The organism is Endozoicomonas sp. ALD040, from assembly GCF_049275945.1.
Taxonomy (GTDB): domain Bacteria; phylum Pseudomonadota; class Gammaproteobacteria; order Pseudomonadales; family Endozoicomonadaceae; genus Endozoicomonas_A.
Genome location: NZ_CP184829.1, coordinates 2,299,729 through 2,356,871 on the forward strand (window position 1 = coordinate 2,299,729; position 57,143 = coordinate 2,356,871).

Below are 57,143 nucleotides of genomic sequence, written 5' to 3' on the forward strand. Positions count from 1 at the left end.
TTAATACCGGCTACCAGCATAAAGAAAGTAGCCGTGGCATTAATTAGTGGTGATTCAAAATAGCCAATACTGGCATCGTGGGTTGAGAATCCACCAATGGCTATGGTCGAAAAGCTATGGCTCACAGCATCAAAAAGGTTCATACCTGCCAGCCAGTAACCCAGGGCACACACTGCCGTTAATGTCACGTAGAGCAGCCAGAGTGCTTTCGCGGTTTCTTTAATTCGGGGCGTCAGCTTGTTGTCCTTTATAGGTCCCGGCGTTTCTGTCCGATAAAGCTGCATCCCTCCGACGCCCAGCATAGGCATGATAGCGACAGCCAGAACAATGATCCCCATGCCTCCCAGCCACTGCAGTTGCTGGCGATAAAAGAGGATCGATTTGGGCAGGTGATCGATGCCCGTCAGTATCGTAGCGCCAGTGGTGGTCAGGCCCGACATGGACTCGAATAGGGCATCAGTGACGCTGAGTCCCGGGTCTGTCATTAATAAAAGTGGCAGGGAACCCATGCCTCCCAGGACCACCCAGAAAAGAACAGTGATAATAAAGCCGTCACGGGGGCGAAGGTCCGATTTAATTTTTCTGAAGGGAAACCAAAATAAGAAACCGATAAGAAAAGTCAGAAAAAAAGTATATAAAAACAGTGAAATTTCAGATTCCCCATAGATCATCGCCACTGCCAGAGGTGGAAGACTGGAGAAGCTGAATAGCATCAAGAGAATACCCAGGACGGGCAAAACGACAGAAAACTGCATAAGACCCTGTTTTTCTAGTTATACAGACAACGGCCATGCCGTCTGATTCAATTATCAATAAGTACACAAGACTGGTACCACCCCATCGGACCCCCCAGATGCGGTAATACCTCCTAGGAGCCTGACCGAGAATAGACTGCCCTACTGCGGCGGCAGCAAATTGGTCTGAAAATCCGCTTTTGTTCGTCAAATAGCTCGCTATTCTCCTCACAAAACCGAATTTTCATACTCAATTTTCTGCCGTCCTCGCTACGGGCGCTATTCTCGGTCAGGCTCCTAGGAGCCTGACCGAGAATAGCGCAACCAGACCAACAGAAGTTTTCCCAAATCTTAAAATGAGCAAAAAATATCCAATTATTAGTGGGATTTTGCTCATTTTTGCATATTTATGCCTTCTCACAGCCTCTATGCTGCCTTTTTAGCCTCTTTCAAATCTTCGAGACGGATTGACCTCGTGGAAGCCGCTTTTACAAATTTTTTGATATTATGCGCAGTGCATACCAGTGAAAATTCCGCTGAAACTTTTTCTTTGCCGCGGAGACTGAACCCTCGGAAACCAGATTCTTTTATCTGTCCAAATGGTGGCTCCGCAATAACTTTACGACGCTCATATATGGCTTTCGCACCGGCTGTCTCCATTTTCTTATTCATAGCCTGACGTGCTTTTTCAAACTTATCGGTACGGATAACCCTGCCAGCCTCTTTCTTTGAATCACTGCAATTCCGACGATAAGGGCATTCCCTGCATACCGTCTTGTTTGCCCGGTAGCTTTTTCTTTTGCTTTTGCTGGCCGGGTTCGTTACCAGCTTTTCCCCTGCCGGACAGATAAATACATCAGCTTCGGAATCATACGCAAAATCCGCTTTGACAAACTTCCTGTCAGAGCTTTCAAGGTCGTCAGCGGCAGGCTTCTCCGCCTTGTCGGTTGCGATATAGGCATCAATCTCATGTCGCTCGACTGTATGTAAGTTTGACCCTGAAAAGTAACCATTATCCATACTCCACTTATCTACAGCCGCGCCATCAGTGGCTCCTGATAATGCCCTCAGCGCCGGCTCCACTTCCTGTACATCGTTGGCGTGTTGGCTGACATGCTGGCCAACAATGATCTGGTTATCGGAATCAACTGTAATTTGAGCATTGTAGCTGTACTCACAATACCCCTTCTTGCTCATCACGCGGGCATCGTGATCTGCAAAACTGATCTGCTTTTTGTCGTCTATTGGTTTGTCTGGATTTAAAGCTTTTTCACGTTCTTCAAGTGCTTTCTTGGCCTCTTTGATTTTTTTCAGGCGCTCTTCTTTAAACTGGAGGTCTTCAGGAATGCTGTAACCATTGGTTGCTTTGTAGGCGTCATCTTCTTCCTGATCACACTGACTGGCTTTTTTGATCAGCTCATCCACTTCGGCACTGAGTTCTGCCTCTTTCGCTTTGAGCCTCCCGTAGCTCATGGCCTTGTGTTTTGAGCTGTTGGCTTTGAACTTGGAGCCGTCCAGGCTGATATGACCCAGTGATGCCATTTTGAGTTCAATGGCCAGTTTGACTGACTGTTTGAAGCAGTCATGGAAAAACGACAGATTATCCTTACGAAAGTCACCAAGAACCCTGAAATTCGGGCAGTTCATTTGTGAGATATACATGAACGCCAAGTCTTGTCGACACCGTCGCTCAATCTCACGGGAACTGAAAACACCATGGCTGTACGCGTAGATCAGAATAGCGACAATGAGCTTTGGAGGGTATGCGTGCTGACCAAGGTGGTGATATTTTTTTTCGACTTCAGACGTATTAATGTTCTGAAAAATGCTTTCATAAATAAAACAATCATGATCTTTGGGAAGCAAATCGAAAACGTTGGTTGGGAACAGCAGATGCTGATCAAACTCAACAGGACTGTCCTTAAACTTTGGTGGTGGTGACATTTGGCATAATCAGAGTTGGTTTAAGGCTTATCATAACAGATAAGCCTATTCTCGGTCAGGCTCCTAGTCATGGGTGTCATTTTTCAAGTCTGGTAAAAAATAAACCGCTGACTCTAATGTCGAAATGTATCGTTTAAAAGAACCCCAGTCCAACCTGAAAGAGTTGTTCTACTTCGTGAATACGTTTCTTGTTGGTCAGGAACAGAATGATATGATCCCCGGACTCTATACGAGTAGTGTCGTGTGCAATCAACACTTCATCGTTTCTGACTATGGCTCCGATGGTTGTTCCGGGGGGCAGCACGACCTGTTGAACCGTTTTACCGACGACTCTGGATGAATTTTCATCGCCATGGGCAATGGCTTCAATGGCTTCTGCTGCACCACGACGAAGTGAGTGAACATTGACAACGTCCCCTCTTCGTACGTGTTTAAGAAGACTGCCGATGGTGGCCTGCTGTGGAGAAATCGCAATATCTATCTCGCCGCCCTGGACCAGATCAACGTAGGCAGGGTTATTGATCAGGGCCATGACTTTTCGGGCGCCCAGTCGTTTAGCCAGCATAGCGGCCATGACGTTGGCTTCATCATCGTTGGTCAGGGCACAAAAGACATCCGTCTCTTCGATGTTTTCAGAAATCAGCAGCTCTTTATCGGATGCATTGCCATTGAAAACCATGGCTTTGATCAGCGTCTCAGACAGGAACTGACAGCGCTCCATATTCTGCTCAATGATTTTTACCTTGAAATCATTTTCAGCCGACTGAGCAAGGCGCAAACCAATGTTACCGCCACCGGCAATGATGATGCGTTTGTAATCATCATCCAGCCTCTGCAGTTCACTCATGACAGCCCGGATATGACAGCGGTCGGCGATGAAGAATACTTCATCGTCGGCCTCGATCACTGTGGTCCCCTTGGGCATGATGGCCTTGCCACGGCGGAAAATTGCAGCCACACGGGTGTCAACGTTGGGCATATGTTCACGCAGGTAGCGCAACTCCTGCCCGACCAATGGACCGCCATAATAGGCTCTCATGGCCACCAGCTGGGCACGGCCATCGGCAAAGTCGAGAACCTGAAGAGCACCGGGACGTTCAAGAAGGCGTCGAATGTAGTTGGTCACCACCTGCTCGGGGCTGATCAATACGTCGATGGGCATAGCATCATCGCCAAACAGTTTATCCCTGTTCAGATAAGCCGCCTGACGAATACGGGCAATCTTGGAAGGTGTGTGAAACAGGGTATAGGCAATCTGGCAGGCCACCATGTTCACTTCATCGCTGTTGGTTACCGCCACCAGCATGTCAGCATCATCAGCACCGGCCTGTTTGAGTACAGAGGGGAAGGAGGCCATACCCTGAATAGTCCGGATATCAATACGATCCTGCAACTCTCTGAGAAGCTCTCCGTTGGCATCCACTACCGTGATGTCGTTCTCTTCACTGGCCAGGTTTTCAGCCAGGGTTCCGCCTACTTGTCCGGCACCGAGAATGATGATTTTCATAGACTTTCCTGATGGCTTTTTATTGGCTGAAGGCTGTTTGTCTGCTCAGAGTGCTCAATGGTTTCGTCAGAATCATGGTCCACTTTTTTCAGCAGGCTGTAGAAAAAACCGTCACCTGAACCGGGCAGAATCTGTCGGCCAAAGCCGGTATCCAGTCCCCATTCTCCTGGAAAGGGTTGCAGTTCGGCGTCTTCCTGATGTTCGAGGAAGGCGGCAATCTGTTTGCTGTTTTCAGCAGGCATGATGGAACAGGTTGCGTAGAGCAGTGTGCCACCGGGCTTGAGCAACGACCACATGGTATTAAGAATCTTGCCTTGAAGCTCAGCCAATGCATCAATGTCTTCGGGTTTGCGAAGCAGTTTAATATCCGGATGGCGGCGGATGACACCGGTTGCCGAGCAGGGGGCGTCCAGCAGAATATGATCGTAACTCTGTCCATCCCACCACTGCTCTGGCTGAGCACCATCACCGGTCATGAGTCGGGCCTTCAGGCCAATACGATCCAGATTTTCCTGCACACGAGCCAGTCGCTTCTCATCTATATCCAGAGCATCGAGTTCAATGCCCGGGAACATTTCCAGCAGCTGGCAGGTTTTGCCTCCCGGAGCACAGCAGGCATCGAGAACCTTGTCACCTTTTTTGACAGGCAACAGGTTTCCGGAAAGCTGAGCAGATTCATCCTGAACACTGACCACACCGTCCGAAAAGCCGGGCAGCTGATCCACCGGGAGAGCCCGCGTCAGGGTTATTGCCTGGGGAGACACCCGAGAAGACGAAGCCTGAATGCAGTCATCCAGTAATTTTTTCAGGTATCGATCACGCTTTAAATGCCGCTCATTGACCCGCAAGGTCATAGGTGGAGACTGATTATTGGCCCGGGTGATATCCTGCCAGTGCCCGGGCCAGGCATTGCGGATTTTGCCGACCAGCCATTGGGGGTGAGCTGTAAGACAAATGTCGTTGGATTCAGCCAGTGCATTGAGCGCTTCTTCCTGACGCTGTGCAGAACGCAGAACACCATTCACAAGACCTCGGGCCCAGGCTTTACCCATCATGCGGGTGACCTGAACGGTCTCCCCAATAGCGGCGTGTGCCGGAATGCGGGTGTAGAACAACTGGTAGAGCCCCACCAGAATCAGACTGTGAATCGTCTGCTCTTTTGCTTTCAGCGGTTTGTCCATCAGGGTGCTGAGCCAGCTATCCAGTCGAAAATAGTAACGCAGTGTGCCGTAAGAGAGCTCTGCCAGAAGCGGTTGGTCTTTCTTGCGCAGGGCTTGCTGATATTCAGGTAATACCTGGCTCAGGGATTCACCGGAAACAACGCGGCTGATTACTTTGGCTGCCGCCAGTCGAACGGAAGATTGCTTGGCCATCAGTTGAATTTTTTCCCGGGTACAAACATATCCCTGCGGCTGTTGAGCAGGTCCTGCACTGGCATGGCACGGCTGCCAGATAACTGCACGTTAGTGAGACGCAGTATGCCTTCTTCAGTAGCAATATCCAGGCCTGATTTGTCAGCCTTGATCAGGGTGCCGGGTGCCAAATCATGGTTTCCTGTAACAGGCTTTGCCTCCCAGACCCGAATGGCATTACCTTCCAGCTCTGTTGTCGCCACTGGCCAAGGGTTGAATGCCCGTATCATACAATCAAGATCAGTTGCTGATCTGTTCCATTGAATACGGGCTTCCTCCTTGCTCATTTTATGGGCGTAACAAGCATTACCATCATCCTGCTTTTCTGCACGGATAGTGCCTTGAGCAATAGCATTGACGGCTTCAATCAGAGCCGGCTGCCCTACTTCGATCAGACGGTCATGCAAATCGGAAGATGTGTCTGTTGTGTGAATCGGACAGCGGGCTTTAACCAGCATATCGCCAGTATCCAGACCTTCATCCATCTGCATGATGGTGACACCGGACTCTTCATCACCCGCAGCAATAGCCCGTTGAATAGGAGCTGCTCCACGCCAGCGTGGCAGAATTGATCCATGCACATTGATGCAACCAAAGGTTGGAATCTCCAGAACACTTTTCGGAAGTATCAAACCATAGGCCACTACAATCATCAGATCGGGTTTGAGCGCAGCGAGTTGTTCCCGGGCTGCGTCATCTTTTTTCAGAGATTGTGGCTGAAACACCGGGATGTCATGTTGCAACGCCAGCGCTTTCACCGGGCTGGGCTTGAGTTTTCTGCCTCGTCCCGCCGGTCTGTCGGGCTGGGTGTATACGGCAATGACTTCATGCTGACTGTCCAGAACCGCCTGAAGGTGGGCGCTGGCAAAATCCGGAGTACCGGCAAAGACAATACGAAGACTTTTCATTAGGTTTTCTAAAGGCTCGACAGAACGATTGGGATGGCGGCGATGATAGATAAAGTAAGGGCCTGAGTAAAATCTGAGTCCCCCGGAGCGGCTTTTCCTGTATTATCCGGGAGATCATCAGAGTCATTAAGCTGTGGCAAGGCGCTTGTTCTTCACCAGCTTTTTGCGAATACGTTCTTGCTTCAGTCGGGACAGATAGTCCACAAACAGTTTGCCATTCAGGTGATCCAGCTCATGCTGTACGCAGACAGCAGCCAGACCATCCAGGTCTTTTGAGTACTCGTTTCCGTCTCTGTCCAGTGCGGTCAGACGAATCTCAGCCGGGCGATCCAGCAGCTCGAAGAATCCCGGGATGGACAGGCAGCCTTCAGACAGATCCGTCAACTCTTCGGTCAGAGGTTCGAATGTTGGATTGATCAGAACCATTGGTTCGTTGCCATCATCGGAAAAGTCCATCACCACTATGCGCAGATGAATATCGACCTGAGTGGCTGCCAGACCAACGCCTTTGGATTGGTACATAGTTTCCAGCATGTCATCGACGATTTTACGAATATCGTCGTTTACCTCGGCCACGGGCTCAGCAATAGTGCGAAGTCTTTCGTCAGGGTATTGAAGGATTTCCAGAAGCGCCATGGGGATTCTCAAGCTGTTTCATTAAATTAAAAAGTAATTTTAAATTTCTTTTAGGTATATAGGTAGTTTTAAGTGCGAATGTTCCATTTTTTAAGTGCTTATTGACGGATAGGCGATGAACTTAAGGAGGAGCTATCTGTGTTTTGAGCGCCGTTATCAGGAGAAATGATTAGATGACTGCGGGCTTAGCAGGAGTGTGGCATCGGAGTGTGATTTCCATGACCGTGCCAGGAGGCTGGTAATCAGTCAGATATCGGCAAGCAATGTTAAATTCCGGTGCTCAGGGCTTTTGCCACCAGGTGCTGAAGCTGGTGGTGTATTCCGGCAGTTGCTCAGGCCAGCCAAATTTGTCCCAGTGAGCCACCCTCATGTAAGTGGAGTGCCACTTCGGGATGCCATAGTAGTTCCACAGTAGCACCCGGTCCAGTGAGCGTGTCAGGGTTTGGAGTTCTTGTTGTGAATTCACTTCAGTCAGTTTCTGAAGGAGTTGATCTACGACCGGATGGTCAATGCCGGCAAAATTTCTGGAGCTGTTGTCATGGGCCCGGCTTGAATGGAAATAATCGAACAGTTCCAGGCCTGGCGAGAGTGTCTGCGGCAGTAATTGTGCAATCATATCAAAGTCCCGGGATCGCATTCTGGCGTAATACTGGCTGGAGTCCATGACCGTGTATTTCATGGTGATTCCTATGGACTCGAGGTTTTTCTTGAAAGGCAAGAGATAGCGGTCAGTAGCGTGAGTGGTTTCAATAAACTCAAAAACAAAAGGTTGTTGAGTGATGTTGTTGATCAGCTGATTGTTTTTCAAGGTCCAGCCTGCCTCTTTCAATAAGGAAAGGGCTTTCCTCTTTTGTGTTCTTAGCTGTCCATCTCCTGACGTTATGGGAAGGAGAAATGCCTGACTGACAATCGGGTTCGGTAATGAGGGAGTTAATGACGCTAGTAGCTTCTGCTCTGCGGAGGTTGGCTTATCAATAGCTCCCAGAGAACTGTTGGGAAAGTAGCTGTGAGAACGACGGTAGGTATTATGAAAGATCACCCGGTTCGTCCATTCATAATCAAACATCAGGGTAATGGCCTGGCGAACCCGTATATCCCTGAATAATGGACGACGGGTATTGAAAAAGAAAAAGCTGCTGCCATAAGCCATCTGATGGGGAATGGTTCGTTTTTTTATTCGCCCGTCGATGACAGCGGGGAAGTCGTAGGCGAACTGCCAGTTCTTGGCGACGACTTCAAGATGCAGATCGTGTCCATCGGATTTAAAGGCTTCCAGGGCTACCTGAAAATCGCGATAGAAATGTATGTTCACTGTGTCGAAATTATATTTTCCCTTGTTAACGGGTAAGTCCCCCAGTAATCCTCGACCCTTGAGAACACAATCAGCTTGCCGGGTTCCACATGACTGACTCTGTAGGGGCCGCTGTTTAAAGGTGGAGTGAGGGTTGATTTATCGATGGCCCTGTTCTTCCAGAAGTGGGCTGGCAGAACGGGAAGCTCCGCTGCGTGGAATAGCTGTTGGCGGGAACCCGACTGTTTAAAGTTAAAGCGGACTTTTCTCCGGCCCAGTGCCTCCACCGAAGCAATGGAGTCCAGCTGCATTTTGTATCGGGGGCTTCCTTTTTCACTGAGGGCTTTGAATGAAAAGATGACATCTTCCGAGGTGATCTCATGCCCGTCATGGAAACGGGCTTCGGAGCGAAATAAGATGCAATCATGTGATTTTCAAATATATATCACATTCGAATTAATGGTTGGCACGACTTATTAACTTTTTGAAATCGGAATGTTATCGATGGAGTGGTGAAAATTGGGGCAAAAAAGGAACTTTTTCAATTTAAAGCTATCTAAATAAATATTAATTCAAGGGAATGTAATTATGAATCCATCAAGCCGTATTTCACAATATTTGTCGTGTTTGCCAATATCGTGTCTAAGCTCCAACTCTCAGACCAGTCAAGCAACCACAGCTGGACATGGCAATGCATTCTGGGAAGGAAGGAAAGTCGATCAAATGGTCCCATTGCAGGTGTGTAGTTATACATCACTATCTTTAAAAGCCCTGGAATGTCAGGATGATACTAATCTCTTCATTCCCACCATTTGGGATCGAGCCAAAAGTGGTGACAATCTTGATATCTTAAGTGATGAGCCAACAAAACTAGTACGCTTTGACTCTGGATCGAGTACAGATATTGCCATGTCGGATACCGGCTTTTCAAAAGGCATTCATATTCTGGACATTGAATGGCCGACATTGAGGCGAGGCTCTCATCCGGTGATTGGGGTTGCACTGGAAGGAACTCCTAAGCATGGAAAAGCTTACACAAACCTTCTTGGTAGCACGGAGTCCTCATGGGGCTGGAACATAGAAAACAACAAACTGATTCATAATGGCCAAACGATAGGCAATTACCCCAAAGACGAATCAAACAGTACATTTAATGCGCCTGAAAAGATAAGTTGCATAATAGATATGAATGCTGGAACGATAGGCTTCAAAACCAACGGGAAATATTTGGGAGATGCGTTTTCGGGGCTAAAGCATAAAACCGTTTTTCTGGCTGTGAACGTTGTCAGGTCATACGCAACAATCTCTGTCAAATATATCAAAGGCTCAAATACCCCCCTTTCGCTACAAGAGCTGTCAAAGCTGGCAGTAAGAAGTCGGGTTCAATTTGAAGAGCAGATTGCCCACCTTCCTACCGCTCCACCATTAAAGAGATTCATTGCTGATAAAGAAATGACAGACGACGTTGAGGGTAACGATAGCAATAGTAGCCAGTAAAGCATATAACCTTTGCTGGCTGCTTTAACAGGTATTTTCATTACTTTATTCTCGACTAATTGAAGTCCCCTGCCGACAGTTTCAAGCCCTGCTATTCCTCAGGCAACCAGCCATCTTTCATCACTTGCTCATAGGTCCATGAGCATTCTTTTGGAAAAGTCCTGGTGGGGAGGCCGGTTTGCTTAACCGCCAGTACAACCGCCCTTTTATAGGCCTTGCTGAAAAGTTCAGGTACTTTCAGCCCCAGACTTGGATTCTCCTCAAGCAGTTCTTCAACATCCTCCCTGTGGAGAATAATGGAGTCCTGCCAGCTTCTTGATCGACGCTCTGGTTGAAACTGCCATTTGAGGAGATGCATAAGTAGTTGCTTCAGGTGGCTGGTGAGTGACCGGGGCTCATGCCTACCCATATCGTCAACTTCCTCAATGAGATGTTCCAGATCAAGCTGGTCAAACTGACGGTTTATCAAAAGTTCTTTTTGTTGTTTGACCCATTGGTAATAATCAGTTTTATAAAGGTTTTCCATATATCACCTCCCTAGCTGCCTTCCAGCCTACCTAATGTAGGCAAAAATCACTGCTTTGGATAGTTTCCTGATTTGCTCTGAAGTACAGAAAGGCCGTTGCCGGTCGAGAACAATAGTGACTCAGATTTGTCCCTGAGCTTTTGTTTTATCGGCTATGGGTGCAGTGGAATAAAAAAGATAAGTCACAATTTTGTGGGCAGATTTTCTTCATATTGAAGGGTTTGATTGCCCGATGACAGGACCCGTTGATAAACTGCTGGAATAAAACCAACAACAAGTGCAAGGGATCGGTAACCAATGAGAAGCATAGTACTGGGCGTTCTTCTGCTCTGCCTGTCGTCATCAGGGATAGCTTACGAGAGTCCGATCAAGTCAGATTCTCCCCGGGATTACATGGTAAAAAAAGGGGATACGCTGTGGGAAATTTCCAACCGCTTTCTGAAAAGTCCCTGGCTATGGCCTGAAATCTGGCACGCAAACCCCCAGATTCATAACCCTCATCTTATCTTCCCCGGTGATCTGGTGAGCCTGGTTTACATCGATGGTCGTCCAAGGCTGACGATTGTCCGTCGTGGCGAGAGTGGCAGAACCATCAAGCTCAGCCCGAAAGTAAGAACACTGCCTGCTGAATCCGCAATTCCTGCTATCCCGCTCAGCGCAATCGATGCCTTTCTCAAGAGCAGCCGGGTATTTACCTCTAAACGGGCTTTAGAAAGTGCTCCTTATATATTTGCTTCCAGACAGGAACGAATTATAACCGGCGCGGGAGACAAGGTTTATGTCCGGGGACAAATAGGCTCTCTGGACAAGAGTCTCGACATTCTGCGAGCCGGAGACGTTCTGAAAGATCCTGACAGCGGTGAAGTACTGGGTATTATTGGCCATCAAGTGGCCGATGCTTCCCTGCAAAAAGTCGACAATGGCATTGCCAGTCTGAAAATCCAGACAAGCCAGCAGGAGGTTAGGCCTGGTGATAAAGTGGTGCCAGCAGACACCTTCAGCCTTCAAACTACCTTCTTCCCCAGAGCACCTGATGCACCGGTGGAAGGTAAAATTGTTTCTGTGGTTGATGGGGTGAAAAAAGTCGGTCAGTTCAACAGCGTTATTATCAATCGGGGTATCCGGGAAGGTTTGCGTCAGGGCGATATACTCAATGCCTACAAGAACCTGAAGGTTAAGGATCAGATCAGTGGTGAAATGGTCAATCTGCCTCCTGAAAGAGCCGGTATGATCATGATTTATCGTACTTTTGAAAAAGTGAGCTATGGTATTGTGCTGACTGCCTATGAAGAAATAGGTGTAGGAGACACTCTGAAAAGCCCCTGAGGTGCAATGACTCAGCAAATCCATGATTCCATCTGGCAGCCTTTACGCAAATGGCTGCTGCTTTCCTTTCAGCCCGGATTAGGTGCGGTTCGCTTCAATGGCCTGATCCGGGAGTTTGGTTCTGCAGACGCTATTCTGTCAGCCTCTTATCAGACATTGAGAATGGGGCTGCCGGAAAAACTGGCGGCGCAATTATCAGGGAATCCTGAGACCCCCGATATTCTTGAGCGTCTGAACCATTGTCGACTCTGGCTGGAATCCAGCCAGGCTCATCACATAATTACCCTGCAATCGCCTCAATACCCTGTTGCTCTCAAAGAGTTAAGTGACCCCCCTCCCCTGCTTTACGTGATCGGTAATATCGATCTCTTGAATGAGCCTCAGCTCGCCATTGTCGGCAGCCGCAGACCGACTCCCCAGGGGCGTCGACTCGCTCAGGAGCTGGCTAAGGAACTGTCTCGAAAAGGACTGGTTATTACCAGTGGTATGGCATTGGGGATAGATGCAGCTGCGCATCAGGGAGTGCTGGGCAGTTATGGCAGTACCATAGCGGTTCTGGGAACCGGGGTGGATGTGGTTTATCCAAGAAGCCATGGCGACCTGTATCAGGCCATAGCAATCCAGGGCGCTCTCGTGAGCGAATTTCCCCTGGGGACGACACCAAACCCCGGACATTTTCCAAGAAGAAACCGCATCATCAGTGGCTTGTCATCGGGTGTATTGGTGGTTGAGGCAGCACTGAACAGCGGATCCCTGATTTCAGCCAGACTGGCTGCCGAGCAGGGGCGCGAAGTCTTTGCTGTACCGGGTTCTGTGTTAAATCCTCTCAGCCGTGGCTGTCATAAGCTCATAAAGGAAGGGGCTGTTCTGGTTGAATCGGCAGAGGATATCCTGATTGAGTTGCAGAGCTATCTCCGGGCTTTTGTTGAACCCTCTCATAAACCTGAATCCGCCAGCTCTGACTTGTCAGGGTTACAAAGAGTCATTCTGGAAAGCATGAACGGTGAAGCCGTCAGTGTGGATCTGATCTGCCAGATATCAGGGCTCTCGTTTGACCAGGTCTCTGTCATTCTGACTGAAATGGAGCTGGAAGGTTTTATTGAGTCGGTGCCTGGTGGTTATATCCGGACGGGCTAGGAGGCCGACCGAGAATAGACTGCCCTACTGCGGCGGCAGCAAATTGGTCTGAAAATCCGCTTTTGTTCGTCAAATAGCTCGCTATTCTCCTCACAAAACCGAATTTTCATCCTCAATTTTCTGCCGTCCTCGCTACGGGCGCTATTCTCGGTCGGCCTCCTAGTTCTCAATCTGAACAAAAAACAATCATTTTCCCGACCATTGAGATTTTATTGCAAGATTTTCTAATGCTTATTCGCTCAAACGTACAAGTCTTCTTATAATCTACCCCGAATCATCCACCGACCATTACACGGCTTACAGGAGTTTGAGATGGAAGTCGGCATTATCATGGGGTCCAGGTCAGACTGGCCAACGATGAAACTGGCAGCAGAAATGCTGGATCGGTTTGGAGTCCGCTATGAAACCAGAGTGGTTTCAGCACACAGGACTCCCCAGCTGTTGGCTGATTACGCCTCAGGCGCAAAAGAGCGCGGCCTCAAAGTTATCATCGCAGGCGCAGGCGGTGCGGCTCACCTGCCCGGTATGGCTGCAGCTTTCACCAGCCTGCCTGTTCTGGGTGTGCCGGTTCAGTCCAAAGCACTGAAGGGTATGGACTCATTACTGTCCATCGCCCAGATGCCCAAAGGGATTGCCGTGGGGACTCTGGCCATTGGCGAGGCAGGTGCAGCCAATGCCGGTATTCTGGCCGCTCAAATCATTGGTACCCACAACGAAGCGGTCATGGCTAGAGTAGAAGCTTTCCGTAAAGAACAAACGGACACGGTTCTGGCTAATTCCAATCCGGCAGAGGATTAATCTGATGCAGGTTTTAGTGCTGGGGGCCGGTCAGCTGGCGCGAATGATGTCATTGGCGGGCGCACCGCTGAACATTCAAATCAGTGCTTATGATGTAAGCAGCGAAACAGTGGTTCACCCACTGACTCAAATGACCACCGGTGATGACCTGGAATCGGCAATCAGGCAGGCTGATGTCGTTACCGCAGAATTTGAGCACATTCCCCTCGATATTCTGGCTATCTGCGAGAAAAGCGGTAAATTCCTGCCATCTACAGAAGCTATTGAGGCCGGTGGCGACCGCCGAATCGAGAAAAAACGGCTGGACGATGCAGGCGTTCAAAATGCCCGATACTTTGTCATTCAGTCATACGAAGACTTCCGGAAAGCCATTGAGCACGTGGGGCTGCCCATGGTGCTCAAGAGTGCTCTGGGCGGCTATGACGGTAAAGGGCAGTGGCGGTTAAAAGAGGCGGATCAGGCTGATGCCATCTGGACAGAAATGGCCGAATGCATTGCAGCTACAGAGCATCAGGCCATTGTTGCCGAAGAGTTTGTCCCTTTTGATCGTGAAGTCTCACTGGTCGGTGCCCGAGGCGCAGATGGAGCGGTTGCGGTCTACCCTCTGGCCGAGAATGTACATACCAACGGGGTGCTGAGTCTTTCTACTGCGATCACTGATCAGGCTTTGCAGGGACAGGCAAAGCAGATGTTCATTGCAGTAGCAGAGAGTCTGGACTACGTCGGAGTGCTGGCTTTGGAGTTCTTTGATGTCAATGGCTCCCTGCTGGTCAATGAAATAGCGCCAAGGGTTCACAACTCCGGGCACTGGACTCAGCAGGGAGCTGAAACCTGTCAGTTTGAAAATCATCTGCGCGCTATTTGTGCAATGCCCTTGGGCAGTACCCGTCTTATCCGTGAAACCACTATGATCAACATTTTGGGTGAAGACACGCTTCCCGATGCTGTGATAGCAATGGAGGGGGCTCATATTCACTGGTACGGCAAAGGAAAACGGCCTGGTCGCAAAATGGGCCACATCAATGTTTGTGGTGGGAGTACCGTCAGTGTGCAAAACAAGCTCTGTGAGCTGACGCAATGGCTCGATCAGGCAGCCTACCCTGCGCTGCATGAACGTGTCGGAAAGTCATCAACAGAAGCCTGAGTCAGTCCTGATCAGCTAGCGGCGTTTTTACAGCCTTGCTAAACTCCGCTACTCGCTGATCAAGTTGATGAAACGCTATGTCTAAAGTTCAGGCTGTTATCGAACAGGGGGGGGTCATAGCCTACCCTACGGAAGCGGTCTGGGGGCTCGGATGCGACCCCTGGAATCGGGAAGCTGTTTACAAAGTGCTGGCTATTAAGCATCGCCCTGTTGAAAAAGGGTTGATACTGGTTGCCTCATCTCAACAACAGATTGCTCCCCTGCTTTCCAACCTGACCGAAGCACAGCTTGAAACCTTATCAGCCAGTTGGCCGGGGCCTTATACCTGGCTACTGCCTGATACTGAGCGATGGACACCGGACTGGGTTCGTGGAAAGTTCGATACGGTCGCTGTCAGGGTCAGTGCTCACCCGGTGATTAAAAAGCTCTGTGAACAGGCCGGGCAGCCACTGGTATCCACTTCTGCCAACCGGGCAGGAGAATCTCCTCTAATGACTGAGCAGCAGGTTCAGGAACAGATGGGAAACCTGGTATCTCTGATTGTTTCCGGTGAAACGGGCCCACAGACCGAACCTTCTGAAATTCGTGATCTTCAGACAGGACAACTGATTCGGGCCGGTTGATTCCGGCTCTGTTAAACTGCATCTCTTTTTTATCCAGCCAGCCCAGGGAGTATTATGGTGACCGATGCCCAAACCGGAAAAGCCACAAGTCCGGAAAACAGCAGCGAGCCTCTAGATGTCGAGCCTCTAGACAGCCATGAACAGGTAGAGAGGGTCAGGCGATACCTGCTGTCATTGCAGGACGCTATCTGTAACGCCCTGGAAAAAGAAGACACTGGTACTGTTTTTCGTGAAGAAACCTGGGATTACCACGGTGGTGGTGGTGGCCGTGCCCGGGTTATTGAAGATGGTTCTCTGTTTGAAAAAGGGGGAGTGAACTTCTCCCACGTAAAAGGCGATAAACTGCCCCCTTCCGCCACCGCAAAAAGACCCGAGCTGGAAGGCCGGAGTTTTCAGGCCATGGGGGTCTCTCTGGTGATTCATCCCAGGAATCCGTTTGTGCCAACGTCTCATGCCAATGTTCGTCTGTTGATTGCCGAAAAAGAGGGGGCTGATCCGGTCTGGTGGTTCGGCGGTGGCTATGACCTGACACCCTATTACGGTTTCGAAGAAGACTGCATACACTGGCATCAGGTGGCCAGATCCGCATGCGAACCTTTTGGCGGAGAGGTCTATCCCCGCTTCAAAAAATGGTGTGACGAATACTTCTTCCTGAAGCATCGGGACGAGCCCCGTGGTGTCGGCGGTCTGTTCTACGATGATCTTAACGAGTGGCCATTTGAACGCTGCTTCGAGTTTATGCAGGCGGTAGGCAACAGTTATATCGACGCTTATCTGCCCATCGTTCAGAGGCGTAAGGACACTGAATACACAGAACAGAACCGTTATTTTCAAGAGTACCGGCGCGGGCGTTATGTTGAGTTTAATCTTGTATACGACCGTGGCACACTGTTTGGTCTGCAATCCGGTGGCCGCACCGAGTCTATCCTGATGTCTCTACCGCCTGTTGTGCGCTGGGATTACAACTGGCACCCTGAAGACGGGACAGAAGAGGCCCGTTTGTATAATGAATTTCTGAAACCCAGAGACTGGGTCTGATATTTAAAGTGACACTCCCCGAGAAAAAACAATGGCCATACCTGTTGATCATTACGCTGTGATGGGAAACCCCATTGAGCACAGTAAGTCGCCCAGAATTCATGCCATGTTTGCCGAGTCTGTGGGGCACAGGCTGACTTACAACGCCCAACTGGTTCCGGTTGATGATTTTGAACAGGCCGTTAAACGCTTTTTTGAAAATGGCGGTTACCTGGGTCTGAGTGTAACGGTTCCTTTCAAGGAGCAGGCCTGGCAGCTATCAACTGTGCGAACGGCGAGGGCTCAGAAAGCCGGGGCAGTTAATACCCTCTGGCTGGATGAACAAGGTGCTCTCAACGGAGACAATACCGATGGACTCGGTCTGGTTCAGGACCTGACGGTCAACAATGGTGTTTCAATCAAAGGAGCGCGGGTGCTGGTTCTTGGGGCTGGTGGTGCGGTAAGAGGTATCCTTGAGCCGATCCTTGCACAGGAGCTGTCCGAACTGGTGATTGCCAACCGCACTGTCAGCAAGGCCGAGGCTCTGGCAGACCTGTTTCCGGAGCAACCCGTAAAAGCTTCCGGTTTTTCAGAACTGGAAGGTCATTTTGATATTATCATCAATGGAACCTCTGCCAGTTTGCATGGCGATCTGCCTCCAGTTCCACCATCAGTCATTGCTGCTTCGACCTGTTGTTATGACATGATGTATTCAGCTTCTTATACAGTATTCAACCGCTGGGCATTGGATCAGGGGGCGGGAACCGTGATTGATGGTCTGGGTATGTTGGTAGAACAGGCCGCAGAGCAGTTTGCTATCTGGAGAGGTGTCCGTCCGGAGACCATTCCTGTTCTGGAAATGCTCAGAAATGAGCTCTCTGGGGGTTAAACGACTGAGCAGCCAAACTCCGAGGCTGGCGAGATCATGAAGGTTACAGGCGATCCGTAAGCTCGAAAGAAATGACCCCCCGACGATTTTGCTAACCGTTCTATGGAGCAAGAAGTAAGGGAATTACTGGAAACCCATTACCCGAAAAAGCTGGATACCCTTGAACGCATCAAAAAACCGATGGAACCAGTTACCGGAAACTCATCACGAAGAAACGAGCGAGTGGCGAAACGAAGGGCGCCTCTGATGGTAAAAACTAATCCACGATAAAAAGCTGCTAAAAAAATACCCTGCTATCGCCATAAAGCCAGAGATGAACATTCGTAGTGCCTGATTATAAGAACCTGCAAAGCATTGCAATTTTTAAGGCAGAATCCTGTGTAGGTTCTTCCACAAGGGACTTTCAGCCCATAAGTTCATGCCCATGCCGGGCGTACCAAAAAAATAAGCACTGGGAACTAAATGGATAGACAATGATCTAACGCTACAGGTTATTTGAAAAACAGAGATAGGAGTAAGAGATATGAACGGAACCACACCACCCAACAGCCCAAATGATCAGTCAGCACGTTATCAAGAGCTGAGCGAAGAATGCCCTATTTGTTATGCACCTTTTGCCGAAAGTGAAGTCAAGGTTTTCGAACCATGCACCCATATGTTTCATGAAAGATGCCTGGCGACCTGGCTAGTGAATAATAGAACCTGTCCCATGTGCAGAAGTCTCGGGGAAAGGGAAGTACAACCAATGCCCGCCACGCCATTCTCTCAATTTAGGGGCAATAACAATTTGTATGGGGATGGTGTACATGTGGTTACGCATTCAGTTGATGAACGGCAAAATTTTTAGTTTTATAGGAGTCCTGTGGATGATTATTTCTCTCCAGATGGGGGAGTTCTCTCCAGATAGGTCTGGCAGTATATGGCTGGAAGTGCAATCTGGTGAAACATTGTGGATTAACAATGACCAAAAGAAGTCAGTTAGGTATTTCTATGGGGGCACCTGGCCAGGGTTGCTACTTTCTGGTGGATTGAGGTTTCACTGACATAACATCACCACCCGACCAGTGCTGCTTATATTCAAGTTGCCACCTGAACTCATACCGTCAGAGCTTCTGCGCAGGCTGAATTTGAAGGATGGTGACAGTATCGTTATTGAGGAAGTGAAAAACAGTCTGGTGATTACCAAGGCCACCAAGCGGCCACGCTATTCAATGGATGAGTTGCTGGCCCAGTGCGATCTGTCAGCGGCCATGCCGGAAGAGTTAACCGAATGGGATTCTATCCCGCCTGTTGGGGATGAAGCACTTTGAGTATTTACGACCGTGGCGATATCGTCCGGGTGAATCTAAACCCAGTGTCGGGATCTGAAGTGCAGGGAGAGAGCCGACCTTGTCTTGTACTCTCGGTAAACGCATTTAATCGCTTGGGCTCTATGCTGGTTGCCCCAATTACCCAGGAAGGTAATTATTCCCGTGTGCAGGGTTTTACTGTTCCATTGATGGGAACGGGAACAGAGACTCCGGGAGTGGTGCTCATTAATGGTGTGAGGATGATTGATCTTAGGGCAAGGCCATCAAGGAAGGTTGAGAGCGCCCCTGAAACACTGGTTAATGAAGTCCTGGCAAACCTTCAAACTGTTATTGAGTAGCGTCCTGTGACAAAACGAATCAGAAATAGAAGGATGGATCATCCAGGGAAATTGTAAGGTTCTGTGTTCTGGAGCCTATGAATCTTTCGGCGGCTGAGGCTGCAGAAAACCTGAATATTTCCAGAAATCTCTCATCAGGTTTCATGAGGATTTTGATAAATGACTGAGCAGCCAAACGCAATTTCCATTCCAGAACTGCAAAAAGGCGACCTTCTGTTTCAACTGCGCAAGGGAGGAGAGCTGGAGTGGGTTATCAGCAGACTGTTTGCCGGTTACAACGGCATGGCTCTGAATCATGTCGCCATTGCTATGGAAGGCGGGGAGCTGGTTGAAGCGGTCATGCCAAAGGTTCAGACATTAAGCCTGAATCAGTTTATCGACAAATCCGTATGTGATGGACTGGGGCGGCCTTGCATTCTGATGGCTCGTCTCAAGTCTCCATGGCTTGCTTTAGTTGATGAAGCGTTGGCCTTTGCTGATGAGCAATTGCACTCGCCCTATAACAGAAACTTCTCTCCGGAGGGTCATGCTCAATCCGATATCAGTGACCGAGCCTGGTACTGCAGTGCTCTTGTTTTGGAAGCGTTCAGGTCTGCCAACAAGGGAGAGCCGGTATTTCCGGAAACCCCCATGGGGTTTCGTGATCTGGAAACCGGAGAAATATTCCCCTACTGGGTCGACTTCTATCAGAAGATGGGACAGCCGATACCGGAAGGCGAGCCGGGTTCACACCCTGCCCTGCTGTCATGTTCCGATAAGCTTGAAGTGGTCAGAGTGGTAGGACAACTCCCTGCCAGGCAAAGCACCAACGGGCAGCTTGCCTGAGCCGGATGGTTGTCAGGTGGCTTTTGATTGGGCTGCCTGAAGATAAAGCATCTCGAGAGCAATCGTAGCACCAGCCAGAGCGGTAATATCGGCGTGATCGTAAGCCGGCGCGACTTCAACCACATCCATGCCCACAATATCCAGACCTTCAAGACCTCTGAGCAGCTGTAAAGCCCGGTCCGAGGTCAGGCCGCCACAAACCGGGGTTCCGGTTCCCGGAGCAAAAGCCGGGTCCAGACAGTCGATATCAAAGGTCAGGTAAACACGGCGATTACCTGTTCTTTTACTTATATTGTCAATTATCTCTGCCACTGGGGTACTGTTGACGTAACTGGCATCCAGAATATTGAAGGGGGTGTTCTTGTGATCGTAATTGGTTCGAATACCGACCTGGGTCGAAGCCGAGGTATCAATCAACCCTTCAACCTGGGCATGATAAAACATGGTTCCGTGGTCGAATTTACCACCCTGGTCATAGTCGTCGGTATGAGCATCAAAGTGAATCAGTGCCAGAGGTCCATAATGTTTGGCGTGGGCTCTGAGCAAAGGCAGGGTAATAAAGTGATCGCCGCCAAACGTCAGCATACGTTTGCCAACAGACAATAACCGGTCGGCATGTTGGAACAGGGTATCGCTCATATCCTGTGCATTGCCGCATTCAAAGACCAGATCACCGCAGTCAGCCACAGAAAGATGATCTTTCAGGCTGAAGAACCAGGGCCAGCGCTTGCCCTCCCAGGTCAGGTTGACTGAAGCCTTGCGAATAGCCTCAGGACCAAAGCGAGCGCCGCTGCGCCCTGTAGTCGCCAGATCAAACGGAACACCGGTAATGATCAGGTCAGTACCAGACTGAACAGGGTTGAAATTCATTGGCAGCCGCAGAAAGCCAAAGGCATTAGCGTAAAGGGAGTGGTCTTCCTTCTTTGTCAGCGTAGTCATGATCTTATCCCGTCAGCTCCACGGCCTGCAGTGAGCGCTGCTCTGTGTGCTGGTAATGATTAAAACTCATTTCATAGCCACAGGCCAAAGGCAGAAGGCATTCTGTCAGACAGCTGAACTCGCCATTTTCCCGCAGGGGAGCTGGTGCATTAAAGCCAATCAGGTCCCAACTGCCCGGGCGCAGGGCTTCCAGCAGACTTTCCAGAATAGCAGCGTCTTCCATATTCAGGTTGGTCTCAAAACTGACATAGGAGCTGTCTTCCTGAGGTGTGATATGGAAAGTGGCGTAACGATCACCTCTGATGGCGTTGAGAGAATAACCAAAAGGTTCAAAAAGCCAGTCACTCAGATCAAAACCGGGCAATATTTCTTCCAGTCTGAGTAGTTTTCGGATACCTTCAATCGTTTGCCCTTCACCGCGCAGATATTGAGCGCTCTCACCTTTGATGTGATACATCAGTAACTCACTGGTCTGGTCATCGGCCCTGGGCTGGTAGGGACGATTCAGATGGAAGATATAGTTGTGATGACTGTCCAGACTGCCAATACGAAAAGCACTACCTTTCAAATCAGATTGAATCCGGTGAATATCCTCTTCAAAAGAGGTTTTCTGCAGATGTGAAAGGTACTCATTTTTGCGCTGAAAGCTGGCAAACAGAATGTGTTCGTCAGCCACATGTTCCAGAAAAAACAGGAAGGCATCGACCAGAGTTGTGGTTCCACAAGTCAGCATCAGGAAGCGGTCTTCCCAGACAAAGAGGCTGGATTCAGACAGCAGGTAAGCGTCGCAGTAGTCATTGCTCAGGGTCGTCAGAATGTCCGCCTGAGCCTTGGCTACCATATCGGACCAGAAGTTTTTGCCCAGCCCACGCAGCGAACCGGCTTCAGTCGCTATAATGACTTCTACTTTTTTTTCAGAGCCTTCGAAGAACATCACAGCTCAATTCCTCCCAGGTGTTCAAGGTAGGTGTAACCCTTCAAGCCCGCTTCCAGCTCTGCCAGCACAGAGGCCCGGCTGGATTCCGGCAGATACTCTTCCACCAGTTTCTTGTAGGTATGCAGGAAGCTTTCCGGCTTCAGATTGACGTACTTAAGAACATCTTCCACTGTGTCTCCGGTCTGGAAATCAAACATCTCGACTAATCCCAGTTCCGTGACACGAACAGATACCGTGTCGGTGTCGCCAAATAAGTTGTGCATATCACCCAGAATTTCCTGATAGGCGCCGATCAGGAAAATACCAATCATATAAGGCTTATCCGGGTGCCACTCAGGTACCGGCAGAGTGGTTTCAATGCCCTGACCATCAACGTACTGGTCGATGGTGCCATCGGAGTCACAGGTAATATCCAGCATAACGGCCCGCTTTTCCGGCGGACGGTTCAAGCCGGAAAGTGGCAGCACCGGGAAAACCTGATCAATCCCCCAGGCATCGGGTAGAGATTGAAACAGTGAAAAGTTGACATAGAATTTGTCAGCCAGTTTTTCACTCAGCTCATCAATCAGAGGTCTGTGAGAGCGGTTTTTATGAGACAGACGTCTGGACAGCTCATAACAAATTCTCAAATTAATACTTTCTGCCCAGGCTCTTTGCTCAAGATCCAGCAGACCGATTCCGAACTGTGTATGAACCTCTGAAAGGTCACTCTGAGTGTCGTGGAACAGCTCAACCAGTGCCCGTTGCTCAACACCTTTCACCAGATCTTGCCAGGAGCGCCACATGTTATGGAGAAGTTGTGGGGCCTCTTTGCCCGGTGCATCAGGTTCTTCCGGCTCGTAGCTTTCAACACCCACTACGTCGGTGATCAGGACGGCATGGTGAGCCGTCAGGTTTCTACCCGACTCGGATATAATCCTGGGTACAGGAATGGCCTGTTCGGCGCAAAGGTCTCCCAGGGTATAAACGATATTGTTCGCATATTCCTGGAGGCTGTAGTTCATGGAGCAGTTACTCTGGCTTCGGGTTCCTTCGTAGTCCACAGCCAGACCGCCACCCACGTCCAGACAATGGATCGGTGCACCCAGGCGATACAGTTCTGCATAAACTCTCGCGCATTCGCTGATGCCCTTGCGTATATCACGAATATTCGACATCTGGGAGCCCAGATGGAAATGCAGCAGCTGCAAAGAGTCCATGTTGCCATTGTCTTTTAGTCGCTTGATGACATTCAGTACCTGGCTGGCAGACAGACCAAACTTGGATTTCTCGCCACCACTGGCCTGCCATTTTCCCTTACCCTGGGAAGCAAGGCGAACACGAAGCCCCAGTCTTGGGGTGACACCGAGTTCTTTGGCTTCTTTCAGAACCATTTCCAGTTCGGTGATTTTTTCCAGAACGATATAGACCTGATGCCCCAGTTTTTCACCAATCAGTGCCAGACGAATGTATTCCCTGTCTTTGTAGCCATTGCAGACAATGACAGAGCTGGCACGCTTGGCCATGGCCAATACCGCCAGCAACTCAGGTTTACTGCCAGACTCAAGACCCAGTTGGCGATCCTGCCTGGCGGCCTGGCTTTCCAGAATCTCTTCAACCACGGCTCGCTGCTGATTCACCTTGATGGGGTAAACCGCAAGGTAATCATTGCGATAGCCATATTCTCCAATGGCCTGGTTAAAGGCGTCACACAGTGTGTTAACCCGATCGTGGAGAATCTCCGGGAAACGTACCAGGATCGGTAATGATGCACCTTTGCGGACCAGTTGGGCGGCAATATTATTGAGACTGACTGCCGGTCTGCCCCTGGGCAGATAAACGACTTCACCATCGTCGTTAATATCGAAGTATCCCTGGCTCCAATAGCGGGCGTTGTAGGTGGAGCGTGAGGCTTCAACGCTCCATCCGCTTTCTCTGATCACCGCGTCAGGGTTGTTTATCGGGCCTTCCGGAAAGCCGGGCATCACTGGGTTAGTCATTGACCTTCTGTATCGCCTTTTCTACGTATCCGGGCAGAGCAAAAGCTGCCTTGTGGATAGCGGGAGTGTAATAATGTGTTTCGACACCGCAGGCTTCAAAACGTTCAGTCACCGTTGCCAGAGAAACGTGACGGGCTTCGGGATTGTCGGAGCCCCAGGCAAAGGTCATGATACCACCTACATAAGTGGGTACAGCGGCACTGTAGAAGTAGCAGTCCTTCATATAATGGCCCAGACGACGGCTGGTGGTCTCTACTTCATCCAGTTGCATAAAGCAGACGCCGTTCTGAGCGACAAAGATGCCACCTTCTTTTAGCAGACGTTTGCAGCCAGCATAAAACTCTGTAGAGAACAGCACTTCACCGGGACCGATGGGGTCTGTACAGTCAGAAATGATGACGTCAAAGCTGCCGTCAGGTGTTTTTTCACAGTCACTGACAAAGTTGATGCCATCGTCAATCACCAGTTGGGCCCGTGGGTCTTCGTAAGCGCCAGCGGAGTGATCAGGCAGCCATTTTTTACACATATCGACCACTGCGCCATCAATCTCAACCATAGTGACGTGTTCAATGCTTTTGTGCTTGAGCACTTCACGCAGGATACCACCGTCACCACCACCGATGATCAGAACACGACGGACGTTACCGTGAGTCAGGATCGGCACATGGGTCATCATTTCGTGATAGATAAACTCATCTTTTTCTGTAGTCTGGATAACACCGTCCAGTGCCATCATGCGACCAAACATCTTATTGTTGAATATGACCAGATGCTGGTGTTCGGTTTTTTGTTCGAACAACATCTCATCGACGGAAAAGCTCTGGCCGTAGCCACTATAGAGGGTCTCAAGGTATGTGTTGTCTTTTAGCATGATGCCTTTCCTTTTAAAACCAACCTTCAATAACGGGAAGGTCCAACCAGCCAGTCAGGACAGGGATAGAGAAACTGGAAATTAAGAACCAACAGTGAATGGGAAGCACTTATTAAGCGTTTCACTCTGCCGGAAGGCTCGATCGTTGATCAAGCTCAGGGCTGTTTAGAATGCGCGAATTAAACCCTTGAAATGCCCAGATGACAACCCCTGAAACATAATTAATCAGTACGCTTCAGGGGTGATGTCGGGTTTTCAGTCATTCAGTCTGACCGGCTTGCGGAGCCATGGGCTTCGTCCCAAACCAGCTGACAGGCAATATGACTGAGTGATTTAAATTCATTATATCTTTATTGGAAATCCATTTTAGTCTTAACTAAAATCCATAATAGTCTTAAATGAAATCCATTTTAGTTTTAACTAAAATCCATAATAGTCGGGTTTAAAATCCATTTTGGTCGAAAATATGCCCTACATTACCAGAGCTCTTGAACGGTACCTTCAGGAATGTCTGACTGATACACCCGTAGTGGTGATAACCGGCCCAAGACAGTCTGGAAAGACTACTCTGAGCAAGCATCTTCTGGAGCTGCCCGAGCTAATAGAAAAGGGTAGTTATCTAACTTTGGATGACGAAAATATTCTATCCATTGCCCGTGATGATCCTATTGGCTTGCTGCGTCATCAATTACGCCCTGTCATTATTGATGAAGTTCAGAGGGCTCCTGAACTGGTGCGTACTATCAAATTGTTAGTAGATGAAGATCGTCAGCCTGGTTCTTTTATTCTGACCGGCTCTGCTGATCTTATGACGCTGCCCACACTGGCAGATTCTCTGGCTGGTCGAGTTGAGTTCGTGACCCTGTATCCGTTCAGTCAACCTGAGCTGCAACAGCCTTTATTCAGTAGTGATGAAAACGATATTATTAAACAACTCTTGTCTCCAGATTTTGTTCCAAAGCCCTTGATTTCTTTTGGATACGATGACGTTATCTCGGCGATTGTCTGCGGCGGTTATCCTGAAGTTCAGCAACGTTCACCAAGACGGAGGGCTCGTTGGCATCTTTCCTATAGCGATGCCATTGTTCGGCGAGATATCAAAGAAGTGTTCCAGCTGCAAAAGCTGGATGAAATGGCTCAACTACTGAAACGGTTAGCCTCTATTTCATCAAATGCTTTGAACTATGCCAGTCTTGGAAAGGCTGTGCAGATGGATATTAAATCGGTACAGAAGTATGTTTCGGCATTGGAAAATCTTTATCTGGTGAAGCGAATTCCCGGTTGGCATCGCAATGAGCTGAAACGAAGTGTCAAGCAGGCCAAAATACATTTTGTGGACACTGGACTGCTTTGTGCGCTGAGAGGTATCAATGAAGATTCGCTTCAGGCTGATAAAAATCTGATGGGTCCAATGATGGAAACCTGGGTTTGCTCAGAATTGCTGAAAGCTATCGTTGTCAGTGATGAGGACTGTCAATTGTTCCATTACCGTGACAAAAACAAGCGAGAGGTGGATTTTATTTTGTCCGGACGTAGCGGACGAGCGACAGGTATTGAAGTGAAAGCAGGCTTAACGATTAAGAAGGAAATGTTTGCGGCTCAGGAAATGCTGATAAAAACAGGATGTATTCAACGAGGTGTTATCGTCTATAACGGAGACAGGGTACTACCCTTCTCGGATCAGCTAGTGGCTGTGCCAGTCAGTTACCTGTTTTGTTCTGCAGGTTTATGAGAAAGGGAGCCATATCTGCGTCAGCAGATATGGCAAGAAGTAAAGATACAGGCCTTGGGACAGGCACCGCAGTCAGCAGCGCTTTAGTGTAAGGATGACGGGGGCGACATATATCGGCTCGGCTTTGGCGGTCTCTACTTCATTACCCAGGTACATCACCAGTACCCGGTCACTGATGTGCTTGACTACGCCCAGGTCATGGGCAATAAAGATCAGTGACAGCCCCATCTGTAGGAATCTTTCTTCAGTTCGCCTTTGCTCCCCTTTTTGTTTTTGCCTAAAGTGGAAGAGCAATGGAGGTAGCTTATGGAAAACCTGTACGAAACTGACTTTTATCGCTGGAAAGAGCAACAGAAAGATCACTTGATCAACCGGCGCTTTGATCAACTTGATCTGGAGAGAGTCATTGAGGAGTTTGATGATATGGGCAATGATCGAAACACCCTTCGATCCAGGCTAACGACTCTCTTGCTGCACTTGCTCAAATACCAGTACCAGACTCAAGTCATTAATCCGGTGCTTCCAGAGCCATATAACTGCCGTAGCTGGAAAGGCACTATCCGGGAACAGAGGGAACAGCTGGTCATTCTGCTTCAGGACCGTTCCCACCTGAATCATAAAGTCTGTGAGGTATTTGACGACGCTTACGCCAGTGGTAAGAAACTGGCTATTCAGGCCATGAATGATTACGTCCAGCCCCATCAGAGACTGGATGAGAGCAGTTTTCCAGAGAGCTGTCCCTGGGATTTTGAGCAAATCATGACAGAGAATTGGTTGCCGGAAGGCTAGCTGAACGGCAAGACGACTCACCTGCCATTAGACAGGTGAGAAGTTAATCAGGCCTTGGGACAGGCCGCAAAATGCTGGTTGCCTACATTCATCAGTCTTGGACGATGCTCGGCGCAGCTGGTTTCTGCTATCGGGCAGCGGGTCCTGAAGACACAGCCGCTGGGTGGGTTGATAGGCGATGGCAGTTCACCTTCCAACAGTTCAATCTCTTTCTCTTTTTCCATTTTCGGGTCAGGGACAGGCACCGCCGACAACAAAGCTTTGGTGTAGGGATGACGGGGGGCATCATACATTGGCTCGGCTTTGGCGGTCTCTACCTCATTACCCAGGTACATCACCAGTACCCGATCACTGATGTGCTTGACTACGCTCAGGTCGTGGGCAATGAAGATCAGTGACAGTCCCATCTGTTGCTGAAGCTCTTTCAGCAGGTTAACCACCTGAGCTTGTATGGACACGTCCAAAGCACTCACCGGCTCATCACAAATCACCAGTTTCGGCTTGAGAATCAGTGCCCGGGCAATACCAATACGCTGACACTGACCACCAGAGAACTCGTGGGGATAACGGTTAATAACATTAGGCAGCAGGCCCACCCTGGTCATCATTTCACGAACCCGGGAAAGAATCTCATCTTTCGAGAGATCCGGGTAATAGTTGTGAAGAGGCTCGGCAATGATATCGCCTACGGTCATTCTCGGGTTCAGTGACGCCAGAGGGTCTTGAAAAATCATCTGGATATCCTTGCGGATACTTTTCATGGCTTTTTCCGGTAGCCCGGCAATATTGCCGTCCTGCCAGAGAATTTCACCCTCCGTAGCCTTCACCAGACCAATGATCGAGCGGGCCAGTGTTGATTTGCCGCAACCGGACTCACCTACGACACCGAGGGTTTCTCCTTCGAAGAGATCAAAACTGACACCATCAACGGCTTTGAGGACCGGGGATTTCTCCCAGGGCCAGTTTTTGGCTTTATGAATCGGGAAATGAACCTTAACATCCCGAACTTTCAAAATAGGCTGAGGGCTTTCTATAGCTCGCTGAGGGCTTTTTATAGATCGCTGAAGGCTTTTTATAGGCCGCTGAAGGCTCATGCTGCCACCTCCCTGCCGGAAGTATTAACGGGGTTGTCGGGTGTCCAGAAACAGGCTTTCTGACGACCTTCGCCAAAGCTCTCCAGTGGCGGCGCTTCCTGCTGGCAAGGTGGTATGACATGAGGGCAACGTTCCTGGAAAGGACAGCCCTGCGGAAGGCTCAACAGGTTCGGAGGATTGCCCGGAATAGTGGGCAGAGTTTCACCCTGTGTATCCAGTCGTGGAATCGCAGCCAGCAGGCCTCGGGAATATGGATGACGAGGATCATAGAAGACCTCGTTGGTCGTGCCATATTCCATGGTACGACCGGCGTACATTACCAGTACCTTGTCACAGATGCCGGCCACCACCCCCAGGTCGTGAGTGATCATAATGATGGCGGTGTTGAACTCGGTCTTCAGTTCATTCAACAGCTCCATGATCTGGGCCTGAACGGTGACGTCCAGAGCGGTGGTCGGTTCGTCAGCAATCAACAGTTTGGGACGACACAGCAATGCCATGGCAATCATAACCCGCTGACGCATACCGCCTGAAAACTCATGGGGATACATACTCATACGCTTGCGAGCTTCAGGAATTTTTACCGCATCCAGCATTTTTACGGATTCTTCAAAGGCTTCTTTTTTACTCATGCCTTTATGCAGCTTTAGAACTTCCATCAGCTGAGGCCCTACTTTCATGTAAGGGTTCAGCGAGGTCATGGGGTCCTGGAAGATCATGGCGATCTTCTGGGCACGAATACGATTCAGCTCAGCCTCACTCAGCGCCAGAATATTCTGTCCTTCAAACCTGGCGGAACCTTCAATAATGCCGTTTTTGGCCAGCAGCCCCATGAGAGCAAAAGCGGTCTGACTTTTACCTGACCCGGACTCTCCTACCAGGCCCAGTGTTTCACCAGCCTTCAGAGAAAAGGTCATATTGTTTACGGCTGTGACATCCCCGTCGGGTGTCGTAAATCGAACCCGCAGGTTATCGACATCTAATAGTTGCATATCAACGATCCTTCGGGTCCAGGGCATCACGGAGCCCGTCGCCAATAAAGTTGAAACAGAACAGGGTAATCACCAGAAAAGTGGTCGGGAAGGCCAGCTGCCAGACCGCCACTTCCATAGAGATGGCGCCTTCGTTGACCAGTGCACCCCAGCTGGTCATGGGTTCCTGTACACCCAGTCCCAGGAAGCTCAGGAAGGATTCAAACAGAATCATTCCGGGCACCAGCAGGGAGGCGTAAACCACCACAATACCGAGCAGGTTAGGAATCAGGTGACGGAAAATAATCTGGCTGGAATTGGCGCCACTGATGATGGCCGCTTCGACAAACTCCTTGCTCTTCAGGCTCAAGGTCTGACCCCTGACGATACGCGCCATATCCAGCCAGGAGACGGCCCCTATGGCGATAAAGATCAGCAATATGGAGCGTCCGAAGAAAGTGATCATCAGAATAACCAGAAACATAAACGGGAAAGACTGAAGAATTTCCAGGGCCCGCATCATCAGGTTATCAACACGGCCACCCAGGAAGCCCGCCATGGCACCGTAAATGGTTCCGATAATAACGGCCACCAGAGCCCCCAGTGCACCTACCATGAAGGAGATTCGTCCGCCTTCAAGGGTCCGTACGAAAAGGTCCCGACCGAGGTGGTCGGTACCAAAGAAATGTCCGGTTTCCATAGAGGGTGGTGCAGCCATATTGGCCCAGTCAATTTCTTCATAAGTGAACTGACTGGCCGCAGGGCCAAAGATAATCAGCAAGGTGACCGCTGCCAGAACGATCATACTGGCGACAGCGGCCTTGTTACTCAGAAAGCGTCGGCGGGCATCGGCCCAGAGGCTGCGCCCTTCAATCTCCAACCGCTCGTTGGCAAGCTGTTCGGAGAAGTTTTCCACAGCCTTTTGGCTCTCTTTTTTCACCATGTTATTCACAGTGCCGGTTTTCATGGAAATAGACGCCATGGTTTAACCCCCCACCCTGATTTTTGGATCGATCAGCCCATAGAGAATATCGACGATAGCGGTGAACAGGATGGTCAGTGAACCAATGATGATCGTCAGTCCCAATACCAGCGAGTAATCCCGGTTCAGTGCTCCATTGACAAAATGCTGGCCCATGCCCGGCAGGCCAAACACGGTTTCAATCACCACAGAGCCGGTGATAATGCCGACGAAAGCCGGGCCCAGATAAGAAACAACAGGCAGCAATGAGGGTTTCAGGGCATGTTTGAGAATCATGTGATGCTTTGGCAAACCCTTGGCCCTGGCAGTACGAATAAAGTTGCTGTTCAGGGTTTCAATCATGCTGGAACGCATGATTCGGGCTATTGCCGCTACATAAAGAATACCCATGGCGGCGACAGGAAGAATCATGTTCTGCCAGCTGCCATCGTTCCAGCCACCCGCAGGCAACCACTTCAGGCTGATGGAAAAGATCAGTACCATCAGTGGCGCAATCACAAAAGAAGGAAGTACAACGCCCACCATGGAGAACGTCATTATGGTGTAGTCGATCCAGGAATTTTGCTTCAGGGCTGCCAGAGTTCCCAGTCCAACTCCCACAATAACGGTGAATAAAAACGCCAGTGAGCCAATGGTCAGGGAAACCGGGAAGCTCTGGGCCACCAGTTCGTTAACGGTGTAATCCTTGTACTTGAAAGACGGTCCCAGGTCGCCCTGCAGAAGGTCTTTCAGGTAATAGGCAAACTGTTGCCAGAGCGGCTTGTCGAGGTGGTACTTGGCTTCAAGGTTGGCCAGGATCTCCGGTGGCATATTGAAATCGCCCGTGAAAGGGCTGCCCGGAGCCATCTGCATCAGAAAAAACGACAAAAGTACGAGAATGAACAGTGTCGGAATGGCAACGCCGATGCGTTTCATAATAAATATAAACATAGGTACACTCTTTGTTAGTCTTAGACGACTATGTGTCCCTGACTGTATGTAAAACTTGTTTCCATGCAGGAGAGGCTGTTACCAACCCTCCGGTTGCCGGGCTTCAGTCCGGAAACCGGAGGTTTTGTGACATCCCTCAAGAGCGTGGGAACCAGGGGTTTTCCACGCCAGAGAGATTAATGTTTCCTGATATACAAATCTCTGGTGTAAACGTTGTCCTCAACATTGCTCATTGGGTAACCACCGACGTATGGCTTAACCAGTCGGCTGGTGACGTATTGGTAGATAGGAGCGACAGGCATCTCATCAGCCAGAACTTTCTCGGCTTCAGTGTAGAGGTGGGAGCGCTCTTCGTCGCTGGTCACAACTCTGGATTCCGCCATCAACTTGTCATACATCTCGTTAACAAACCTGGAGTCATTCTGACCGTGGGTGGAGGTATTCAGGTCCAGCATGGTAGAGGCTTCATTGTAGTCGCCAATCCAACCGCCACGGGCTACTTCGAACTTGCCGTCGTTACGGGAGTCGAGGAACGTTTTCCACTCCTGATTAACTAAAGTTGTTTTTACACCCAGTGGCTTCCACATCTGGGCAATGGCGATAGCTATTTTCTTGTGAGCTTCGTCAGTGTTGTACAGGATTTCCAGTTCCAGCGGCTTGTTTGGGCCGTATCCAGCTTCAGTCATCAGGCGTTTGGCTTCTGCATTACGCTCTGCCTGGGCCATTTTGCTGTATTCAGTGGTTGGTGGTACAAAGCCGCTGATGGTATCAGGGGTGAAGGTGTAAGCAGACTTCTCACCCTGACCTTTCACGTATTGGGTGATCGCATCACGATCGATGGCGTAGGACAGAGCCTTACGAACACGGGCATCGTCAAAAGGTTTACGTTCCGTGTTAAAGCTGTAGTAGTAGGTACCCAGGTATGGAGTTACCTTCACTTCACTGGGTGCCTGCTTTTTCAGGGACTTGAAGTGTTCAATAGGAATCACGTAAGTCATGTCCATTTCGCCGGCCTTGTAGCGGTTCAGCTCTGGAGTGTTCTGGAGAGGCAGGTATGTCACCTTGTTGATAACGGTTTCATTATTGTTCCAGTAGTTATTGTTACGCTCCAGAACGATTTTTTCGTTTACACGCCAGTCAGCCAGTTTGTATGCACCGTTGGATACCATGCTGCCGGGGCGGGTCCAGCTGTCTCCTAACATTTCAACAACTTTCTGGGGAACAGGGAAAGTGGTCTGGTGAGCCAACATTTTGACGAAGTAAGGAACAGGTTGTTCCAGAGTGACCTGAAAGGTTTTGTCGTCAATAGCCTTAACACCCAGACTGTCTGCTGGCTTCTCGCCTTTGACAATGGCAGATGCGTTAACGATGGTTGGGATTTCCATGAACCAGGCATAACGGGACGCTGTTTCAGGATCAACCGCGCGCTGGAAAGCGAAGACAAAATCGCCCGCAGTTACCGGGTCACCATTGGACCATTTCGCAGTGTCACGAATTTTAAATGTAAATACTTTATTGTCTTTGGAAACGGTCCAGCTTTCAGCCTGTCCCGGGATAGTGTTGCCTTCTGCATCCTGAGTTACCAGACCTTCAAACAGATCTTTGGTGATGTTAGAACCCGGAACACCTTCTACTTTCTGAGGATCGATAGAAGCAGGTTCAAAGCCGTTACCGCGGACCAGCTCCTGGACCTGTGCCAGTTGTGTGCCTGCCGGAACGATTGCGGCGTTGGCGCTGGAGGCGGCCATGATGCTGGCGGCCAGAGTCAAAGCCGGAATGCCGGCAAGCGTCAGAGCCTTGAATGGCTTCTTCATATTGTTATCCCCTTCATTCGATGACCGGTCTGATAACGGTCAACGCATAATTCTGATTGGAGTTATGGTAATGGGCGGGTGCTGTTGCTGCTGACGGATGTGTCAGAGCAAGACGAGTAACACACGATCCTGTGTATTGCCGTTTTATAACACCTTGTTCAATGTTCTCAACTTGAGTAAAGAGTCATCTACTGGGTGGTTGTTTTTATTTGATGGACTACTGTCGTCAATTCCGCCGGGTGTAGCATTGATCCCGAAAAACAGATCACGGAAATCTTCCCCGACCCTGATCATCGACTATTCGGATTATGTGTTTTTAATACAGAAAAACCGAATCACAGTGGTCGGGTAACCGAATATAACTAAAAGTTGTAAAAAGGATCAAGAAGGTTTTTGAACGTATGTGCGTAAAAATTGAATCGTTCAAAAAAGTTAGACTTGTTGAAATTTATAAAAATACAGGTGAATAAACTGACTTTTCCTTAATCTATGGTTATAAGTTTTTTTCATAAGGGTTATGCAGTTTTTTTATGCTGACAAAGTTACACCTTTTTTGCAGCGCATCAGGCGATAAGTATTTTGTATGGAAGATATAAATTAAGGATACTTTTACGGCTTTTGAGATTGGAGGCTGACTTTTTGCAGCCTCCAAACGATTAGGAATTATCCCAGATACTTGGCAATACCATCCATAAACATTTGCACAGAAAGCATCACCAGAATCATCCCCATCAGTCGCTCAATAGCGAATACACCACGGTTGCCCAATACTCTCATAAATTGATTTGAGCACATCAGGATGGCGGCGGATGCAGCCCAGGCGATCAGCAACGCCGTCACCAGTTTAGCCTGTTCTCCCGGGTGCTGATTACCCAACAGAATCAGGGTGGCCAGGATAGAAGGACCGGCAATCAAAGGAATGGCCAAAGGTACGATGAAAGGCTCGCCATCGGGAGTGTCACCCATGATGCCACCCCCTCGGCTGGGAGGGAAAATCATCTTGATGGCGATAATAAAGAGGATAATCGCCCCTGCAATACTGACCGCTTCCTGCCTGAGATGGAGTACCCGTAGCATGGCATCGCCGACAAACAGGAAAATCACCAGAATCAACAGGGCGATCAGCATTTCCCGCATCAGAATTTTGACCCGACGCCTGGGGGGCACAGCTTTTAGAACAGAGATAAAGATTGGCATATTGCCGAGCGGATCCATAATCAGGAACAGCAATATGGCTGTGGAGTAGATTTCCATCGGTTCAGCTTAAACTCAGAATTAGAATAAAAAAAATTGAGCGGGCTTATAACATCTGGCCTTTAAAAAAACCAATCCTGATTTGTCGATTTTACACGACAAATCCCGGCCATTAAAATCTGGCGGGCTTTTTGTGGAAGGGTAAGTTTTCGGAAGTGATTAGTTTTGTGTATTGGGAATTCTCTGACGAATGAGTAACTCGAGCCGATCAAAACGCTCGTCGACCTTGTCAAAGCGCCGATCGACTTCGTCAAAGCGCTTGTCATGTTCATCAAAGCGCTTGTCATGTTCATCAAAGCGCTTGTCATGTTCATCAAAGCGTTGGCGGGTTTCCCTGACGAACTCATTGTGTTGTTCATCCGCCCTCTTGAACCCTGCGTGGGTGGCTTCTGTCAATGCAGCTATGCAGGCTTTCACACCAGCGAGATCCGTCTTCACCCCGGAAACATCTAACTTCAATCCGGCAATATCATGCTGATTAGTGAGTGCGATGTTTTTTATATCTGCACACACCCTGGCCAGACTGTGCACATCTGCGTCAAGGTTTCTATGCTGGGTTTCAAGCTTTTCAAGTCTTACTTCTAGGGACATGAATTATGGAACCTGTTTACGTGAATGGAGCTGACAGCATAGCAGCCCCAGTCAATCTGCATAGGCTCAAATAACAAAATTCTTTTGGCTCAGCAATAATGCGAGTCTTGCCTGTTTATCTTTCATATATCCAGAATGCTGTTCAGCGGTTTGGGCGCTGAGGTTTTCATGAAATTTCTCAGCCTGCTTTTCAGCGTTGTAGATTTCCTGCTTATCCATCTGGCTGTCTGCGATCCAGTGGGACTGTTGAGTGGCTGCTGTGTTGATGGGCTTAATGGCTTCGCTCATGGTGAATCTCCCCAAATCATTTGCTGATATGGGAAGATTAGGTCTGGATAGTTCAAGCGTCTGTAATACTTTGGGCGAAAGTAAACTTTAATTATATTAAATTTATTTTTAATAACCTTTTAAAGGCCTAAGTATTCGTTTTTCAACTTCACATAGTTGTCCGCACCGTAAGAGAAGAAGGCCTTCTCTTTTTCACTGATCGGGCGAGCCTTCTGGGCTGGATTGCCTTTGTAAACAAACCCGCTTTCCAGTCGCTTTCCCGGTGGCACCAGGCTGCCCGCAGCGACAATCACTTCCTCCTCGACCAATACGCCATCCATCACCACGGCTCCAATGCCAATCAGGCAGCGATTGTGGATCGTACAACCGTGCAGGGTGACCTTGTGACCGACCGTCACTTCATCACCAATAATCAACGGATAACCATCGGGGTTAAACGCGCTGGCATGGGTGATATGCAACACCGAACCGTCCTGAATACTGGTGCGTGAGCCTATGCGGATGCGATGCATATCTCCGCGCACCACCGCCATGGGCCAGACGGAGCTGTCTTCACCAATTTCTACGTCGCCCAGGACCAGGGCGGTTTCGTCAATAAATACCCGGTCACCCAGTGCTGGGGTATGACCTCTGAAGGTTCTGATGGATTGGCTTGTCATGATGTTTGACTTCTTTGCTTGCTCTTTGTCTGGGCTTTAAGAGGAAAACGGTCAGGAGATTCAATCATTGTTTCAGTAAGATCAACATCAATATCTGGCCAATAGAAGTGACCTTTTCTGAGTTCTTCAACGTTGATGATTGCGCTAACTGGCTGGTCCTTGAACCATAGAAAATCTTCGTAAGACATGAACAGCTCTTTGCCACTGGTCATTAGCCAGATGCCATGAGATGAGATATTTGTCACTTCAGTTCCGGAAGTGCATATTCCATGCGTTGATGATGGCATAGTGCTTCTCCTTGAATACAGTTGGACTCATCTCATGCCTCAATAGTTTCTCAGACAGGGAAAGTTAGAACAACAATTGCTCAAACTGAAAGAAAGTTATGCCTTTTAGACAGCTATTGTCGCGAAGCAGAACGCTTTCAAGTATTGCATTGTCCTTGAAAACCGATAATCCTGCACCCATAGACATAAAAAGAACCATCAGTTTGGACAATAAACAGCGAGCATCTGAATTATGAGCAACCCACTGCTGGAAACCTGCGAACTGCCTCCTTTTGCCAAGATTAAACCAGAGCATATAAAACCGGCTGTAGAGACCATTATTGCCGAAAGTGAGCAAGCGGTAGACGCACTTCTGGCAGATAAAAATCAAACCTTCAGCTGGAAGACGCTTCAGGAACCCATGGACAGTCTGGGAGACAGGCTTAATCAGGCCTGGTCACCGGTGGGTCATATGAATGCTGTCGTCAATACCGATGAGCTAAGAGATGCTTACAATGCTTGTCTTCCCCTGCTTTGCGAATATTCAACATGGCTGGGTCAGAATCAGGATCTCTATCAGGCCTATCTGACGCTGTCTGAGTCAGAGGGGTTCGAGAATCTGGATAAGGCTCAGAAAAAAGTCATTACCGATAATCTGCGGGATTTCAAACTGGCGGGTGTTGCCCTGCCGCAAGAGAAAAAAGCTCGTTATGGCGACATTCAAAAACGTCTTTCTGAACTGACCAGTAAGTTTTCTGACAATGTTCTGGATGCCACCATGGCCTGGTCCAAACTGATTACCGATGAATCAGAGCTGGTCGGCCTGCCTGAATCCGCATTGGCAGGCGCCAGACAGTTGGCTGAGTCCAAAGGTCACAGCGAAGGCTGGATGCTGAATCTGGATTTTCCGAGCTATTTCCCGGTGATCACCTATGCAGACAATCGTGAGTTGCGGGAAGAGGTTTATACAGCGTTCAGTACCCGGGCATCGGACCAGGGTCCGAATGCGGGTGAATTTGATAATTCAGGCAATATTAATGAAATCCTCAAGCTACGTCAGGAGCTGGCCGAACTGCTGGGGTTCAATAACTATGCGGAATACTCACTGGCGACCAAAATGGCTGACTCCACTGACAAGGTCGTTGCGTTTCTGGAAGATCTGGCCAGTAAGAGCAAGCCTCAGGCAGAAAAAGAACTGAATGAACTGAAAGCCTTTGCCAAAGCAGAACACGGTGCTGAAGATTTGCAGGCCTGGGACATTGGCTACTATGGCGAGAAGCTCAGACAGCAGCGCTACGCTATTTCTCAGGAAGAGTTGCGTCCCTGGTTTCCGTCAGAAAAAGTAGTGAATGGCATGTTCTCTGTCGTGGAACGCCTATTTGGAATTACCTTTGACAAGGTCACCGACGTTGAAACCTGGCACAAAGATGTTGGCTTTTTCAATGTTATTCGCGATGGCGAAGTGATTGGTCGTTTCTACCTCGACCTCTATGCCCGTGAACACAAGCGCGGTGGTGCCTGGATGGGTGAGTGCCGGGTGCGTCGCAGGATTGGCGACAAAGTTCAGCTGCCAGTGGCTTACCTGACTTGTAACTTCACGCCACCCGTTGGTAATCAGCCAGCCCTGCTGACCCATGATGAAGTTGTGACCCTGTTCCATGAGTTTGGTCACGGTCTGCATCATATGCTGACCCGGGTCGATTATTCTGCCGTATCCGGAATCAATGGCGTAGCCTGGGATGCAGTCGAGCTGCCCAGCCAGTTTCTTGAGAATTGGTGCTGGGAAGAAGAAGGTCTGGCTTTGATCTCCGGCCATTTTGAAACGGGCGAGCCTCTGCCTGAAGATAAACTGGATAAATTACTGGCCGCTAAAAACTTCCAGTCCGCCATGATGATGGTGCGTCAGCTGGAGTTCTCACTGTTTGATTTCAAACTGCATAAAGACTTTTCAAAAAGCGTGAGTGAAGGGAAAACGGTTCAGGCGGTATTGGATGAAGTTCGCAGTCAGGTCTCTGTGGTTATGCCTCCGGCCTTCAATCGTTTCCAGCATGGCTTCAGCCATATCTTTGCTGGAGGGTATGCGGCGGGCTACTACAGCTACAAATGGGCTGAGGTATTGTCTGCGGATGCCTTCTCTCGATTTGAAGAAGAGGGTATATTCAACCGCCAGACCGGTGAGTCTTTCCTGCATGAAATTCTGGAAAAAGGCGGTTCTGCGGAGCCCATGGAGCTGTTTGTAAATTTCCGGGGCCGGGAGCCAGAAGTGGATGCTCTGTTGCGCCATTCGGGTATCTCTGTCTGAAAAGAGAATTTTGAATGAAAGGCTCTGAGATCATGGGATCTCGGGGTCTCGGTATTTCTTTATGTGCTATAGGCATTTATGCGCTGTGGCACCTGTTTGCTGTAGGCCTCAGAGCTATGACAACGAAAAGATTTATTGCCGGAGCCGTCTGTCCATCCTGTGGTCAGCAGGATTCGGTGAGGATGTACACCGAGAACGGTGAAAACTATCGCGAGTGCGTGGAATGCCATTATTCGGATGTGATGGAAAAAGATCCTTCTCTTGCGGGGAAACCACCAGTGACGAGGGTCTCCCCAGAAGACAGGAAGTCGGATGATGATGCTAAAAAGGAAAGCGCTGTTCAGATCGTAAGAATACTGGATCAACAACCCTGAGTTCGAAATCAGATGTTATGATAAACCCTCACAGCTGTGCTGCTTTGCAAATGCGCCATGGCTATTGGAGTTTAACAAGCGATGTTCAAATACAGTCCTCTGCATTAACGTCTACTTCATCGTCAGTGCCCCGGATCAGGCTGCTGACGTAAACTTCAGTTCAATACCCATACGGCTGGACAGGCAATTCCATTTTGACCAGGTCGTTACCCACTGCTCCGGATTGCGGTTGTTGACGAAATCCTTGAACATGCGATCGTTATAAAGCTCCTGCGAACGAATCATGTGCCTGACCGTCTGCTCAACGATTTTGTCCAGCTCATTGCCAAACTCTTCACCCAGAATGGCATGAATGATCAGGTTGGCCCAGGTCATGTTCATCGGGATCAGGGGAGAGCCGATTCGAGATAGGTAACTGTCGTTTACTTCCTCAATCAGTCGATGCGTAAAGTAGGCTTTATCCAGCAGATCAAACAGCCCCACATTATTTTGGGACTGCAAAACCGGTGCCAGAAAGTTCTCTTCGGCAATGCTTAGAAAAGGGGAAATGAAAGCCTCAATGTCCAGTTCCTTTGAAGCCTGATCCAGCGCTTCAAGAAAGTCAGGTACATGATCAATGTATTCAACTGCAAACTTCAGCAGTGTCTCACTGGCCATGTCGTCGGGAAGTTCGATTGTGTGGTGCAACTGCTCCACCTGTTGACAGACAAGCGACTGAAGGTGGCTTGAGCCCTCTTCATGCTTTCGGGCACAATCGATCAGATTATTAATTGCCACTACGTCCATGATTGTCTCCGTTGCGGTTGCTATTAATTTGGGTACTGCAACGTCACCGTGAAGGTGTTAAAAAGACCATAGTACCAACAAGAACTCAAGCTTTTTTAAATACCTCTTTTTCATAATACAAAGATCTTTTATTCATTAAATTAGAATTTAAAAAAGACTGTAAATTACGACAAAAATGAAAAAGTGCAAGCACTTGTGCAGTCAAAAAAATGACACACTACATATGCTTAAACAGGCTCTGAAAGTTGGTTCTGATCCACCCATTTCGAGGTGTAACAAAAATATCATAAAGAAGATGAATGGATGTTTGTATCTGTGACAGGCGTTACAAAGTTGTGCTGACTCAATAAGAGTGATCGAAAAAAGTCTAAACAGGTATTCTTTCCATTGAATTCACGTTACCTTATTTTAAACGACAAGTGGCAATTTTTTATTAAAGGTATTTTTTGACAAGACTCTTTTCATTTTGTGCAATCATGTTGTTTAATGAGGTTCTGGGACTATACTTGATGAGCGATCATTGTCAGGTTGAATGAATCACTCAATGCGTCTCACGGGTATTGTTATTTGCAGGGTGTTCCTGTGCAGTAGGTTTTGCAGGTCGGGTCCGAAGTAGTATGACGTTGTCGGTTACTTAGCGCTCTCTTGCGATTGAATATTGGCACTTTGACTTTCCGCAGATAGCCTGAACCGGGTTGTTTTTTTCTCCACAGCGAAAAAGAAATAACAGGTAGACGGTTGGCTGAAATCTCTGTAAATCAGCAGCTCTGGTAGTTAGCTCTGATAGTTAAAGTGTATTGCAGTTTTTCTGGCAAGATGCTGTGTGGCTCCTGTCCGGTAACGACAACTAGTCAAGTCAGTAAGCATTGCTCGGGGATGTCCGGATGCTTGCTGCCCCGTCGCCTCTGAAAGCAAGACTTGGGTCTGCTGAACAATAATAATAAGTCACCGCCTTGTCTGGGCGGACAGTCAGGGGATGTAAGGGAATGATGCAGCACGCACTAGCTCTCTTTCTTTTGATAAAAACTGCCATGAACGGGACGAAAAGCATGAGCGGTAAATATCGCCCATCCCGGATGGTGCCAGTGGCGGGGTTCCGGTATGGTGCCATTTTTCGAATAGTCCGGTCGTTATTGTCGCTCGGATCAGGAAAAGTTCTGGTTTCTTCCACTTGTTTAACTTCCAGAAAACGACCCTCTTCTATTGTTTCCGGGGGAGTCGGTCAATACTTTCTGGTTTTTCTGACCACACTATCAGGTTTTATGATGCCCAGCCGTCTGTTGGCTGATTGGAAAGTCAATATGACCGAGGGGGTTACGGCAGTCAGTCGTTCGGTTTACGACTTGCACATGACCATATTTATTATCTGTGTGGTCATTGGCATTCTGGTATTCGGTGTTATGTTTTACTCCATTTTCATGCACCGTAAATCAAGAGGCGTTAAGCCCCATCCCTTCCATGAAAGTACGATTGTAGAAATACTGTGGACGACTATCCCACTATTAATTCTGGTGGGCATGGCGATTCCGGCAACAAAGACACTGATTGATATTTACGATACGGATGAAGCTGAAATTGATATCAAAATTACCGGGTATCAATGGAAGTGGCAGTATGAGTATCTGGGAGAAGGAGTGTCCTTCTTCAGTAATCTCAAAACTACACCGGAACAGATTTATAACGTTCGCAACAAAGACCCCAACTATCTTCTGGAGGTTGACGAACCACTGGTATTACCTGCGGGTAAAAAGATCCGTTTCCTGGTTACTGCCGCAGATGTTATTCATTCATGGTGGGTACCTTCATTCGCCGTTAAACGGGATGCTATTCCGGGTTTTATTAACGAAGCCTGGACCAACGTCGAACGTCCCGGAATTTATCGTGGTCAATGTGCAGAACTGTGTGGGAAGGATCATGGCTTTATGCCCATTGTAGTGGATGTCAGGTCACCGGATGACTATGAAGACTGGTTGTCAGAGAAGAAAACACTGGCTGCTAAAGAGCGTGAGTTAACCAGTAAAAACTGGACTATGGCCGAGCTGATGGAGCGTGGAAAAAACACCTACGAAAGAGTCTGTGCGGCCTGTCACCAGGTCAATGGTGAGGGTATGCCGCCCCTGTTTCCTGCTCTCAAAGGATCAAAAATGGCTGTTGAGAAAGATCAGGTCAAAGCGCATATCGATATTGTCGTGAACGGCAAGAAGGGTACCGCCATGCAGGCCTTTGCTGCCCAGTTGAGCGAAGTCGATCTGGCGGCAGTCATTACCTACGAAAGAAATGCCTGGGGTAATAATACCGGTGATCTGGTCACGCCGAAGCAGATTCTGGAATACAAGAATACCGGGGAGTACAAAGCGACGGATGCTGAAGCTTCAGGCGGGTCTGCTGCTGTCAGTAAGCCAGCGGTGAATGGGCCGAATACTAATACACATCAGGCTGGACTGTGAGGAATGCAACCATGACTGCTGTGACAGACACATGCGCAAATGACAAGCCAAGCGAGCATCATGACCATCACGGTCCTGCCAGGGGATTGATGCGCTGGGTGCTAACCACGAACCATAAAGATATTGGCACCATGTATCTCTGGTTCAGTTTTATTATGTTCCTGACCGGCGGTGCTATGGCGATGGTTATCCGGGCGGAACTGTTTCAACCGGGGATGCAGATCGTTGATCCCGGCTTCTTTAACCAGATGACCACCATGCACGGTCTCATCATGGTATTCGGTGCGGTCATGCCTGCCTTTGTCGGTCTGGCTAACTGGATGATTCCATTGATGATCGGTGCGCCAGACATGGCGCTGCCAAGAATGAATAACTGGAGCTTCTGGATTCTGCCTTTTGCAGCCGTGATGCTGATCAGCACGCTGTTTATGGAAGGCGGCGGTCCAAACTTTGGCTGGACATTCTACGCACCGCTGTCAACCACCTATGGACCGCCGTCAACCACCTTCTTTATCTTTGCCATCCACATGCTGGGTATCTCGTCCATCATGGGGGCGATCAATATTATCGCCACCATTCTGAACTTGCGGGCACCCGGCATGACCATGATGAAGATGCCGCTGTTTGTGTGGACCTGGCTGATTACAGCGTATCTGCTGATTGCTGTTATGCCGGTACTGGCCGGTGCTGTGACTATGATGCTGATGGACATCCACTTTGGCACCAGTTTCTTTAATGCAGGCGGTGGTGGCGACCCTGTTCTGTTCCAGCATATTTTCTGGTTCTTCGGACATCCGGAAGTGTACATCATGATCCTGCCTTCCTTCGGGATCGTGTCAGCCATTCTGCCAGCATTCGCCAGAAAACCCCTCTTCGGCTATACGTCAATGGTCTATGCCACCGCAAGTATTGCTTTTTTGTCGTTTATTGTCTGGGCGCACCATATGTTTACCGTAGGTATTCCGCTGGTGGGTGAACTGTTCTTTATGTACGCCACCATGTTGATTGCCGTGCCTACCGGAGTGAAGGTCTTTAACTGGGTTACCACTATGTTCAGGGGCGCCATGACCTTTGAAACCCCCATGCTGTTCAGTATTGCTTTTGTGGTGTTGTTTACCATTGGTGGTTTCTCTGGGCTGATGCTGTCTATTGCCCCTGCTGACTTCCAGTATCACGACACCTATTTTGTCGTGGCTCACTTCCACTACGTACTGGTACCCGGTGCAATTTTTGCCATCTTTGCTGCGGTCTATTACTGGTTGCCCAAATGGACAGGTCATATGTATGACGAGACGCTGGGCAAGACGCATTTCTGGCTGTCCTTTATCGGTATGAACCTGACCTTCTTTCCGATGCACTTTATCGGGCTGGCGGGTATGCCTCGCCGTATTCCGGATTATGCCCTGCAATTTGCCGACTTCAACATGATTGCCAGTATCGGTGGCTTTATGTTTGGAACCACGCAGCTGCTGTTCCTGTTTATCGTGATCAAATGCATCAGGGGCGGCGAGAAAGCCAAGGCTCAAAGCTGGGAAGGTGCAGAAGGTCTGGAATGGAGCCTGCCTTCGCCAGCACCTTACCATACCTTCACCACACCACCGGACGTGAAGTAATGAGTGAGAAGGATGATACCCCGGCCGACCTGTCGCGGAGAACTGTCATCAAGACTGGCTTGGTGGCTGGCGGTATGTTTGGTTTCGGCTTTGCCATGGTTCCCATATACGACGTGTTTTGTAAGGTAACGGGACTCAATGGCAAAACCGATCCGAATCCATACCGCTACAATGCCGAAACGGCTGAGGTGGATACCAGCCGGAAGGTGAAAGTGCAGTTTGTGGCAACCAACAATGCTGAGATGAGCTGGGACTTCAAACCCAGCGTCACAGAAGTGGTGGTTCACCCCGGGCAGGTTGGCGAGCTGGAGTTCTTTGCCCGCAACCCGACCGGCGAACGAATGATCGGTCAGGCCATTCCCAGTGTTTCACCGTTTCAGGCTACCAACTATCTGCACAAGGTAGAGTGTTTCTGCTTCACCACCCAGACATTGGAAGCAGGCGAAGAAAAAATCATGCCGCTTAGAATTATTGTGGATCAGGCATTACCCCGGCATATCACCAAACTAACGTTGTCGTACACCTTGTTTGATGTGACGACAATGGGAGAGAGGACACTGCCGTCCTGAGGAGATTCTGATGGCTCAAGAAGGTGAAGGTACCTATTATGTTCCGGCCCAGAGCAAGTGGCCGATCATTGCCTCGATAGGTCTTTTTACCATGCTGTTGGGTGCAGGCATGATGATGAACGACATGTCTGCCGGGGTAAAAGATTCGTTTGCACATTATGTGTTTTTCGGCGGCTCCCTGATCATGGCCTACATGATCTTTGGCTGGTTCAGTAATGTCATCGAAGAGTCCCGCAAAGGTCTTTACAGTGAGCAGATGGACCGCAGCTTCCGCTGGAGTATGGGCTGGTTTATCTTCTCCGAAGTTATGTTCTTTGCGGCTTTCTTCGGAACGCTCTTCTATATCCGTTACTTTGCCGTTCCCTGGTTGGCCGGCGAGGGAGACGGTGCTTCTACTCATGAACACCTCTGGCCAGAGTTTGAAGCGGACTGGCCGCTGATGACCAACCCGGATAATGAAACATTCCCGGGAGCCCGAGGGGTCATCGATCCATTCCATCTTCCTCTGCTGAACACCCTGTTACTGGTCGCTTCCAGTATTACCCTGACGATTGCACACCATGCCCTCAGAAAGGCAGAGAGAACCAAGGTGAAGGTATGGATGATTCTCACCCTGATTCTGGGTTTTACTTTCCTTTATTTTCAGGCTGAAGAATACGCCGAAGCCTACAATGAGCTCGGGTTGACCCTGAGCGCGGGTATCTACGGCTCAACGTTCTTTATTTTGACGGGTTTTCACGGGGCACATGTCACCCTGGGTGCCATAATGTTGCTGATCATGCTGATTCGTATCTATAAAGGGCATTTTAAGCCGGATAACCATTTTGCTTTTGAGGCATCCAGCTGGTACTGGCACTTTGTTGATGTGGTCTGGCTCGGCCTGTTTATCTTTGTTTATCTGATATGAGGAGAGCCCGACATTTCCGGGAAGAGGTGGAAACTAACGACTTCCGTCGTTTAGCGGTACAGCCAGGGAGCGTTACTATGAACATCTCCAAACAGCCAGGCCACCACAATGATCAACATGATCAGGGCGGTCAGGCCAACCCGGGCGGTGAGTGAATTTACCAGTTTGGCGGAACCGCCATCACCTTTAAGTAGAAAGTACATGCCTCTGCCCAGACAGAAGAGTACGGCAAGAAAAAGAACAACAATAATAATTTTTAACCACATATTACGCTCCCTGCTGATGCCTGATTTGATGAAAAACGGTTTGCTTAACCGATTGTTAAATCAATCTGTGTCGCACATGTTTTTTCTTACGTTAAAGGCATTCAGATCAGAATAACAGCGGAGTTTGGTAGAGCACCCGATGTTGAAGTATAGCTATCGATCCCTTAAGAGCTATCGCGTTAAGTTGTCGCTATTGGTGTTGCTGCTTTTGCCCCTGCTGATCAAACTGGGGTTCTGGCAGATGTCCCGATACCAGGAGAAGCTTGAGCTTGAGCAGACCCTGGCAGAACGACAGACCATGCCCGCTCTCAGCCTGTCTGATATCAGCCGCTACTCTGATGCCATGTATCTGCCGATAAACGTCCGTGGTCGTTTTATTTTCGGTCGGGCTTTTTTTCTCGATAACCAGATTCACGAAGGTCGTGCCGGTTACGACCTGATCATGCCTTTTCTGGCCAATGATGGTCAGTACTTGTTGGTCAACAGAGGCTGGATACCTGCTCAATCCAGAGACAGTTTGCCGGAAATCAAGACACCTGATGGAGAACTTGAGTTAACGGGCAAACTCTATCGGTTATTGGGGAATCCGTTCACGCTGGGTGAAGATATCTGGCATGAAGAGTGGCCCAAACGTATTCAGGCCATCCACTTTGACCGAATGGGGGAAGCATTGGGGCAGACGCTACCTCTATATATTCTGAAGCTGGAACAGAATCAGCCCGGCGCTTATCTGATACGCCCCCTGACAATGAAAACTACCTCTCAGAAACATCTCGGCTACGCTATTCAATGGTTCCTGATGGCTCTGGTCCTGCTCTTTCTCTATCTCTGGCAGATGCTATGTTCAGGCTTGGGTCAAAGCCAACAAAAGCACCATAAAGAGGTGTCCGCAGCTGATGCAAAAGAGGATGATTCACTGTGATTAGCAGAATTTTTTGTTTATGTGGCCTGCTGTTTTTTATATTCCTTATTCCGGAAAATGGATTTGCAGAAATTCGCCACGCCTGTTTTATTGTTAATCCCACCAGTAATAATGGCCAGGGGGAAAAAGTCTGGGACAGTATTAAGGAAGCCCTCGACCATTACCAATACTATACAGCAAGCGGCTCTATGGACCAGGCTGCTTCTCCGTTAGGGCCGACATATGAAGTGTCTTTTACGGAGCACCCTGGTCATGCAACGGAACTGGCACTTCGGGCATACCGGAATTGGCAGCAAGGGCGACACGCTCATGGAGATCAGTTACTGATCGTTGCCGTTGGCGGGGATGGCACTGTCCATGAGGTGGTTCAGGGTTTAGAAAATCAACAGCCGCAAGTCGTTATAGGGATTATACCGGCAGGTACGGGGAATGATATAGCAAGAACACTTCGTTTGGGTAATCCCATGCATGCCCTTCGGAGTCTGGTTTATGGAAGACCTGCCCCCTTTGGTGCCTACAAAATTGAAGGTTGTCAAAGAGGAACTTGCGAGAAGAAAACGGTTTTGGCAGTGGACGAGTTTGATCTGGGTGTGACGGCTCAGGCGACAAAAAAGAAAAACGAACACGACAGTGGCGAGCGACCAAGCCGACTGCTGAGATGCTCTCCCAGAAGAATGGTCTATACAATGTCAGCCCTCAGTTCAGCAATGAGATGGCATGCACCTACAGTCGATTGCAGTATTGATGGCGGTAGCAGCTTCAATATCCCCCTGAATCTGCTGGCAGCGGGAACTGGGCCAACGATTGGAGGTGGAGTCAGACTTTTTAATGGTATGCGTCCGAACAGTGACCAGGGACAGATGCTCTACAATCAGCGGAGGGCTCACCCGATTTCGACACTTTTTCAGATGACCATGCAGAGATTATTCAATCGGTCAGCTCTGCAACAGACTTGGTTTACTCAAATGGACATTGGGCACGGTCAGGCACCTCAGAATATTCAGGTTGACGGTGATATTTTGCTGCAAACCCCGGCACGAGTAACCTGGGTGCCAGAAGTATTCCAGTTTATGAGACCCCCTGAACCCGGTGATTTCGGTTATGAGGCAATGCGTCGTGAAGAAGAGCTGACTTTACTTGAATTTTTTAAACGTTAAGTAGGGCTTGAGCATTACACGGAAAAACTTCGTCTAAGCTGTCTAATGGTTTTTAATGCTGGGTCCTATGGCAGATGGAGACATCAGTCTTCTGGAAGCTGGCAAAAACCGCATAAAAAAGTTCCGGTACTTACAGAAATTAGGATGGCTCAACGTGACTGGCAGAATTTTTTATTTATATGGACTGCTGCTTTTTGTATTTCTTGTTCCGAAAAACGGATTTGCGGTGATTCCGGGAAACCCATACCCAGAGATTCCGAAAAGCATATTGGCAGATATCCGCCACGTCTGCTTTATCGTTAATCCAGCCAGTAATAATGGACAGGGTGCGAGAGTCTGGGAAAGTATTGAACAGGCTGTCAATCATTATTTCACAGCAGTAGGCTCACAGGACGAGGCTGCTGCTCAGGATCGAGCGACATTTGAAGTGTTTTTTACGGAATATGCAGGTCATGCAACGGATCTGGCAACCCAAGCTCATCAGAACTGGCAGCAGGAGCATCAGGAGCAGCGGGAGCAACAGGAGCAGGAGCTGCAGGGGGACGAGCATAAATTATTAAAGAAGAAGTTATTACATTATAAAGAAGCCGGGAGGAAGGCGTTGAAGTCCGCCTCGGCCAGGCAGTTATTAGAGAATCAGTTGTTAATTGTTGCAGTGGGAGGAGACGGCACTGTTCATGAGGTGGTTCAGGGTTTAGAAGCTCATCGACAACAAGTTATTATTGGGGTTATACCGGCGGGTACGGGAAACAATATAGCAAGATCACTTCAATTGCGTGACCCGATGCATGCCCTTCGGACACTGGTTTATGGAGCCGTTCAACCTTTAGGTGCGTATAAAATTGAAGCTTGTGAAAGAGGAAGTTGCCAGAAGAAAACGGTTCTGGCAGTCAATGAGTTTGATCTGGGCGTGACGAATCAGTTAACAAAAAGGAAAAATGATTACGGGAGCGGTGAACGATCGGGTCGACTGATGAGTTACTCACCCGGAAATATGATCTATCCACTCTCAGACCTCGCTTCAGCAATGAGATGGAATACACCTATGGTCAAGTGCAGCATTAATGGGGGTAGCAGATTCCATATCCCTCTGAATATACTGGCCGGAGGGGTCACGGGGCCTATAATCGGAGGCGAGTTTGGCCTTCAGGATGGTGTCAGAGCAGACAGTTCGCAGGGGGAGCTGCTTTATGGTGAGAAGTGGGATCCACCCCTTTGGGCACTTGTTCAGGTGGCTATGCAGAGATTATTCAATTGGTCAGGCCTCAAACGGGCTCAGTTTAATCAACTGGACATTGAGCACGTGAAGGAACCACCTCCGGATATTCAGGTTGATGGTGATATTTTACTGCAAACACCGGCACGAATAACCTGGTTGCCGGGAGTGTTCCATTTTATGAGACCTCCCGTATATGGTGATTACAATTATTTCGACATGTACTTTGAAGAAGCCGAGGACGAAAGAGCGAAGAAAAAGCAGGATTCCATGTAAATTTTGAGTATTGCAGTGGGACTATTTCTCAGAAAAACCTCGGCTACGCTATTCAATGGCTGGGTCTGTGTCTCCGGTAAATGTCTCTGTCGGGCCCGGACAGAGCCAACAAAAACAGTTACCCGTGACCGACAGAAAGGGGATGGTTTACTGTGAATAGTCGAGTTTTTTATTCATATGTTCTGCTGCTTTTTGTATTTCTTATTCCTGTAAACGGATTTGCAGCGATTCGCCATGCCTGCTTTATCGTCAATCCTGCCAGTAATAATGGTAAAGGTTGGAGGGTTTGGGACAGAATTGAAGAAGCGGTCGACCAGCACTACACAGCAGTTGGCTCACAAGACCAGGCTGCAGCTGCGCTACAAGCGACATATAACGTTTTTTTTACAGAACATGCGGGTCATGCAACGGAACTGGCAATGCAGGCATATCTGGACTGGCAGCAGGGGCAACATGATCAGGAAGATCAGTTACTGATTGTTGCTGTTGGTGGCGATGGCACTGTCCATGAGGTGGTTCAGGGTCTTGAAGGTCAACCACAAGTTGTTATTGGTGTTATACCAGCGGGTAAGGGAAACGACATTGCGAAAACACTCCGATTGGGTAAACCGATGCATGCCCTTCGGACATTGGTTTATGGCACTCCTATGCCTTTTGGTGCCTACAAAATTGAAGGTTGTGAAAGAGGCAGTTGCGAGAAGAAAACGGTTCTGGCAGTGAATGAGTTTGAGCTGGGTGTGATGACCCAGATGAAAAAAAAGAAAGATGAACACGACAGTGGTGAGCGACCAAGCCGACTGCTGAGATATTCACCAAGAAGTATGGCCTATCCAATGTTAGCCTTCAGTTCAGCAATGAGATGGAATACACCCAATGTCAGGTGTCGTTTTGATCGTGGAAGCTATCATGATATCCCCTTGAATTTTCTGGCAGCAGGGACAGGGCCGACGGTAGGAGGCGGGCTTACCCTTTATAACGATATGGGACCGTCCAGATTCTTTGGAGAGCTGCTTTATAATCAGCACAGGACTCATCCTGTTTGGACACTTATTCAGATTAACATGGAGACAAGCACGCACCTCATTTGGAGACTTATCAAGATGACCATTGGGAGATTATTCCACTGGCCAGGTATGCAGCGGCTTTGCTTTACTCAACTGAATATTGAAAACGAGGTTGAGACACCTCTGTCTATTCAGGTCGATGGTGATATTTTACTGCAAACACCCGCACAAATAACCTGGCTGAGGGGGTTGTTCCAGTTTATGAGACCTCCCGAACATGGAGAACTCGGTCATGCCCTGATGTATCTCGATGAAGTGGAGGATTAAAGAGCCAGGAAAAAGCAGGGTTCCATTTAAATTTTCAGTGTGGCTATCAGACTGTTTCTCAGAAAAACCTCAGCTAAGCTATCCAATGGTTTTTAATGGCTGGGTTTGTATCTATGGCAATTGCCACCGCCAGGCCCGGATCAATGCCAACAAAAACAGGTATCCGTGACTGACAGAAAAGGGGATGGTTTACTGTGAGTAGTCGAGTTTTTTATTTATATGTCCTGCTGCTTTTTGTGTTTCTTATTCCTGTATATGGATTTGCAACGATTCGTCACGCCTGCTTTATCGTCAATCCTGCCAGTAATAATGGTAAAGGTTGGAGGGTCTGGGACAGAATTGAAGAAGCGGTCGACCAGCACTATACAGCAGTCGGCTCACAAGACCAGGCTGCAGCTGCGGTACAAGCGACATATAACGTTTTTTTTACAGAACATGCGGGTCATGCAACGGAACTGGCAATGCAGGCATATCTGGACTGGCAACAGGTGCAACACGATCAGGAAGATCAGTTATTGATTGTTGCTGTTGGTGGCGATGGCACTATCCACGAGGTGGTTCAGGGTCTTGAAGGTAAACCACAAGTTGTTATCGGTGTTATACCGGCGGGTAAGGGAAACGACATTGCGAATACACTCCGATTGGGTAAACCGATGCATGCCCTTCGGACATTGGTATATGGCACTCCTATGCGCTTTGGTGCCTACAAAATTGAAGGTTGTGAAAGAGGCAGTTGCGAGAAGAAAACGGTTCTGGCAGTGAGCGAGTTTGATCTGGGTATGGTGACCCAGATGAAAAAAAAGAAAGACGATCACAACAGTGGTGAGCGACCAAGCCGACTGCTCAGATATTCACCCAGAAGTATGGCCTCTGCAATGTTAGCCATCAGTTCAGCGATGAGATGGAATACACCCATAGTCAGGTGCACTACTGATAATGGCAGGTTCAATATTCCATTGAATTTTCTGGCCGCAAGTACAGGGCCAACGTTCGGAGGTGGAATCGCCCTTTTTAATTACATGCTCCCGATCTGTACGCGGGGAAAGCTGCTTTATAGTCATCAGAGGACGCATCCCATTTGGACACTTATTCAGATGACTATGGAGAGATTACTCAATTGGTCAGGTCTGACTCGGACGAATATGCAGAAATTACGCAATTGGTCAGGTCAACGGGAGCTTGTTTTTACTCAACTGGGCATTCAACATCAGGATGAGACACCGCTGTCTATTCAGGTCGATGGTGATATTTCACTGCAAACACCGGCACAAATAACCTGGTTGTCGTCAGCGTTCCGGTTTATGAGACCTCCCGAATATGGAGAACTCGGTTATGCCCTCATGGACCTTGACGGAGCCGGGGATGATCCGGATTCCTTTTATATTTTGAGTGCAGAAATGTGACTATCTAATCAACCGGGTATTATAAGAATGAAAAGAGTAAAGAAAGCAAAAAGTCGCTGGCAACTGGCCCTGGTTATTCTCATGCCTTCTCTGGCAATGGGTTTGGCCTGGTACTTTTATTTCTTTGGAACACAGTTTGTGCCGGATGGTCGTACGAACAAAGGTGAACTGTTGTTACCCCCTGCCAGCTTCCAGAGTATGACGCTTGAGAAAAATAATGAAATGTTTGATCTGCAGGGGCTGGAGGGACGTTGGGGGGTTCTGGTGTTTGGTGACGATGCCTGTTCTGATCAGGCCTGTCAGGAAGCGCTCTATCAAACCCGTCAGGCGCATCTGGCGCTGGGTAGAGACAGTGACCGGGTCGTTCGGGTGTTCATTTCTTCCTCATCGAATCCTGAATTAAACAAGCGTTTACTCAGCGAACACCCTGATCTGATCTGGTTAGGCAGTCGTAAAGAATCGGTGTTGAACGCTCTGGGTAAAAACCCGGGTGAAAAAAGAGAATGGCCAACCAATGGCTTTTACATCGTTGACCCCCTGGGGAATATCATGATGAAGTATCAGCCAGGGCAGTACGGTGGAGATTTATTAAAAGACTTAAGGAAGTTGCTTAAAGCATCAAACATCGGCTGACATTGAAAGGTGTTCTATGACGACAGCGTCTATTAAAAAAACAAGAAGCCAGACAAAACGACAGAGAACGGGTTTTTATCTCTCCCTGTTTGCAACCTTGCTGGCCGCTGTGGTTGTCGGGTTAGGGGCTTATACACGACTGGTTCACGCAGGACTGGGTTGTCCTGACTGGCCAGGTTGTTATGGCTTCCTGACAGTACCTGAAACAGCGCAGGAAATAGCCATAGCGGAAACACTCTTTCCCCATGCCCCGGTAGAGGTCGACAAAGGCTGGGCTGAAATGGTGCATCGGTATGTCGCAGGCTCCCTGCTGCTGCTGGTTTTGATGATCGCCATTCAGGCCGTCCGGAACCGGAAAGAGCCGGGACAGCCATTAAAACTGCCTTTATTGATTCTGGGGCTGATTATTCTGCAGGCGGCTTTCGGCATGTGGACTGTGACATTAAAGCTCTGGCCCCAGGTGGTGACCGCTCATCTTCTGGGTGGCTTTGCTACCTTTAGTTTGTTGTTTTTACTGACCCTTCGTTTATCCGGATTGGTTTGGCCAAAACTCCCCTCCTCTGGCCAGAGAGATCGGCTGCGAGGCTTAGCCGCTGTCGGACTGCTGGTGTTGATTTTACAGATCACACTGGGAGGCTGGACCAGCTCCAACTACGCCGCCCTGGCCTGTCCTGATTTTCCTATGTGTCAGGGGCAATGGCTGCCTGAGGCTGATTTTGCCGACGGTTTGAATGTCAGCCAGTCTATTGGTCCGAATTATCTGGGTGGAAAAATGGACTCTGAAGCCCGGACTGCTATACATCTTTTACACCGATTAGGGGCACTGGTGACTACGGTGTTTCTGCTGTTCCTTTTTGTACAGGTACTTCGATATAGTAATACACAGTTGTCTAATAACCGAAACAGCCTGAGAGTGCTGGCCACTTTGATGCTTCTGGCTCTGCTGGTACAGGTCATTTTGGGGGTCAGTAACATCCTGGGCAGCCTGCCACTTTCAGTGGCAGTGGCTCATAATCTGGGAGGTGCTGCTTTGCTGTTGACACTGGTGGCTCTCAACTTCCGTATGAACATATCTGAAGGATTCAGTGAGGTTCAATCATGAGTAAGGTCATTCAAAAGAGCAGTAGTGCATCCCTGCAGGAATCCGCTCACTGGCGTGATTATCTTGAGCTGACCAAACCCAGGGTGGTCGCCCTGATGGTTCTGACGGTAGTGATTGGTATGTGCCTGGCAACGCCGGGCATGGTGCCCCTGGATATTCTGCTGTTTGGTAATCTGGGCATTGCTCTCTCGGCCGCTTCCGCTGCGGTGATCAATCATGTGGTCGATCGACAGATTGATGCGGTTATGGCCAGAACCCACAAGAGACCGGTAGCCACAGGGCGTGTTGAGCCACTTCAGGCTTTGTTGTTTGCCTTTACTCTGGGTGTGCTGGGCATAGGGATTCTGGTGTTTCTGGTCAACCCTTTGACCGCCTGGCTGACACTGGCCTCACTGATGGGTTATGCCGTGATTTACACTCTGATTTTAAAGCGTGCTACTCCACAGAATATTGTCATTGGCGGGATTGCCGGTGCCTCCCCTCCCCTGCTGGGATGGACGGCAGTGACCGGACACTTTGAAGGACACGCCCTGCTGCTGGTCTTGATTATTTTCGCCTGGACGCCTCCTCACTTCTGGGCTTTGGCTATTCATCGCAAAGCTGAATATGCCAGGGCGGACATTCCCATGTTGCCGGTGACTCATGGAGAGGCATACACCAAACTGCATATTTTGCTGTATACAGTGATCATGATTCTGGTCAGTGTTCTGCCTTTCCTGACTGGCATGAGTGGTACTGTTTATCTGGCGGGTGCATTGATTCTCGGGGGGCGCTTTCTTTACTGGGCTATTGCTCTGTTGCGAGAAAGCAGGCCCCATGCCGCCATCAAGACGTTCAAGTATTCCATTACCTATTTGATGTTGCTCTTCGTGGTATTGCTGGTGGATCATTACACGTTCTATTTGTGGCTTTAACAGGCATAGGCTTGAAAGCAGCCACAGTTTTTTTCGAGCTGTATACGAGCCGAGGGCTTTTTTTATGAGCTTAGGGCTCCAGAGGACTGTCCATGGAATCTGGGATCAGAAACAACGTGAATAAAACAGTATTGATTCTGGTGGCCATTGTTGCGGTCATTATGGGTCTGACGTTCTACAAGTACACAAACAAGCCATCGTTGACACTGGAAGAGTTACAGCGAATGGGTACAGTGGTTTTCGACAAGCCACGCACCTTTGAAATGAAGGGTATGGTGGATAACAAGGGGCAACCTTTTACCCAAGCCAATCTCGAAGGCAAATGGTCCCTGGTGTACTTTGGTTACACCTTCTGTCCGGACATCTGCCCTACTACGCTGGGTCAGTTGAACCAGATGGATAAGCTGTTGAAGAACGATAACCCTGAAATGGCAAAGAAAATGCATTATTTCATGGTGACAGTAGATCCACGGAGGGACACAGTAGAGAAGCTTAATGGCTATGTCCCACATTTTAACCCTGATTTTGTGGGTGTGACGGGCTCCCAGAAAGCTATCCATAACCTGGCCGTGCAAATGAACATCCCCTACACACCGGTCATCGATCCGGAAGATGAATACTATCTGGTGGATCATGGCGCTAACCTGGTCATCATCAATCCAAAGGGGGACTACCACGGCTTTATCCGCCCGCCTCTGGATTCAGAAAAACTGACACGGGTAATGGTGGGTGTTGATGAGCTTTATCAGGAATAACTCGGTTATCAGGCTTCGGGGCCAGAAAGACTGGCCCGTCGATCAGCTGCGTTTGAAGCTCAAACCCAAAACAAAAATCAGGAAGCTACAGACGACAACGGAAGGTCCTGACGGTGTATCCAGTTGCCAGGATGCAGTCAATCCTCCTGCCACGCTCAACAGGCCAATGATGCCAGCGATGATAGCCATCTGTTCCGGTGTTCGGGAAAACCTCTGGGCTGTTGCGGCCGGAATAATCATCAGTGAAGTGATCAAAAGCACACCAACAATTTTCATAGCCACAGCAATCACAAGGGCCATCAGCAGGGTCAGAATCAGTTTGGTTCTTCGCACCGGAAAACCTTCAACCTGGGCCAACTCTGCATGAATAGTCATGGCCAGAAGAGGTCGCCACAGCAGGGCCAGAGTGATGAGAACCAGTGCGCCGCCGCCGTATATCCAGAACAGGTCTGTGGGTGAGGTCGCCAGAATGTCTCCAAACAGGTAGGACATCATGTCGATCCGGACGTTCTCGGAAAAACTGATCGCAACAAGACCGAGAGAAAGGCTGCTATGGGCAAGAATCCCCAGGAGTGTATCGGACGCCATTTTTTGTTGTTCCTGCAGCGAGACCAGGAGAACCGCAAGAAACAGCGAGCACACTACAATGGCCAGATTAAGATCAACATCGAGCAGCAGCCCCAGGGCTACGCCCAGCAGTGCCGAATGAGAGAGGGTATCGCCAAAGTAGGCCATCTTTCTCCAGACGACAAAACAACCCAGAGGCCCTGCCACTATAGCAACCCCTGATCCTGCCAGCAGTGCGGTAAGGAGCAGTTCAGACATGAGTGCTCCCGGTGTTTTTCTTGTGAATGATATGACCATCAACAGTATGTTCGTGGTCATGGTGGTGAGCGTAAACAGCCAGTTCCTCGGACTCTCCACCAAAAAGTTTCAGATAGGCCGGGTGTTGACGAACCTGATGAGGGTGACCTGAGCAACAGAGGTGCTGGTTAAGGCAAATGACCCGATCTGTTGAGGCCATCACAAGATGAAGGTCATGGGAGACCATTAAGACAGAGCAGCCGTCTTTCAGCTCAGGGTTGTTGCCATTTCTGAGTTCGGTGATCAGGTGATAAAGCTCTTTCTGACCATTGACGTCTACTCCCTGAACCGGCTCATCGAGCACCAGAAGATGAGGTTTGTTGAGCAGTGCCCGGGCTAACAATGTTCTCTGAAGCTCTCCGCCTGAAAGCGAATGAACCGGTGAGTTGATGACGTGGGTTACTCCGGTTCTTGCCAGTGCCGAACGAATCTGTTTTCCTGATTGTCCGGTCAGGGAAAGAAAGCGTTTAACGCTCAGGGGCATGCTTTCGTCAACATGTAATTTTTGTGGCATATAGCCGATACGCAGGCCTTCTTTCATGGTCCGGCTACCGGAATCAGGTGTCTGCAGGCCCAGAACAACTCTGACCAGTGTCGTTTTACCGGCCCCGTTCGGTCCTATCAGGGTCACGATTTCACCCGCTTTTACGTCCAGAGAAATATCGGAAACGACTTCTCGTTCGCGAAACGCAACATGGATGTTGTTCAATCTGATTAACGTCTCTTCAGACATAGGGGCATTCAGATCCTTTGTGGTTACTGTTTTATGGCCAGACGTTTTTTTACAGGCAGAGGCTTGGTCTGAACTCATAATGACTCTTGGAATTTCTGGCAGCTTGAGCACAAACCTGTGAGTTCAATCGCAGTGTCAACGATCTTGAATCCCTGATCAGAGGCACAGGAGCTAATCGACTGGTTAATGGCCTGATGATCGATTTCCTGTGTCACGCGGCACTTCTCGCAGATAAGAAAACAGCTGTTATGTTTTATGCCGGGATGCGGGCAGCCAATAAAAGCGTTAAGAGAGGAGAGACGGTGAACCAGGCCCTGCTCCAACAAGAAGTCCAGGGCGCGATAAACCGTGGGGGGTTGAGCTACCCGCTCTTCCTGCTTCGTCAGTTGGGCAAGAATCTCATAGGCTCCAACGGGTTGATGGCTCTGCCAGACCAGTTCCAGTACTTTCTCACGGAGATGGGTCAGCCTGACTCCCCTCTGTTGACAGAGTATACGAGCCTCCTGCAAGGCTTCTGATATACACACATGATGGTCGTGATGCTGGTGGACACTGATCATGACAATGAAAGGTAGTTGGTGAACGATGTTATATTATAACCAAACTTCTATCCAT

Annotated in this window: 58 protein-coding genes (1 of these 58 running past the window's edge); 29 read left to right on the forward strand and 29 right to left on the reverse strand. The window is 49.0% G+C overall.

What is annotated here, in order from left to right; genetic code table 11:
* The 8 genes from ACOJUN_RS07745 to ACOJUN_RS07780 all read right to left on the reverse strand — a co-directional run.
* On the reverse strand, positions 1-755 hold the 5' portion of the coding sequence (locus ACOJUN_RS07745; RefSeq protein ID WP_422136082.1) for a TrkH family potassium uptake protein. Its footprint begins 694 nt before the window's first position; only the first 755 of its 1,449 coding nucleotides appear in the window; it begins with the start codon at positions 753-755; its stop codon lies beyond the left edge, outside the window.
* 405 nt (positions 756-1,160) lie between these two features.
* Entirely contained in the window at positions 1,161-2,678 is a 1,518-nt protein-coding gene (locus tag ACOJUN_RS07750; protein ID WP_422132798.1) for an IS1182 family transposase, read from the reverse strand.
* Positions 2,679-2,811: 133 nt separating this feature from the next.
* Positions 2,812-4,185, reverse strand: coding sequence for a Trk system potassium transporter TrkA (gene trkA / locus ACOJUN_RS07755; protein ID WP_422136083.1), 1,374 nt, complete (start codon positions 4,183-4,185; stop codon positions 2,812-2,814).
* Complete coding sequence (gene rsmB, locus ACOJUN_RS07760; RefSeq protein WP_422136084.1) at positions 4,182-5,558, reverse strand: 16S rRNA (cytosine(967)-C(5))-methyltransferase RsmB; 1,377 nt, start codon at positions 5,556-5,558, stop codon at positions 4,182-4,184. Before rsmB ends, trkA begins: the two co-directional genes overlap by 4 nt.
* Positions 5,558-6,505 carry a methionyl-tRNA formyltransferase gene (fmt, locus tag ACOJUN_RS07765; protein ID WP_422136085.1) on the reverse strand — a complete coding sequence of 316 codons (948 nt, stop codon included), beginning with the start codon at positions 6,503-6,505 and terminating at the stop codon, positions 5,558-5,560. The genes rsmB and fmt overlap by 1 nt, the downstream gene beginning before the upstream one ends.
* A 126-nt stretch (positions 6,506-6,631) precedes the next feature.
* The gene (def, locus tag ACOJUN_RS07770; protein ID WP_422136086.1) at positions 6,632-7,141 is read right to left on the reverse strand and encodes a peptide deformylase; all 510 of its coding nucleotides are present in this window, start codon (positions 7,139-7,141) and stop codon (positions 6,632-6,634) included.
* Between the two features lie 280 nt (positions 7,142-7,421).
* Positions 7,422-8,453, reverse strand: coding sequence for an ABC transporter substrate-binding protein (locus ACOJUN_RS07775; RefSeq protein WP_422136087.1), 1,032 nt, complete (start codon positions 8,451-8,453; stop codon positions 7,422-7,424).
* Positions 8,450-8,851, reverse strand: a complete 402-nt coding sequence (locus tag ACOJUN_RS07780) for an ABC transporter substrate-binding protein (RefSeq protein ID WP_422137052.1) — start codon at positions 8,849-8,851, stop codon at positions 8,450-8,452. Before ACOJUN_RS07780 ends, ACOJUN_RS07775 begins: the two co-directional genes overlap by 4 nt.
* Positions 8,852-9,020: 169 nt before the next feature.
* Here ACOJUN_RS07780 and ACOJUN_RS07785 point away from each other — a divergent pair, with 169 nt between their 5' ends.
* Complete coding sequence (locus tag ACOJUN_RS07785) at positions 9,021-9,929, forward strand: SPRY domain-containing protein (protein WP_422136088.1); 909 nt, start codon at positions 9,021-9,023, stop codon at positions 9,927-9,929.
* A 91-nt stretch (positions 9,930-10,020) separates the two neighbouring features.
* Here ACOJUN_RS07785 and ACOJUN_RS07790 read toward each other — a convergent pair whose 3' ends face one another.
* The gene (locus tag ACOJUN_RS07790; protein ID WP_422136089.1) at positions 10,021-10,455 is read right to left on the reverse strand and encodes a DUF29 domain-containing protein; all 435 of its coding nucleotides are present in this window, start codon (positions 10,453-10,455) and stop codon (positions 10,021-10,023) included.
* A 297-nt stretch (positions 10,456-10,752) separates the two neighbouring features.
* Here ACOJUN_RS07790 and ACOJUN_RS07795 point away from each other — a divergent pair, with 297 nt between their 5' ends.
* The 11 genes from ACOJUN_RS07795 to ACOJUN_RS07845 all read left to right on the forward strand — a co-directional run bounded on the left by ACOJUN_RS07795 (position 10,753) and on the right by ACOJUN_RS07845 (position 19,862).
* Positions 10,753-11,781 carry a LysM peptidoglycan-binding domain-containing protein gene (locus ACOJUN_RS07795; RefSeq protein ID WP_422136090.1) on the forward strand — a complete coding sequence of 343 codons (1,029 nt, stop codon included), beginning with the start codon at positions 10,753-10,755 and terminating at the stop codon, positions 11,779-11,781.
* Positions 11,782-11,787: 6 nt separating this feature from the next.
* Positions 11,788-12,918 (forward strand): DNA-processing protein DprA, encoded by a 1,131-nt coding sequence (gene dprA / locus ACOJUN_RS07800; protein WP_422136091.1) that lies wholly within the window; start codon positions 11,788-11,790, stop codon positions 12,916-12,918.
* A 312-nt stretch (positions 12,919-13,230) separates the two neighbouring features.
* Positions 13,231-13,716 (forward strand): 5-(carboxyamino)imidazole ribonucleotide mutase, encoded by a 486-nt coding sequence (gene purE, locus ACOJUN_RS07805; protein WP_422136092.1) that lies wholly within the window; start codon positions 13,231-13,233, stop codon positions 13,714-13,716.
* A 4-nt stretch (positions 13,717-13,720) separates the two neighbouring features.
* Positions 13,721-14,860 carry a 5-(carboxyamino)imidazole ribonucleotide synthase gene (locus ACOJUN_RS07810; protein ID WP_422136093.1) on the forward strand — a complete coding sequence of 380 codons (1,140 nt, stop codon included), beginning with the start codon at positions 13,721-13,723 and terminating at the stop codon, positions 14,858-14,860.
* 77 nt (positions 14,861-14,937) lie between these two features.
* Positions 14,938-15,483, forward strand: a complete 546-nt coding sequence (locus ACOJUN_RS07815) for an L-threonylcarbamoyladenylate synthase (protein WP_422136094.1) — start codon at positions 14,938-14,940, stop codon at positions 15,481-15,483.
* Between the two features lie 54 nt (positions 15,484-15,537).
* The gene (hemF, locus tag ACOJUN_RS07820) at positions 15,538-16,521 is read left to right on the forward strand and encodes an oxygen-dependent coproporphyrinogen oxidase (RefSeq protein WP_422136095.1); all 984 of its coding nucleotides are present in this window, start codon (positions 15,538-15,540) and stop codon (positions 16,519-16,521) included.
* Positions 16,522-16,552: 31 nt separating this feature from the next.
* On the forward strand, positions 16,553-17,389 hold the full coding sequence (gene aroE, locus ACOJUN_RS07825) for a shikimate dehydrogenase (RefSeq protein WP_422136096.1): 837 nt from the start codon (positions 16,553-16,555) through the stop codon (positions 17,387-17,389).
* Positions 17,390-17,912: 523 nt separating this feature from the next.
* Positions 17,913-18,236, forward strand: coding sequence for an RING finger protein (locus ACOJUN_RS07830; RefSeq protein ID WP_422136097.1), 324 nt, complete (start codon positions 17,913-17,915; stop codon positions 18,234-18,236).
* A gap of 217 nt (positions 18,237-18,453) precedes the next feature.
* On the forward strand, positions 18,454-18,699 hold the full coding sequence (locus tag ACOJUN_RS07835) for an AbrB/MazE/SpoVT family DNA-binding domain-containing protein (RefSeq protein ID WP_422136098.1): 246 nt from the start codon (positions 18,454-18,456) through the stop codon (positions 18,697-18,699).
* On the forward strand, positions 18,696-19,037 hold the full coding sequence (locus ACOJUN_RS07840) for a type II toxin-antitoxin system ChpB family toxin (protein ID WP_422136099.1): 342 nt from the start codon (positions 18,696-18,698) through the stop codon (positions 19,035-19,037). Before ACOJUN_RS07835 ends, ACOJUN_RS07840 begins: the two co-directional genes overlap by 4 nt.
* A gap of 159 nt (positions 19,038-19,196) precedes the next feature.
* Positions 19,197-19,862 (forward strand): YiiX/YebB-like N1pC/P60 family cysteine hydrolase, encoded by a 666-nt coding sequence (locus ACOJUN_RS07845; protein ID WP_422136100.1) that lies wholly within the window; start codon positions 19,197-19,199, stop codon positions 19,860-19,862.
* A 12-nt stretch (positions 19,863-19,874) separates the two neighbouring features.
* Here ACOJUN_RS07845 and speB read toward each other — a convergent pair whose 3' ends face one another.
* From speB to speE, 4 genes are read right to left on the reverse strand one after another with little or no spacing between them, the layout of a single operon-like run.
* On the reverse strand, positions 19,875-20,801 hold the full coding sequence (gene speB / locus ACOJUN_RS07850; RefSeq protein WP_422136101.1) for an agmatinase: 927 nt from the start codon (positions 20,799-20,801) through the stop codon (positions 19,875-19,877).
* A 4-nt stretch (positions 20,802-20,805) separates the two neighbouring features.
* Positions 20,806-21,735, reverse strand: a complete 930-nt coding sequence (locus tag ACOJUN_RS07855; RefSeq protein WP_422136102.1) for an adenosylmethionine decarboxylase — start codon at positions 21,733-21,735, stop codon at positions 20,806-20,808.
* Positions 21,735-23,717: a biosynthetic arginine decarboxylase gene (gene speA, locus ACOJUN_RS07860; protein ID WP_422136103.1), complete on the reverse strand. Its 1,983-nt coding sequence runs from the start codon at positions 23,715-23,717 to the stop codon at positions 21,735-21,737. Before speA ends, ACOJUN_RS07855 begins: the two co-directional genes overlap by 1 nt.
* Entirely contained in the window at positions 23,710-24,588 is an 879-nt protein-coding gene (speE, locus tag ACOJUN_RS07865; protein WP_422136104.1) for a polyamine aminopropyltransferase, read from the reverse strand. Before speE ends, speA begins: the two co-directional genes overlap by 8 nt.
* A 466-nt stretch (positions 24,589-25,054) precedes the next feature.
* Here speE and ACOJUN_RS07870 point away from each other — a divergent pair, with 466 nt between their 5' ends.
* Positions 25,055-26,320, forward strand: coding sequence for an ATP-binding protein (locus ACOJUN_RS07870; protein WP_422136105.1), 1,266 nt, complete (start codon positions 25,055-25,057; stop codon positions 26,318-26,320).
* Positions 26,321-26,392: 72 nt separating this feature from the next.
* Here the strand turns inward: ACOJUN_RS07870 and ACOJUN_RS07875 are convergent, their stop codons facing one another.
* Positions 26,393-26,548, reverse strand: a complete 156-nt coding sequence (locus ACOJUN_RS07875; RefSeq protein ID WP_422136106.1) for a hypothetical protein — start codon at positions 26,546-26,548, stop codon at positions 26,393-26,395.
* 78 nt (positions 26,549-26,626) lie between these two features.
* Between ACOJUN_RS07875 and ACOJUN_RS07880 the strand changes: the two genes are divergently transcribed.
* Positions 26,627-27,109: a DUF29 domain-containing protein gene (locus tag ACOJUN_RS07880; RefSeq protein WP_422136107.1), complete on the forward strand. Its 483-nt coding sequence runs from the start codon at positions 26,627-26,629 to the stop codon at positions 27,107-27,109.
* Positions 27,110-27,156: 47 nt separating this feature from the next.
* Here ACOJUN_RS07880 and oppF read toward each other — a convergent pair whose 3' ends face one another.
* From oppF to ACOJUN_RS07930, 10 genes are all read right to left on the reverse strand, one after another.
* Positions 27,157-28,203: a murein tripeptide/oligopeptide ABC transporter ATP binding protein OppF gene (gene oppF / locus ACOJUN_RS07885; RefSeq protein ID WP_422136108.1), complete on the reverse strand. Its 1,047-nt coding sequence runs from the start codon at positions 28,201-28,203 to the stop codon at positions 27,157-27,159.
* The gene (locus tag ACOJUN_RS07890; RefSeq protein ID WP_422136109.1) at positions 28,200-29,195 is read right to left on the reverse strand and encodes an ABC transporter ATP-binding protein; all 996 of its coding nucleotides are present in this window, start codon (positions 29,193-29,195) and stop codon (positions 28,200-28,202) included. The genes oppF and ACOJUN_RS07890 overlap by 4 nt, the downstream gene beginning before the upstream one ends.
* 1 nt (position 29,196) lies before the next feature.
* Positions 29,197-30,117, reverse strand: a complete 921-nt coding sequence (gene oppC / locus ACOJUN_RS07895) for an oligopeptide ABC transporter permease OppC (RefSeq protein ID WP_422137053.1) — start codon at positions 30,115-30,117, stop codon at positions 29,197-29,199.
* A gap of 42 nt (positions 30,118-30,159) precedes the next feature.
* The gene (gene oppB / locus ACOJUN_RS07900; RefSeq protein ID WP_422136110.1) at positions 30,160-31,086 is read right to left on the reverse strand and encodes an oligopeptide ABC transporter permease OppB; all 927 of its coding nucleotides are present in this window, start codon (positions 31,084-31,086) and stop codon (positions 30,160-30,162) included.
* A gap of 176 nt (positions 31,087-31,262) precedes the next feature.
* A complete protein-coding gene (locus ACOJUN_RS07905) occupies positions 31,263-32,900 on the reverse strand; it encodes an ABC transporter substrate-binding protein (protein ID WP_422136111.1) in 1,638 nt (545 codons plus the stop codon).
* 663 nt (positions 32,901-33,563) lie between these two features.
* Complete coding sequence (locus ACOJUN_RS07910; RefSeq protein WP_422136112.1) at positions 33,564-34,154, reverse strand: YhgN family NAAT transporter; 591 nt, start codon at positions 34,152-34,154, stop codon at positions 33,564-33,566.
* A 159-nt stretch (positions 34,155-34,313) separates the two neighbouring features.
* The gene (locus ACOJUN_RS07915; protein WP_422136113.1) at positions 34,314-34,745 is read right to left on the reverse strand and encodes a hypothetical protein; all 432 of its coding nucleotides are present in this window, start codon (positions 34,743-34,745) and stop codon (positions 34,314-34,316) included.
* Positions 34,746-34,811: 66 nt separating this feature from the next.
* Positions 34,812-35,033, reverse strand: coding sequence for a hypothetical protein (locus ACOJUN_RS07920; RefSeq protein ID WP_422136114.1), 222 nt, complete (start codon positions 35,031-35,033; stop codon positions 34,812-34,814).
* A 119-nt stretch (positions 35,034-35,152) separates the two neighbouring features.
* Entirely contained in the window at positions 35,153-35,692 is a 540-nt protein-coding gene (locus ACOJUN_RS07925; protein WP_422136115.1) for a gamma carbonic anhydrase family protein, read from the reverse strand.
* Positions 35,689-35,979: a DUF2442 domain-containing protein gene (locus tag ACOJUN_RS07930; protein WP_422136116.1), complete on the reverse strand. Its 291-nt coding sequence runs from the start codon at positions 35,977-35,979 to the stop codon at positions 35,689-35,691. Before ACOJUN_RS07930 ends, ACOJUN_RS07925 begins: the two co-directional genes overlap by 4 nt.
* 232 nt (positions 35,980-36,211) lie before the next feature.
* Here ACOJUN_RS07930 and prlC point away from each other — a divergent pair, with 232 nt between their 5' ends.
* On the forward strand, positions 36,212-38,260 hold the full coding sequence (gene prlC / locus ACOJUN_RS07935; RefSeq protein ID WP_422136117.1) for an oligopeptidase A: 2,049 nt from the start codon (positions 36,212-36,214) through the stop codon (positions 38,258-38,260).
* A gap of 116 nt (positions 38,261-38,376) precedes the next feature.
* Positions 38,377-38,634 (forward strand): YheV family putative zinc ribbon protein, encoded by a 258-nt coding sequence (locus tag ACOJUN_RS07940; protein WP_422136118.1) that lies wholly within the window; start codon positions 38,377-38,379, stop codon positions 38,632-38,634.
* A 135-nt stretch (positions 38,635-38,769) separates the two neighbouring features.
* Here the strand turns inward: ACOJUN_RS07940 and ACOJUN_RS07945 are convergent, their stop codons facing one another.
* The gene (locus ACOJUN_RS07945) at positions 38,770-39,420 is read right to left on the reverse strand and encodes a hypothetical protein (protein WP_422136119.1); all 651 of its coding nucleotides are present in this window, start codon (positions 39,418-39,420) and stop codon (positions 38,770-38,772) included.
* 1,262 nt (positions 39,421-40,682) lie between these two features.
* Between ACOJUN_RS07945 and coxB the strand changes: the two genes are divergently transcribed.
* The 4 genes from coxB to ACOJUN_RS07965 are packed head-to-tail and all read left to right on the forward strand — an operon-like array spanning position 40,683 to position 44,956.
* Positions 40,683-41,867 carry a cytochrome c oxidase subunit II gene (gene coxB, locus ACOJUN_RS07950; RefSeq protein WP_422137054.1) on the forward strand — a complete coding sequence of 395 codons (1,185 nt, stop codon included), beginning with the start codon at positions 40,683-40,685 and terminating at the stop codon, positions 41,865-41,867.
* Between the two features lie 11 nt (positions 41,868-41,878).
* Positions 41,879-43,480, forward strand: coding sequence for a cytochrome c oxidase subunit I (ctaD, locus tag ACOJUN_RS07955; RefSeq protein WP_422136120.1), 1,602 nt, complete (start codon positions 41,879-41,881; stop codon positions 43,478-43,480).
* Positions 43,480-44,049, forward strand: coding sequence for a cytochrome c oxidase assembly protein (locus ACOJUN_RS07960; RefSeq protein WP_422136121.1), 570 nt, complete (start codon positions 43,480-43,482; stop codon positions 44,047-44,049). The genes ctaD and ACOJUN_RS07960 overlap by 1 nt, the downstream gene beginning before the upstream one ends.
* A gap of 10 nt (positions 44,050-44,059) precedes the next feature.
* The gene (locus ACOJUN_RS07965) at positions 44,060-44,956 is read left to right on the forward strand and encodes a cytochrome c oxidase subunit 3 (protein ID WP_422136122.1); all 897 of its coding nucleotides are present in this window, start codon (positions 44,060-44,062) and stop codon (positions 44,954-44,956) included.
* A gap of 50 nt (positions 44,957-45,006) precedes the next feature.
* Here ACOJUN_RS07965 and ACOJUN_RS07970 read toward each other — a convergent pair whose 3' ends face one another.
* Positions 45,007-45,222, reverse strand: a complete 216-nt coding sequence (locus ACOJUN_RS07970) for a twin transmembrane helix small protein (RefSeq protein ID WP_422136123.1) — start codon at positions 45,220-45,222, stop codon at positions 45,007-45,009.
* A 139-nt stretch (positions 45,223-45,361) separates the two neighbouring features.
* Here ACOJUN_RS07970 and ACOJUN_RS07975 point away from each other — a divergent pair, with 139 nt between their 5' ends.
* The 9 genes from ACOJUN_RS07975 to ACOJUN_RS08015 all read left to right on the forward strand — a co-directional run bounded on the left by ACOJUN_RS07975 (position 45,362) and on the right by ACOJUN_RS08015 (position 54,931).
* Positions 45,362-46,144, forward strand: coding sequence for an SURF1 family protein (locus tag ACOJUN_RS07975; protein ID WP_422136124.1), 783 nt, complete (start codon positions 45,362-45,364; stop codon positions 46,142-46,144).
* The gene (locus ACOJUN_RS07980) at positions 46,141-47,301 is read left to right on the forward strand and encodes a diacylglycerol/lipid kinase family protein (protein ID WP_422136125.1); all 1,161 of its coding nucleotides are present in this window, start codon (positions 46,141-46,143) and stop codon (positions 47,299-47,301) included. Before ACOJUN_RS07975 ends, ACOJUN_RS07980 begins: the two co-directional genes overlap by 4 nt.
* A gap of 154 nt (positions 47,302-47,455) precedes the next feature.
* Positions 47,456-48,793 (forward strand): diacylglycerol/lipid kinase family protein, encoded by a 1,338-nt coding sequence (locus ACOJUN_RS07985; RefSeq protein WP_422136126.1) that lies wholly within the window; start codon positions 47,456-47,458, stop codon positions 48,791-48,793.
* Positions 48,794-48,945: 152 nt separating this feature from the next.
* Positions 48,946-50,124, forward strand: a complete 1,179-nt coding sequence (locus ACOJUN_RS07990) for a diacylglycerol/lipid kinase family protein (RefSeq protein ID WP_422136127.1) — start codon at positions 48,946-48,948, stop codon at positions 50,122-50,124.
* 194 nt (positions 50,125-50,318) lie between these two features.
* Entirely contained in the window at positions 50,319-51,527 is a 1,209-nt protein-coding gene (locus ACOJUN_RS07995; protein ID WP_422136128.1) for a diacylglycerol/lipid kinase family protein, read from the forward strand.
* A 27-nt stretch (positions 51,528-51,554) separates the two neighbouring features.
* Positions 51,555-52,160 (forward strand): SCO family protein, encoded by a 606-nt coding sequence (locus ACOJUN_RS08000; protein WP_422136129.1) that lies wholly within the window; start codon positions 51,555-51,557, stop codon positions 52,158-52,160.
* A 16-nt stretch (positions 52,161-52,176) separates the two neighbouring features.
* On the forward strand, positions 52,177-53,262 hold the full coding sequence (locus ACOJUN_RS08005) for a COX15/CtaA family protein (RefSeq protein ID WP_422136130.1): 1,086 nt from the start codon (positions 52,177-52,179) through the stop codon (positions 53,260-53,262).
* Positions 53,259-54,176: a heme o synthase gene (gene cyoE / locus ACOJUN_RS08010; RefSeq protein WP_422136131.1), complete on the forward strand. Its 918-nt coding sequence runs from the start codon at positions 53,259-53,261 to the stop codon at positions 54,174-54,176. The genes ACOJUN_RS08005 and cyoE overlap by 4 nt, the downstream gene beginning before the upstream one ends.
* Positions 54,177-54,268: 92 nt before the next feature.
* The gene (locus ACOJUN_RS08015) at positions 54,269-54,931 is read left to right on the forward strand and encodes an SCO family protein (protein ID WP_422136132.1); all 663 of its coding nucleotides are present in this window, start codon (positions 54,269-54,271) and stop codon (positions 54,929-54,931) included.
* 42 nt (positions 54,932-54,973) lie between these two features.
* Here the strand turns inward: ACOJUN_RS08015 and znuB are convergent, their stop codons facing one another.
* The 3 genes from znuB to ACOJUN_RS08030 form a co-directional block, all read right to left on the reverse strand.
* Positions 54,974-55,756 carry a zinc ABC transporter permease subunit ZnuB gene (gene znuB, locus ACOJUN_RS08020; protein WP_422136133.1) on the reverse strand — a complete coding sequence of 261 codons (783 nt, stop codon included), beginning with the start codon at positions 55,754-55,756 and terminating at the stop codon, positions 54,974-54,976.
* On the reverse strand, positions 55,749-56,528 hold the full coding sequence (gene znuC, locus ACOJUN_RS08025) for a zinc ABC transporter ATP-binding protein ZnuC (protein ID WP_422137055.1): 780 nt from the start codon (positions 56,526-56,528) through the stop codon (positions 55,749-55,751). Before znuC ends, znuB begins: the two co-directional genes overlap by 8 nt.
* 74 nt (positions 56,529-56,602) lie before the next feature.
* A complete protein-coding gene (locus ACOJUN_RS08030) occupies positions 56,603-57,088 on the reverse strand; it encodes a Fur family transcriptional regulator (RefSeq protein WP_422136134.1) in 486 nt (161 codons plus the stop codon).
* Between the last annotated feature and the right edge of the window lie 55 nt (positions 57,089-57,143).

Bases quoted from the DNA above. Each gene is read 5' to 3' on its own strand.
- ACOJUN_RS07880 (WP_422136107.1), top strand. From the start codon at position 26,627: ATGGAAAACCTGTACGAAACTGACTTTTATCGCTGGAAAGAGCAACAG.
- speE (WP_422136104.1), bottom strand. From the start codon at position 24,588: ATGCTAAAAGACAACACATACCTTGAGACCCTCTATAGTGGCTACGGC.
- ACOJUN_RS07970 (WP_422136123.1), bottom strand. From the start codon at position 45,222: ATGTGGTTAAAAATTATTATTGTTGTTCTTTTTCTTGCCGTACTCTTC.
- ACOJUN_RS08000 (WP_422136129.1), top strand. From the start codon at position 51,555: ATGAAAAGAGTAAAGAAAGCAAAAAGTCGCTGGCAACTGGCCCTGGTT.
- ACOJUN_RS07915 (WP_422136113.1), bottom strand. From the start codon at position 34,745: ATGTCCCTAGAAGTAAGACTTGAAAAGCTTGAAACCCAGCATAGAAAC.
- speA (WP_422136103.1), bottom strand. From the start codon at position 23,717: ATGACTAACCCAGTGATGCCCGGCTTTCCGGAAGGCCCGATAAACAAC.
- ACOJUN_RS07960 (WP_422136121.1), top strand. From the start codon at position 43,480: ATGAGTGAGAAGGATGATACCCCGGCCGACCTGTCGCGGAGAACTGTC.
- ACOJUN_RS08005 (WP_422136130.1), top strand. From the start codon at position 52,177: ATGACGACAGCGTCTATTAAAAAAACAAGAAGCCAGACAAAACGACAG.
- ACOJUN_RS07750 (WP_422132798.1), bottom strand. From the start codon at position 2,678: ATGTCACCACCACCAAAGTTTAAGGACAGTCCTGTTGAGTTTGATCAG.
- cyoE (WP_422136131.1), top strand. From the start codon at position 53,259: ATGAGTAAGGTCATTCAAAAGAGCAGTAGTGCATCCCTGCAGGAATCC.
- ACOJUN_RS07905 (WP_422136111.1), bottom strand. From the start codon at position 32,900: ATGAAGAAGCCATTCAAGGCTCTGACGCTTGCCGGCATTCCGGCTTTG.
- oppF (WP_422136108.1), bottom strand. From the start codon at position 28,203: ATGAGCCTTCAGCGGCCTATAAAAAGCCTTCAGCGATCTATAAAAAGC.
- ACOJUN_RS07785 (WP_422136088.1), top strand. From the start codon at position 9,021: ATGAATCCATCAAGCCGTATTTCACAATATTTGTCGTGTTTGCCAATA.
- def (WP_422136086.1), bottom strand. From the start codon at position 7,141: ATGGCGCTTCTGGAAATCCTTCAATACCCTGACGAAAGACTTCGCACT.
- ACOJUN_RS07810 (WP_422136093.1), top strand. From the start codon at position 13,721: ATGCAGGTTTTAGTGCTGGGGGCCGGTCAGCTGGCGCGAATGATGTCA.
- trkA (WP_422136083.1), bottom strand. From the start codon at position 4,185: ATGAAAATCATCATTCTCGGTGCCGGACAAGTAGGCGGAACCCTGGCT.
- ACOJUN_RS07875 (WP_422136106.1), bottom strand. From the start codon at position 26,548: ATGGGGCTGTCACTGATCTTTATTGCCCATGACCTGGGCGTAGTCAAG.
- ACOJUN_RS07965 (WP_422136122.1), top strand. From the start codon at position 44,060: ATGGCTCAAGAAGGTGAAGGTACCTATTATGTTCCGGCCCAGAGCAAG.
- purE (WP_422136092.1), top strand. From the start codon at position 13,231: ATGGAAGTCGGCATTATCATGGGGTCCAGGTCAGACTGGCCAACGATG.
- ACOJUN_RS07790 (WP_422136089.1), bottom strand. From the start codon at position 10,455: ATGGAAAACCTTTATAAAACTGATTATTACCAATGGGTCAAACAACAA.
- znuB (WP_422136133.1), bottom strand. From the start codon at position 55,756: ATGTCTGAACTGCTCCTTACCGCACTGCTGGCAGGATCAGGGGTTGCT.
- ACOJUN_RS07890 (WP_422136109.1), bottom strand. From the start codon at position 29,195: ATGCAACTATTAGATGTCGATAACCTGCGGGTTCGATTTACGACACCC.
- coxB (WP_422137054.1), top strand. From the start codon at position 40,683: ATGATGCCCAGCCGTCTGTTGGCTGATTGGAAAGTCAATATGACCGAG.
- ACOJUN_RS07855 (WP_422136102.1), bottom strand. From the start codon at position 21,735: ATGTTCTTCGAAGGCTCTGAAAAAAAAGTAGAAGTCATTATAGCGACT.
- fmt (WP_422136085.1), bottom strand. From the start codon at position 6,505: ATGAAAAGTCTTCGTATTGTCTTTGCCGGTACTCCGGATTTTGCCAGC.
- oppC (WP_422137053.1), bottom strand. From the start codon at position 30,117: ATGGTGAAAAAAGAGAGCCAAAAGGCTGTGGAAAACTTCTCCGAACAG.
- hemF (WP_422136095.1), top strand. From the start codon at position 15,538: ATGGTGACCGATGCCCAAACCGGAAAAGCCACAAGTCCGGAAAACAGC.
- ACOJUN_RS07945 (WP_422136119.1), bottom strand. From the start codon at position 39,420: ATGGACGTAGTGGCAATTAATAATCTGATCGATTGTGCCCGAAAGCAT.
- ACOJUN_RS07975 (WP_422136124.1), top strand. From the start codon at position 45,362: ATGTTGAAGTATAGCTATCGATCCCTTAAGAGCTATCGCGTTAAGTTG.
- ACOJUN_RS07795 (WP_422136090.1), top strand. From the start codon at position 10,753: ATGAGAAGCATAGTACTGGGCGTTCTTCTGCTCTGCCTGTCGTCATCA.
- speB (WP_422136101.1), bottom strand. From the start codon at position 20,801: ATGACTACGCTGACAAAGAAGGAAGACCACTCCCTTTACGCTAATGCC.
- dprA (WP_422136091.1), top strand. From the start codon at position 11,788: ATGACTCAGCAAATCCATGATTCCATCTGGCAGCCTTTACGCAAATGG.
- ACOJUN_RS07815 (WP_422136094.1), top strand. From the start codon at position 14,938: ATGTCTAAAGTTCAGGCTGTTATCGAACAGGGGGGGGTCATAGCCTAC.
- ACOJUN_RS07830 (WP_422136097.1), top strand. From the start codon at position 17,913: ATGAACGGAACCACACCACCCAACAGCCCAAATGATCAGTCAGCACGT.
- ACOJUN_RS07920 (WP_422136114.1), bottom strand. From the start codon at position 35,033: ATGAGCGAAGCCATTAAGCCCATCAACACAGCAGCCACTCAACAGTCC.
- ACOJUN_RS07910 (WP_422136112.1), bottom strand. From the start codon at position 34,154: ATGGAAATCTACTCCACAGCCATATTGCTGTTCCTGATTATGGATCCG.
- znuC (WP_422137055.1), bottom strand. From the start codon at position 56,528: ATGTCTGAAGAGACGTTAATCAGATTGAACAACATCCATGTTGCGTTT.
- ACOJUN_RS07940 (WP_422136118.1), top strand. From the start codon at position 38,377: ATGACAACGAAAAGATTTATTGCCGGAGCCGTCTGTCCATCCTGTGGT.
- ACOJUN_RS07845 (WP_422136100.1), top strand. From the start codon at position 19,197: ATGACTGAGCAGCCAAACGCAATTTCCATTCCAGAACTGCAAAAAGGC.
- ctaD (WP_422136120.1), top strand. From the start codon at position 41,879: ATGACTGCTGTGACAGACACATGCGCAAATGACAAGCCAAGCGAGCAT.
- ACOJUN_RS08015 (WP_422136132.1), top strand. From the start codon at position 54,269: ATGGAATCTGGGATCAGAAACAACGTGAATAAAACAGTATTGATTCTG.
- oppB (WP_422136110.1), bottom strand. From the start codon at position 31,086: ATGTTTATATTTATTATGAAACGCATCGGCGTTGCCATTCCGACACTG.
- ACOJUN_RS07925 (WP_422136115.1), bottom strand. From the start codon at position 35,692: ATGACAAGCCAATCCATCAGAACCTTCAGAGGTCATACCCCAGCACTG.
- ACOJUN_RS08030 (WP_422136134.1), bottom strand. From the start codon at position 57,088: ATGATCAGTGTCCACCAGCATCACGACCATCATGTGTGTATATCAGAA.
- ACOJUN_RS07870 (WP_422136105.1), top strand. From the start codon at position 25,055: ATGCCCTACATTACCAGAGCTCTTGAACGGTACCTTCAGGAATGTCTG.
- rsmB (WP_422136084.1), bottom strand. From the start codon at position 5,558: ATGGCCAAGCAATCTTCCGTTCGACTGGCGGCAGCCAAAGTAATCAGC.
- ACOJUN_RS07930 (WP_422136116.1), bottom strand. From the start codon at position 35,979: ATGCCATCATCAACGCATGGAATATGCACTTCCGGAACTGAAGTGACA.
- prlC (WP_422136117.1), top strand. From the start codon at position 36,212: ATGAGCAACCCACTGCTGGAAACCTGCGAACTGCCTCCTTTTGCCAAG.
- aroE (WP_422136096.1), top strand. From the start codon at position 16,553: ATGGCCATACCTGTTGATCATTACGCTGTGATGGGAAACCCCATTGAG.